Annotated in this window: 63 protein-coding genes and 1 other RNA gene (2 of these 64 running past the window's edge); 30 read left to right on the top strand and 34 right to left on the bottom strand. The window is 63.2% G+C overall.

Features of this window, described 5'->3' with window-relative positions:
• Positions 1-1,080, bottom strand: partial view of a phosphoglucosamine mutase gene (gene glmM, locus NKJ57_RS19610; protein ID WP_023673591.1) — the 5' portion only. 273 nt of this gene lie to the left of the window's left edge; 1,080 of the gene's 1,353 nt are visible here — the first part of the coding sequence; the start codon lies at positions 1,078-1,080; its stop codon lies off the left edge, out of view.
• 342 nt (positions 1,081-1,422) lie between these two features.
• On the opposite strand from glmM, the gene NKJ57_RS19615 reads away from it, so the two are divergent.
• Positions 1,423-2,424, top strand: coding sequence for a hypothetical protein (locus NKJ57_RS19615; RefSeq protein WP_023742247.1), 1,002 nt, complete (start codon positions 1,423-1,425; stop codon positions 2,422-2,424).
• Positions 2,425-2,664: 240 nt separating this feature from the next.
• Positions 2,665-3,117 (top strand): hypothetical protein, encoded by a 453-nt coding sequence (locus NKJ57_RS19620; protein ID WP_023688968.1) that lies wholly within the window; start codon positions 2,665-2,667, stop codon positions 3,115-3,117.
• Between the two features lie 73 nt (positions 3,118-3,190).
• On the opposite strand, the gene NKJ57_RS19625 is transcribed toward NKJ57_RS19620, so the two are convergent.
• Genes NKJ57_RS19625 through NKJ57_RS19635 form a run of 3 tightly spaced genes read right to left on the bottom strand, consistent with a single transcriptional unit; the run spans position 3,191 to position 4,858 of the window.
• Positions 3,191-3,715, bottom strand: coding sequence for an imine reductase family protein (locus NKJ57_RS19625; protein WP_352512228.1), 525 nt, complete (start codon positions 3,713-3,715; stop codon positions 3,191-3,193).
• A complete protein-coding gene (locus NKJ57_RS19630) occupies positions 3,697-4,065 on the bottom strand; it encodes an NAD(P)-binding domain-containing protein (protein WP_352512227.1) in 369 nt (122 codons plus the stop codon). The genes NKJ57_RS19625 and NKJ57_RS19630 overlap by 19 nt, the downstream gene beginning before the upstream one ends.
• Positions 4,066-4,093: 28 nt before the next feature.
• Positions 4,094-4,858 carry an SDR family oxidoreductase gene (locus NKJ57_RS19635; protein ID WP_352512226.1) on the bottom strand — a complete coding sequence of 255 codons (765 nt, stop codon included), beginning with the start codon at positions 4,856-4,858 and terminating at the stop codon, positions 4,094-4,096.
• Between the two features lie 185 nt (positions 4,859-5,043).
• Here NKJ57_RS19635 and NKJ57_RS19640 point away from each other — a divergent pair, with 185 nt between their 5' ends.
• Positions 5,044-5,412: a winged helix-turn-helix transcriptional regulator gene (locus NKJ57_RS19640; protein WP_023742244.1), complete on the top strand. Its 369-nt coding sequence runs from the start codon at positions 5,044-5,046 to the stop codon at positions 5,410-5,412.
• Between the two features lie 67 nt (positions 5,413-5,479).
• Here NKJ57_RS19640 and ftsH read toward each other — a convergent pair whose 3' ends face one another.
• The 9 genes from ftsH to ybgC all read right to left on the bottom strand — a co-directional run bounded on the left by ftsH (position 5,480) and on the right by ybgC (position 15,479).
• Positions 5,480-7,405: an ATP-dependent zinc metalloprotease FtsH gene (ftsH, locus tag NKJ57_RS19645; RefSeq protein ID WP_023673598.1), complete on the bottom strand. Its 1,926-nt coding sequence runs from the start codon at positions 7,403-7,405 to the stop codon at positions 5,480-5,482.
• 103 nt (positions 7,406-7,508) lie between these two features.
• Positions 7,509-8,915 carry a tRNA lysidine(34) synthetase TilS gene (gene tilS, locus NKJ57_RS19650; RefSeq protein ID WP_352512224.1) on the bottom strand — a complete coding sequence of 469 codons (1,407 nt, stop codon included), beginning with the start codon at positions 8,913-8,915 and terminating at the stop codon, positions 7,509-7,511.
• A gap of 51 nt (positions 8,916-8,966) precedes the next feature.
• The gene (gene ybgF / locus NKJ57_RS19655) at positions 8,967-10,049 is read right to left on the bottom strand and encodes a tol-pal system protein YbgF (protein ID WP_352512223.1); all 1,083 of its coding nucleotides are present in this window, start codon (positions 10,047-10,049) and stop codon (positions 8,967-8,969) included.
• A 211-nt stretch (positions 10,050-10,260) separates the two neighbouring features.
• Complete coding sequence (gene pal, locus NKJ57_RS19660; RefSeq protein WP_023684182.1) at positions 10,261-10,767, bottom strand: peptidoglycan-associated lipoprotein Pal; 507 nt, start codon at positions 10,765-10,767, stop codon at positions 10,261-10,263.
• Between the two features lie 248 nt (positions 10,768-11,015).
• Complete coding sequence (gene tolB, locus NKJ57_RS19665; protein ID WP_352512222.1) at positions 11,016-12,320, bottom strand: Tol-Pal system beta propeller repeat protein TolB; 1,305 nt, start codon at positions 12,318-12,320, stop codon at positions 11,016-11,018.
• A gap of 38 nt (positions 12,321-12,358) precedes the next feature.
• The gene (gene tolA / locus NKJ57_RS19670) at positions 12,359-13,516 is read right to left on the bottom strand and encodes a cell envelope integrity protein TolA (protein WP_352512220.1); all 1,158 of its coding nucleotides are present in this window, start codon (positions 13,514-13,516) and stop codon (positions 12,359-12,361) included.
• 7 nt (positions 13,517-13,523) lie between these two features.
• The gene (gene tolR / locus NKJ57_RS19675) at positions 13,524-13,976 is read right to left on the bottom strand and encodes a protein TolR (protein WP_023673843.1); all 453 of its coding nucleotides are present in this window, start codon (positions 13,974-13,976) and stop codon (positions 13,524-13,526) included.
• A gap of 9 nt (positions 13,977-13,985) precedes the next feature.
• The gene (gene tolQ / locus NKJ57_RS19680) at positions 13,986-14,696 is read right to left on the bottom strand and encodes a protein TolQ (protein ID WP_023673844.1); all 711 of its coding nucleotides are present in this window, start codon (positions 14,694-14,696) and stop codon (positions 13,986-13,988) included.
• Between the two features lie 312 nt (positions 14,697-15,008).
• Positions 15,009-15,479 carry a tol-pal system-associated acyl-CoA thioesterase gene (ybgC, locus tag NKJ57_RS19685; protein WP_023700290.1) on the bottom strand — a complete coding sequence of 157 codons (471 nt, stop codon included), beginning with the start codon at positions 15,477-15,479 and terminating at the stop codon, positions 15,009-15,011.
• 65 nt (positions 15,480-15,544) lie between these two features.
• Here ybgC and NKJ57_RS19690 point away from each other — a divergent pair, with 65 nt between their 5' ends.
• Entirely contained in the window at positions 15,545-16,801 is a 1,257-nt protein-coding gene (locus tag NKJ57_RS19690; protein WP_352512218.1) for a glycoside hydrolase family 5 protein, read from the top strand.
• 137 nt (positions 16,802-16,938) lie between these two features.
• Here the strand turns inward: NKJ57_RS19690 and NKJ57_RS19695 are convergent, their stop codons facing one another.
• From NKJ57_RS19695 to NKJ57_RS19720, 6 genes are all read right to left on the bottom strand, one after another.
• A complete protein-coding gene (locus tag NKJ57_RS19695) occupies positions 16,939-17,838 on the bottom strand; it encodes a metallophosphoesterase (protein ID WP_023726179.1) in 900 nt (299 codons plus the stop codon).
• Positions 17,839-17,972: 134 nt separating this feature from the next.
• On the bottom strand, positions 17,973-19,010 hold the full coding sequence (gene ruvB, locus NKJ57_RS19700; RefSeq protein ID WP_023700287.1) for a Holliday junction branch migration DNA helicase RuvB: 1,038 nt from the start codon (positions 19,008-19,010) through the stop codon (positions 17,973-17,975).
• A gap of 43 nt (positions 19,011-19,053) precedes the next feature.
• Complete coding sequence (gene ruvA / locus NKJ57_RS19705; protein ID WP_352512215.1) at positions 19,054-19,674, bottom strand: Holliday junction branch migration protein RuvA; 621 nt, start codon at positions 19,672-19,674, stop codon at positions 19,054-19,056.
• Positions 19,675-19,684: 10 nt separating this feature from the next.
• Complete coding sequence (gene ruvC, locus NKJ57_RS19710; protein ID WP_023668769.1) at positions 19,685-20,191, bottom strand: crossover junction endodeoxyribonuclease RuvC; 507 nt, start codon at positions 20,189-20,191, stop codon at positions 19,685-19,687.
• A gap of 66 nt (positions 20,192-20,257) precedes the next feature.
• Positions 20,258-20,788, bottom strand: a complete 531-nt coding sequence (gene rcdA / locus NKJ57_RS19715; protein WP_023668768.1) for a protease adaptor protein RcdA — start codon at positions 20,786-20,788, stop codon at positions 20,258-20,260.
• Between the two features lie 385 nt (positions 20,789-21,173).
• The gene (locus NKJ57_RS19720) at positions 21,174-21,554 is read right to left on the bottom strand and encodes a hypothetical protein (RefSeq protein ID WP_023668767.1); all 381 of its coding nucleotides are present in this window, start codon (positions 21,552-21,554) and stop codon (positions 21,174-21,176) included.
• A gap of 311 nt (positions 21,555-21,865) precedes the next feature.
• Here NKJ57_RS19720 and NKJ57_RS19725 point away from each other — a divergent pair, with 311 nt between their 5' ends.
• Positions 21,866-22,417: a DUF2269 family protein gene (locus NKJ57_RS19725; RefSeq protein WP_352444878.1), complete on the top strand. Its 552-nt coding sequence runs from the start codon at positions 21,866-21,868 to the stop codon at positions 22,415-22,417.
• A 7-nt stretch (positions 22,418-22,424) separates the two neighbouring features.
• Here the strand turns inward: NKJ57_RS19725 and NKJ57_RS19730 are convergent, their stop codons facing one another.
• Positions 22,425-23,195 (bottom strand): sulfite exporter TauE/SafE family protein, encoded by a 771-nt coding sequence (locus tag NKJ57_RS19730; RefSeq protein WP_352512213.1) that lies wholly within the window; start codon positions 23,193-23,195, stop codon positions 22,425-22,427.
• Between NKJ57_RS19730 and NKJ57_RS19735 the strand changes: the two genes are divergently transcribed.
• Positions 23,194-23,340 carry a hypothetical protein gene (locus NKJ57_RS19735; protein ID WP_352512211.1) on the top strand — a complete coding sequence of 49 codons (147 nt, stop codon included), beginning with the start codon at positions 23,194-23,196 and terminating at the stop codon, positions 23,338-23,340. The two genes, NKJ57_RS19730 and NKJ57_RS19735, sit on opposite strands and share 2 nt — an antisense overlap.
• An 84-nt stretch (positions 23,341-23,424) precedes the next feature.
• Positions 23,425-23,922 (top strand): GNAT family N-acetyltransferase, encoded by a 498-nt coding sequence (locus NKJ57_RS19740; RefSeq protein ID WP_023824263.1) that lies wholly within the window; start codon positions 23,425-23,427, stop codon positions 23,920-23,922.
• Here the strand turns inward: NKJ57_RS19740 and NKJ57_RS19745 are convergent.
• Positions 23,879-24,316, bottom strand: coding sequence for an Lrp/AsnC family transcriptional regulator (locus tag NKJ57_RS19745; protein WP_023747291.1), 438 nt, complete (start codon positions 24,314-24,316; stop codon positions 23,879-23,881). The two genes, NKJ57_RS19740 and NKJ57_RS19745, sit on opposite strands and share 44 nt — an antisense overlap.
• Before the next feature lie 129 nt (positions 24,317-24,445).
• Here NKJ57_RS19745 and NKJ57_RS19750 point away from each other — a divergent pair, with 129 nt between their 5' ends.
• The 3 genes from NKJ57_RS19750 (at position 24,446) to NKJ57_RS19760 (ending at position 27,264) form a co-directional block, all read left to right on the top strand.
• Complete coding sequence (locus tag NKJ57_RS19750; protein WP_023684172.1) at positions 24,446-25,363, top strand: DMT family transporter; 918 nt, start codon at positions 24,446-24,448, stop codon at positions 25,361-25,363.
• Between the two features lie 142 nt (positions 25,364-25,505).
• Positions 25,506-26,153 (top strand): thiamine phosphate synthase, encoded by a 648-nt coding sequence (locus tag NKJ57_RS19755; RefSeq protein ID WP_352512209.1) that lies wholly within the window; start codon positions 25,506-25,508, stop codon positions 26,151-26,153.
• 46 nt (positions 26,154-26,199) lie between these two features.
• Complete coding sequence (locus tag NKJ57_RS19760; RefSeq protein ID WP_352573752.1) at positions 26,200-27,264, top strand: tetratricopeptide repeat protein; 1,065 nt, start codon at positions 26,200-26,202, stop codon at positions 27,262-27,264.
• Between the two features lie 9 nt (positions 27,265-27,273).
• On the opposite strand, the gene NKJ57_RS19765 is transcribed toward NKJ57_RS19760, so the two are convergent.
• Complete coding sequence (locus NKJ57_RS19765; RefSeq protein ID WP_023742241.1) at positions 27,274-28,290, bottom strand: zinc-dependent alcohol dehydrogenase family protein; 1,017 nt, start codon at positions 28,288-28,290, stop codon at positions 27,274-27,276.
• Between the two features lie 80 nt (positions 28,291-28,370).
• On the opposite strand from NKJ57_RS19765, the gene NKJ57_RS19770 reads away from it, so the two are divergent.
• The 7 genes from NKJ57_RS19770 to NKJ57_RS19800 all read left to right on the top strand — a co-directional run bounded on the left by NKJ57_RS19770 (position 28,371) and on the right by NKJ57_RS19800 (position 34,517).
• The gene (locus NKJ57_RS19770; protein ID WP_352512205.1) at positions 28,371-29,255 is read left to right on the top strand and encodes a LysR family transcriptional regulator; all 885 of its coding nucleotides are present in this window, start codon (positions 28,371-28,373) and stop codon (positions 29,253-29,255) included.
• A 142-nt stretch (positions 29,256-29,397) separates the two neighbouring features.
• Positions 29,398-29,964, top strand: coding sequence for an elongation factor P (efp, locus tag NKJ57_RS19775; RefSeq protein ID WP_023668757.1), 567 nt, complete (start codon positions 29,398-29,400; stop codon positions 29,962-29,964).
• A gap of 22 nt (positions 29,965-29,986) precedes the next feature.
• Positions 29,987-30,787 carry an inositol monophosphatase family protein gene (locus NKJ57_RS19780; RefSeq protein WP_023684166.1) on the top strand — a complete coding sequence of 267 codons (801 nt, stop codon included), beginning with the start codon at positions 29,987-29,989 and terminating at the stop codon, positions 30,785-30,787.
• Positions 30,788-30,993: 206 nt separating this feature from the next.
• A complete protein-coding gene (trhA, locus tag NKJ57_RS19785; protein ID WP_023694587.1) occupies positions 30,994-31,614 on the top strand; it encodes a PAQR family membrane homeostasis protein TrhA in 621 nt (206 codons plus the stop codon).
• A gap of 179 nt (positions 31,615-31,793) precedes the next feature.
• On the top strand, positions 31,794-32,819 hold the full coding sequence (locus NKJ57_RS19790) for a MotA/TolQ/ExbB proton channel family protein (RefSeq protein WP_023668754.1): 1,026 nt from the start codon (positions 31,794-31,796) through the stop codon (positions 32,817-32,819).
• A 1-nt stretch (position 32,820) separates the two neighbouring features.
• Entirely contained in the window at positions 32,821-33,852 is a 1,032-nt protein-coding gene (locus tag NKJ57_RS19795; RefSeq protein ID WP_023684164.1) for a peptidoglycan -binding protein, read from the top strand.
• A 239-nt stretch (positions 33,853-34,091) separates the two neighbouring features.
• Positions 34,092-34,517 carry a hypothetical protein gene (locus tag NKJ57_RS19800; RefSeq protein WP_352512203.1) on the top strand — a complete coding sequence of 142 codons (426 nt, stop codon included), beginning with the start codon at positions 34,092-34,094 and terminating at the stop codon, positions 34,515-34,517.
• 78 nt (positions 34,518-34,595) lie between these two features.
• Here the strand turns inward: NKJ57_RS19800 and NKJ57_RS19805 are convergent, their stop codons facing one another.
• Positions 34,596-34,949: a DUF1304 domain-containing protein gene (locus NKJ57_RS19805; protein WP_023736868.1), complete on the bottom strand. Its 354-nt coding sequence runs from the start codon at positions 34,947-34,949 to the stop codon at positions 34,596-34,598.
• Positions 34,950-35,095: 146 nt separating this feature from the next.
• On the opposite strand from NKJ57_RS19805, the gene NKJ57_RS19810 reads away from it, so the two are divergent.
• The gene (locus NKJ57_RS19810) at positions 35,096-36,583 is read left to right on the top strand and encodes a carboxypeptidase M32 (RefSeq protein ID WP_352512201.1); all 1,488 of its coding nucleotides are present in this window, start codon (positions 35,096-35,098) and stop codon (positions 36,581-36,583) included.
• A 10-nt stretch (positions 36,584-36,593) separates the two neighbouring features.
• On the opposite strand, the gene NKJ57_RS19815 is transcribed toward NKJ57_RS19810, so the two are convergent.
• Positions 36,594-38,396, bottom strand: coding sequence for an ABC transporter transmembrane domain-containing protein (locus NKJ57_RS19815; protein ID WP_023747298.1), 1,803 nt, complete (start codon positions 38,394-38,396; stop codon positions 36,594-36,596).
• Between the two features lie 204 nt (positions 38,397-38,600).
• On the opposite strand from NKJ57_RS19815, the gene rpmE reads away from it, so the two are divergent.
• The gene (rpmE, locus tag NKJ57_RS19820) at positions 38,601-38,822 is read left to right on the top strand and encodes a 50S ribosomal protein L31 (protein WP_023668748.1); all 222 of its coding nucleotides are present in this window, start codon (positions 38,601-38,603) and stop codon (positions 38,820-38,822) included.
• Positions 38,823-38,907: 85 nt separating this feature from the next.
• A complete protein-coding gene (locus tag NKJ57_RS19825; protein WP_023704900.1) occupies positions 38,908-39,444 on the top strand; it encodes a helix-turn-helix domain-containing protein in 537 nt (178 codons plus the stop codon).
• Here the strand turns inward: NKJ57_RS19825 and NKJ57_RS19830 are convergent.
• Positions 39,405-40,046 (bottom strand): TetR/AcrR family transcriptional regulator, encoded by a 642-nt coding sequence (locus NKJ57_RS19830; protein WP_023704901.1) that lies wholly within the window; start codon positions 40,044-40,046, stop codon positions 39,405-39,407. The genes NKJ57_RS19825 and NKJ57_RS19830 overlap by 40 nt on opposite strands.
• 118 nt (positions 40,047-40,164) lie before the next feature.
• Between NKJ57_RS19830 and NKJ57_RS19835 the strand changes: the two genes are divergently transcribed.
• Both NKJ57_RS19835 and NKJ57_RS19840 read left to right on the top strand, forming a co-directional pair.
• Positions 40,165-40,992, top strand: a complete 828-nt coding sequence (locus NKJ57_RS19835; RefSeq protein WP_023704902.1) for an NAD(P)H-binding protein — start codon at positions 40,165-40,167, stop codon at positions 40,990-40,992.
• 1 nt (position 40,993) lies between these two features.
• Positions 40,994-41,470 (top strand): anthrone oxygenase family protein, encoded by a 477-nt coding sequence (locus tag NKJ57_RS19840; RefSeq protein ID WP_023747300.1) that lies wholly within the window; start codon positions 40,994-40,996, stop codon positions 41,468-41,470.
• 33 nt (positions 41,471-41,503) lie between these two features.
• Here NKJ57_RS19840 and NKJ57_RS19845 read toward each other — a convergent pair whose 3' ends face one another.
• From NKJ57_RS19845 to NKJ57_RS19855, 3 genes are all read right to left on the bottom strand, one after another.
• On the bottom strand, positions 41,504-41,809 hold the full coding sequence (locus NKJ57_RS19845; RefSeq protein WP_031196453.1) for an Rdx family protein: 306 nt from the start codon (positions 41,807-41,809) through the stop codon (positions 41,504-41,506).
• Between the two features lie 32 nt (positions 41,810-41,841).
• The gene (locus tag NKJ57_RS19850) at positions 41,842-42,591 is read right to left on the bottom strand and encodes a YebC/PmpR family DNA-binding transcriptional regulator (RefSeq protein ID WP_023668740.1); all 750 of its coding nucleotides are present in this window, start codon (positions 42,589-42,591) and stop codon (positions 41,842-41,844) included.
• 179 nt (positions 42,592-42,770) lie between these two features.
• Positions 42,771-43,094: an ArsR/SmtB family transcription factor gene (locus tag NKJ57_RS19855; protein ID WP_023668739.1), complete on the bottom strand. Its 324-nt coding sequence runs from the start codon at positions 43,092-43,094 to the stop codon at positions 42,771-42,773.
• Positions 43,095-43,145: 51 nt separating this feature from the next.
• Between NKJ57_RS19855 and NKJ57_RS19860 the strand changes: the two genes are divergently transcribed.
• The 3 genes from NKJ57_RS19860 to NKJ57_RS19870 are packed head-to-tail and all read left to right on the top strand — an operon-like array spanning position 43,146 to position 44,523.
• Positions 43,146-43,628 carry an SRPBCC domain-containing protein gene (locus NKJ57_RS19860; protein ID WP_023704905.1) on the top strand — a complete coding sequence of 161 codons (483 nt, stop codon included), beginning with the start codon at positions 43,146-43,148 and terminating at the stop codon, positions 43,626-43,628.
• Positions 43,629-43,648: 20 nt separating this feature from the next.
• Entirely contained in the window at positions 43,649-44,011 is a 363-nt protein-coding gene (locus NKJ57_RS19865; protein WP_023704906.1) for a VOC family protein, read from the top strand.
• 29 nt (positions 44,012-44,040) lie between these two features.
• Positions 44,041-44,523: an SRPBCC family protein gene (locus NKJ57_RS19870; RefSeq protein WP_023704907.1), complete on the top strand. Its 483-nt coding sequence runs from the start codon at positions 44,041-44,043 to the stop codon at positions 44,521-44,523.
• 21 nt (positions 44,524-44,544) lie between these two features.
• On the opposite strand, the gene NKJ57_RS19875 is transcribed toward NKJ57_RS19870, so the two are convergent.
• From NKJ57_RS19875 to ssrS, 5 genes are all read right to left on the bottom strand, one after another.
• Positions 44,545-45,306 carry a TerC family protein gene (locus NKJ57_RS19875; protein WP_023704908.1) on the bottom strand — a complete coding sequence of 254 codons (762 nt, stop codon included), beginning with the start codon at positions 45,304-45,306 and terminating at the stop codon, positions 44,545-44,547.
• Between the two features lie 70 nt (positions 45,307-45,376).
• A complete protein-coding gene (locus NKJ57_RS19880) occupies positions 45,377-46,201 on the bottom strand; it encodes a TIGR00282 family metallophosphoesterase (RefSeq protein ID WP_023704909.1) in 825 nt (274 codons plus the stop codon).
• Positions 46,202-46,257: 56 nt separating this feature from the next.
• Positions 46,258-46,785 carry a DUF3592 domain-containing protein gene (locus NKJ57_RS19885; protein WP_198020355.1) on the bottom strand — a complete coding sequence of 176 codons (528 nt, stop codon included), beginning with the start codon at positions 46,783-46,785 and terminating at the stop codon, positions 46,258-46,260.
• Between the two features lie 82 nt (positions 46,786-46,867).
• On the bottom strand, positions 46,868-47,452 hold the full coding sequence (locus NKJ57_RS19890; protein WP_023704911.1) for a 5-formyltetrahydrofolate cyclo-ligase: 585 nt from the start codon (positions 47,450-47,452) through the stop codon (positions 46,868-46,870).
• Between the two features lie 92 nt (positions 47,453-47,544).
• Positions 47,545-47,700: non-coding RNA, 6S RNA (ssrS, locus tag NKJ57_RS19895), on the bottom strand.
• Positions 47,701-47,849: 149 nt separating this feature from the next.
• Between ssrS and NKJ57_RS19900 the strand changes: the two genes are divergently transcribed.
• Positions 47,850-48,689: an AAA family ATPase gene (locus NKJ57_RS19900; protein WP_023704912.1), complete on the top strand. Its 840-nt coding sequence runs from the start codon at positions 47,850-47,852 to the stop codon at positions 48,687-48,689.
• A 42-nt stretch (positions 48,690-48,731) separates the two neighbouring features.
• Here NKJ57_RS19900 and NKJ57_RS19905 read toward each other — a convergent pair whose 3' ends face one another.
• Positions 48,732-50,270, bottom strand: coding sequence for an MFS transporter (locus NKJ57_RS19905; protein WP_023704913.1), 1,539 nt, complete (start codon positions 50,268-50,270; stop codon positions 48,732-48,734).
• 142 nt (positions 50,271-50,412) lie between these two features.
• On the opposite strand from NKJ57_RS19905, the gene NKJ57_RS19910 reads away from it, so the two are divergent.
• The 4 genes in view from NKJ57_RS19910 to NKJ57_RS19925 are tightly spaced (at most 58 nt apart) and all read left to right on the top strand, a layout consistent with a single transcriptional unit that may run on beyond the window.
• Positions 50,413-51,276, top strand: coding sequence for a LysR family transcriptional regulator (locus NKJ57_RS19910; RefSeq protein ID WP_352512198.1), 864 nt, complete (start codon positions 50,413-50,415; stop codon positions 51,274-51,276).
• 58 nt (positions 51,277-51,334) lie between these two features.
• Complete coding sequence (locus NKJ57_RS19915) at positions 51,335-51,781, top strand: GNAT family N-acetyltransferase (RefSeq protein ID WP_023688930.1); 447 nt, start codon at positions 51,335-51,337, stop codon at positions 51,779-51,781.
• Positions 51,782-51,816: 35 nt separating this feature from the next.
• Complete coding sequence (locus NKJ57_RS19920; protein ID WP_352512196.1) at positions 51,817-52,077, top strand: type II toxin-antitoxin system HicB family antitoxin; 261 nt, start codon at positions 51,817-51,819, stop codon at positions 52,075-52,077.
• A 9-nt stretch (positions 52,078-52,086) separates the two neighbouring features.
• A protein-coding gene (locus NKJ57_RS19925; protein ID WP_352444851.1) for a vWA domain-containing protein crosses the window boundary here: on the top strand, positions 52,087-52,603 show its beginning. It continues 674 nt past the right edge of the window; only the first 517 of its 1,191 coding nucleotides appear in the window; its start codon is at positions 52,087-52,089; the stop codon falls past the right edge of the window.

The following is a 52,603-nucleotide window of genomic DNA, read 5'->3' on the forward strand; positions in this document are numbered from 1 at the left end:
CCGGTTCTGCCGCTTGATGCAGGCCAGCACCTGCAGAGCCGAGACCAGCCCGTCGCCAGTGGTCGAGAAATCGGACAGCACAATGTGGCCCGACTGCTCGCCGCCGACATTCAACCCGTGCGCGCGCATATGTTCCACGACATAGCGGTCGCCGACCTTGGTGCGATGCAGCTGCAGCTTCATGTCGCCAAGGAAGCGTTCGAGGCCGAGATTGGACATCACCGTCGAGACGACGCCGCCGCCGGCCAGTCGCCCGCTCTGGTGCCAGGACTCGGCGATCAGCGCCATGATCTGGTCACCGTCGACGATGGTGCCGTTCTCGTCGACGATGACGACACGGTCGGCATCGCCGTCGAGTGCGATGCCGATATCGGCGCGCACTTCATGCACCTTCTTCTGCAGGCCGGCCGGATGGGTCGAGCCGCATTCCTTGTTGATGTTAAAACCGTTCGGATCGACATTGATGGCAATGACCTCGGCGCCCAGTTCCCAAAGTGCTGCTGGCGCCACCTTGTAGGCCGCGCCGTTGGCGCAATCGACGACGATCCTGAGACCCGACAGCGACATTGAGCGCGGCAGCGTGCGCTTGGCGAATTCGATGTAGCGGTCATGCACGCCGTCGACGCGCTTGGCGCGGCCAAGTCCGTCGGAATCGGCGAGCGCCAGTTCGATATCCTTGTCGAGCATGCTCTCGATGCGCTCCTCGATCTCGTCGGAGAGCTTGTACCCGTCGGGACCGAACAGCTTGATGCCGTTGTCGTAATAGGGATTGTGCGAGGCCGAGATCATGACGCCGATATCGGCACGCAGCGAGCGTACCAGCATGGCGACCGCCGGTGTCGGGATCGGGCCGAGCAGGAACACATCCATGCCGGCCGCGCACAGGCCGGACACCATGGCGTTTTCGATCATGTAGCCGGACAGCCTGGTATCCTTGCCGAGCACGACGCGGTGGCGATGGCTGCCGCGCTGGAACGAGAGGCCGGCGGCCATGCCGACCCGCATCGCGATCTCAGCCGTCATCGGAAACTTGTTGGCGCGCCCGCGAATGCCGTCGGTGCCAAAATAACGTCCTGCCATGCTTGCCAGAATCCCCGTCGGTTTTCAGCCGGCTCGTAATGCCACAATTGGTCCGAGCCCGACTATCACATTGTGTGATTGTATATTACCAATTCTTAGAAAATCATTGTAGCAGGCTGTTCGGAGCGTTGGCAGCGTATCATGACACGGTGTTGCCGCAATATAACATTCACACTGGGCCACACTGCGCAGATTGGGCCGGTAAGCCGGACTGTTGGAGGGGCAGATCGCAAGGGTCATCACCTTATCGGGAGAACGCCGTTTAGCATCTGGCGCAGCCTAGCGTTGAGAGCTATTGATTGACACAGGTACAACCTATGGGCGCAGCAATGGGAGAACGCCATGCTCATCCACCGACTTGCAACTTTGACGGGTCTTGCCGTCGCAACCTGGTTCATGGCGGCGCCCGCCAGCGCGCTGACCATGGCCCAGTGTAGTACCAAGTATAATGCCGCCAAGGACGCCGGCACGCTGAACGGGCAGACCTGGAATCAGTATCGGAAGGCCGAGTGCGGCACCGACGCGGCGGCCACCACCGAGACCGCAAAGCCGGCGGCCAAGAAGGCCGCTGCGGCCAAGACGGACACGACCAAGGCCGCCGCTGCTGATAACGGCGCCAAGGGTCTGACGGCCAAGGAATGCAGCGCTAAGTACCAGGCTGCCAAGGCCGCCGGTACGCTCAATGGCGCAAAGTGGAACGACTTCCGCAAGACCGAATGCGCCGCCGGCGCATCCGCCGCGGCAGAACCGGCCAAAGCCACGACCAAGGCCGCAGCCACAACCGACGATGGCGCCAAGGGCCTGACGGCCAAGGAATGCAGCACCAAATACCAGGCGGCAAAGGCCGCCGGCACGCTGAACGGCGTGAAGTGGAACGACTTCCGCAAGGCCGAATGCGCCGCCGGGGCCTCGGCCGCGGCAGCACCCGCCAAGGCAACCACCAAGGCAGCTGCCGACAGCAGCGGCAAGGGCCTGAGCATGGCCGATTGCAGCGCCAAGTACCAGGCTGCCAAGTCTGCCAACACGCTGGGCGGCAAGAAGTGGAACGACTTCCGCAAGGCCGAATGCGGCGCAGGCGCAGATGACGACGACACCGTGCCGGCTCCGAGCGAGGCGACCTATACCAGCGAGCCCGAGAAGCCCTCGGTCAGCGCTCCCAAAGGTGTCAAGTTCCCGGCCGCGATCTCAAAGAAATACGCCGGCGAGACGCCGGCCAAGGGCCGCATGCATACCTGCCTCGAGGTGTATTATGCCAACAAGGACGCCAACACGCTCAATGGCCTGCGCTGGATCCAGAAGGGCGGCGGCTTCTACAGCCTCTGCAATGCCAAGCTGAAGAGCTGATCGCGTAGCCATATTCTCCAGACAAAGGCCCGCGCATCGCAGCATGCGCGGGCCTTTTTATTGCGCTCGAACACACCCGGCGTTGATCGCGTTTACATATCGCGGAAGCTGTCGGCATCATCTATTCGCCCACACTGCCCACCCCAGACATATCGGTGGTTCGCAAAGATTCCAGTTGAACATACGGAGAACAAATGGTATACAAAAGGACATCGAACTTTTGTACACCAGGAGGGTCTTATGTCCAGATTGAAATTGGCGGCATTGGCTGTGACGGCATGGATTGCTTGGAGCGTCGCCCCTGCAAGCGCACTGACGATGAAGGAATGCGGCGAGGCCTATCGCACAGCCAAGGAAGGCGGCACTCTGAACGGCATGGATTGGACCGCTTTCCGCACCGAGAAATGCGCGACGTCAGCTGCGGAGAGTGCCAATGCGGATGCGGTCAAAACCGAGCCGCAGTCGCAGAAGGAAACCAGCGCGGCGGTCGCCCCCGCTGTAGCGCCGACGGGCGTGACATTCCCGACCACCCTCGCCGCCGAATTCAAGACCGAGAAGCCCTCGAAGGCGCGTATGAAGACCTGCCTGCAGGGCTACCACGGCAACAAGGACGCGGGTACGTTGAACGGCCTTCGCTGGATCCAGAAGGGCGGCGGCTATTACAGCCTCTGCAACGCCAAGCTGAAGAGCTGATCGACCAGCAGCGTTTGAAGATCGAAGGCCCCCAACCGCAAGGTTGGCGGGCCTTCTCTTGGGTCTTGCCCCGTCAAGCGCCTTGTTTCGAGAGCTGGAGCAGTGCGACCAGGCTTGTAAGATCGGCATTGGCCTGGCCGGCAGCCACCCCGCGCTTCATCAGGCTTTGCATCGGCAAGACGAGTTCGGTGCTGACATCAGCCGACCTGCTGGCATCGATGAGATTGACGTAGGCATCAGCCTGCATGCCCAGGTTGGAAACGACATTGCTGGTGTGATCGCCACTGTCGATCTGTTCCGCCCACTTCGGCAGCAGGCCTTGCATCGACTGAAGCCAGGAGGCCAGCAGCGGCATGAACTCGCCGGCCGGGATCCCTGCTGCGCCCGTCAATGCCAACGCCTGCAGAACGCCCGCGAACATGCCGTACATGCCGCTCAGAAGCGAGATATCATAGAGCGGCGCGAGGCAAGCATCCTCACCGAGGAATTTGCTGGTGCCGAGCGCTCCGAGCTGCCCCGAACAGGCATCGAACGCCTGGCGCGAACCGCTGTAGAGAATCAAGGCGTGCGGCCCGCCGATCATCGGCGGCACCGCCATGTGCCGCCGTCGATGTAGCTGGCGCCCTGGCTCACCGCCCAGGCCGATATCGCCCACGCCTGCTCGGGCGTGCCGTTGGTGAGATTGACCAATGTGCGGCCCGACAGCGCGTCTCGGCTTGGGCCGAGCACCTCACGAACGGTGTCATAGACAAGCAGGCACGCCACGATCAGTGGACTCGATCTGACGGCTTCCTCGACACTCTTGGCCACAATGGCGCCCTTGGCTGCCAAAGCCTCAGCCTTTGCCGGAGAACGGTTCCACACCGTTACCGCATGTCCCTGGTTCAGAAAGGCTTCGGCAAGCGCAGTGCCCATGGCGCCGAGACCGATTACTGTTATGTCGCTCATTCTGCTTCTCCTTGGTTTGGTTGCGCGGTTACGCCGGTGTCGGGGTCAGGTCCTGGCCAAGGCCACCGTCCACGGTCAGCCGCGCGCCCGTGGTGAAGGTCGCGTCGAACGCCAGGAACAGCACTGCGCGCGCCACCTCCTCCATCGTGCCGTGGCGCTTCATCGGCGTGACCGCGTCGCCGATCGCCATGAAGGCGGCCCGCTCCTCGGCCGAGGCGTCGGCCACACCCATCGTCAGCGTATCGATGAAACCAGGGCTGACCACATTCACGCGGATCCGGCGCGGCAGAAGCTCGGCGGCCAGGACCTTGGCGAAGGCGCGCAGTGCCGCCTTCGATCCGGAATAGACGCTCATGCCGCCAGTGCCGGATTCGTCGGCGATCGACGAGGTGAAGACTATGGCGCCACCATCCCTGATGAGGGGCAGCAGGCGCTGCGCGGTGAAGAAAGCGCCTTTGGTGTTGATGTCGAAGGTGCGATCGTAACTGTCCTCGGTGACCCGCTCGACGGGTTCGAGATTGGCCACCCCGGCATTGACGAGAAGGAAGTCGATCTGGCCAAGCTTCTGCCCCACTTCGGCACCGAGCGTGACGATATCGGCCATGTCTGAGATATCGGACCGCACGACATGAGCTCGCGAAAGCAGCTTGGCTCGCGCGGCCTCGATGTTGCGCTGGTCGCGGCCGGTGACCAGGACCTCGGCGCCGCTTTCGATCAGGGCTTCGGCAACGGCGAGCCCCATGCCGTGCGTCCCGCCGATGACAACGGCCTTCTTGTTTGCGTATCGTGTCATGATCCATCCGTTTTTGACAAAATCCGGCCGCCGACGGCCTTTGCAGGTCGAAGCGAGGTACCGATATGATGTTGTGGTGTTCGCCGATGCCGGCGAGCTGGTTTGAAGCTATGGACCGGCTTGGTTTTTCTCAAGTACCGACAAAAATGTAAGCTACCCACCGATTGCTCAGAATTGGATGAAACATGGGAAAGAAACAGCCAGATAGTTGCGGATTGGGGCCGGCGCTGGAGGTCATCGGCGGCAAATGGAAGGCGCTACTGCTCTGGCAGATTCACAAGGCGCCGGCACGATTCGGTGAGCTGAAGCGGCTGGTGCCTGACATCAGCGAAAAGATGCTGATCCAACAGCTGCGCGAAATGGAGGCCGACGGCATCGTCCATCGCGAAATCTTTCCCGAGGTGCCGCCGAGGGTCGAATACTCGATTACCGAATTCGGCATCGAGCTGGACAATGCCCTGATCCCGCTGGCCAGATGGGGCAAGCAACATGCTGGCCGGACTGACGGTGTGCGCCCCGGCAAAGCAAATGCATCCGCCCCGCATGCTCTTTGATCAACCCTGAACAGCAAAACGCCGCGGATCGAAGCCGCGGCGTTTTCTTGGATCACATGATGTCAGCTCAGCTCGACGGCTGAGGCTCCATGCCGCCTTCGGGCTCGGGACCCTTCTTGCGGCGGCCGGACTTCGGCACAGCCGAGCCGCGGCTTGTGGGGGTATCATCCCCCAAATCTCGCGCGGGCTTCTGCCCGGCGATCAGCTGCTTGATCTCTTCGCCCGAAAGCGTCTCGTATTCGAGCAGGCCCTGCGCCAGAGCGATCCATTCCTTCTTCTTCTTGGTCAGAATGGATTTGGCCGTGACATAGGCCTCGTCGATCAGGCGGCGTACTTCGGCGTCGATGATCTGCGCAGTCTCTTCCGAGACGTTCTGCGTGCGCGCCACCGAATGGCCGAGGAAAACCTCTTCCTGGTTGTCGCCATAGGCGACGTGGCCGAGCTTGTCGGAGAAGCCCCAGCGCGTGACCATGGCGCGCGCCAGCTTTGTCGCCTGCTCGATGTCCGAGGACGCGCCGGAGGTGATGTTCTCCTTGCCGAACTTGAACTCCTCTGCGACGCGGCCGCCCATCATGATGGCAAGCCGCGAGATCATGTATTTGTAGCTCATCGAATAGCGGTCGCCTTCCGGCAGTTGCATGACCATGCCGAGCGCGCGACCGCGCGGGATGATGGTCGCCTTGTGCAGCGGATCGGCCGACGGCACGTTGAGCGCCAGGATGGCGTGGCCGGCCTCGTGATAGGCCGTGAGTTCCTTTTCGGCCTGGGTCATGGCCGACGAGCGGCGCTCGGCGCCCATCATGATCTTGTCCTTGGCGTCCTCGAACTCGGCCATGGTGACAAGGCGCTTGTTGCGGCGCGCCGCCATCAGAGCGGATTCATTGACAAGGTTCATCAGGTCGGCGCCCGAGAAGCCCGGCGTGCCGCGTGCGATCACCTTGAGGTCGACATTCGGTGCCAGCGGCACGTTGCGCACATGCACCTTGAGGATCTTCTCGCGGCCGACGATGTCGGGGTTCGGCACCACCACCTGGCGGTCGAAGCGACCCGGACGCAGCAACGCCGGATCGAGCACGTCGGGCCGGTTGGTGGCGGCGATCAGGATGATGCTCTCGTTGGACTCGAAGCCGTCCATCTCGACCAGCAGCTGGTTCAGCGTCTGCTCGCGCTCGTCATTGCCACCGCCGAGGCCGGCGCCGCGATGGCGGCCCACAGCGTCGATTTCGTCGATGAAGATGATGCAGGGAGCATTCTTCTTGGCCTGGTCGAACATGTCGCGGACACGGCTTGCGCCGACGCCGACGAACATCTCGACGAAGTCGGAACCCGAAATGGTAAAGAACGGCACATTGGCCTCGCCGGCGACCGAGCGCGCAAGCAGCGTCTTGCCGGTGCCAGGAGGGCCGACCAGAAGCACGCCGCGCGGGATCTTGCCGCCGAGGCGCTGGAACTTCTGCGGATCGCGCAGGAACTCGACGATCTCTTCCAGATCTTCCTTGGCCTCGTCGACGCCGGCGACATCCTGGAAGGTGACGCGGCCATGCGCCTCAGTGAGAAGCTTGGCCTTCGACTTGCCGAAACCCATGGCGCGGCCGGAGCCGGACTGCATCTGGCGCATGAAGAATATCCACACGCCAAGGATCAGGATCATCGGCAGGTAGGAGATCAGATAGCTGAACAGCGAGTTGGAACCGTCCGACTCAGGCCGCGCATTGATGGTGACGTTCTTGTCCTGCAGCCGCGAGACCAGCTGCGGATCGCCAGGCGAATAGGTCTGGAAGCCATTGGCGTTGTCGGCGTAGGTGCCCGTGATGCGGGCGCCGGCAATGACCACCGTCTTGACCCGGCCGGCCGCGACCTCTTGCAGGAACTGCGAATAGGGAACGTCGGTCGAGGCCCCGCGAGTCTGCGGCGTCTGGAACAGATTGAAGAGAGCAATGAGCAGGACCGCTATGATCGCCCAGAGCGCGAGATTGCGATAATTCGGATTCATCAATTGTCCCGTTGGTGCCCGCTGGGACACGCGTCATGAGAGGAAACTTGCGCCTAACATAGGGAGAGCGCCCCCCCTTGCCAAGCATAACAGCACGTCTGGGTTAAGCTTTCGCGCCATGATCAACCGGCACTGTGGCGGCCAAAGGGCAAGCCGGGACAGGCGGTGCGCCGATCAACTCGGCCACGGCCTGCGCCAACACCAGATCGAAGCACGGCAGAAAACGGGCAAAGGGCGCAACGGCGGGACTGACGGCGATTGCCGCCGCCGCCGCTACATCCCCTGCAAAACCAAGGCATTCGCCGCCGCGCCATAGCGCCGGTTCCGCAGCCAGGGCGGCGCGCACAAGGCTTGGCGGCGCGCCATCCCCGGCAATCGGCGTTCTGGCGGCGGCAGCGGCGCCAAGCGGCGCGATCAACCATGCACCCGGACTGTCGCCCAATGTGATCGCCCCGGCTTCGATGTCTGGCGTGATCCGCCGGCGACCGTCCCAAAGCAGAGTGCCAGCTATCGGCGCGGAACGCGGCAGGTCGCGCGATTCACGGCGCAGGAAGATGCCGTTTCGCCTGATATCGACGACCGCCCGCGACAATGTGGCGCAAAGCCGACCGGCCCGCATTTGCTCGAACAGCACTTCGCCGCGCGCCTGGTCCGGCAACAAGGCGGTGCCGCCCGTCGCCGCCAGCAGGACACGCAGCGCATAGACCGAGGCTCGCGTGTCGTCAGCTTCGGCAAGACCGGGATCGAGACGGATGAGACCCCTCGCCGGCCGGCTGGCAAATTCACCGATCAGGGCGGCGGCGCGGCGACCGAGTTGTTCGCGCTCGCCGGCGGCCCGCCTGGCCAGGCCGATCGCTTCGGCAAAACGCTGCCCGCTCCGGTCTTCGCCGAGCACGGCGCGGATGCGCGGGCGTTCGAAATTCGTGTCGATGTTGGTCGGATCCTCGACCCAGCCGACATGTTCGCGCTGCAGGAAGGCGCGCAACGCCGCGCGCCGAGCGCCGAGCAGCGGCCGCGCGATCCAGATCCGCCAGTCATAGAGGGTGGCAGGCGCCATGCCGGCGAGACCTCGGCCTGCAAGCTCTCGCCCGTCATTCCGCGCGGCTCGCATCAGGACGGTCTCGGCCTGGTCGTCGGCGGTGTGGCCGGTTACGATCACACCAATGCCTTGCGCCTGCGCTGCCTCGGCCAGCAACCGGTAGCGCGCCTCGCGCGCCGCCGCGGGCAGGCCGGCCGACGGCTTGGCGCCGTGCCAGTTGAGCGTCAGGTGCGCGATGCCGCGCTCGGCACAAAGCTTTGCCACGCTGCGCGCTTCGGCTGCTGCTTCCGGACGCAGGCCGTGGTCGATCGTCACCGCCAGCAGCCGGGCTGTCGGGGCGCTGCGGTCGAGGTGAGCCTTGAGGAGAAGAAGGAGGGCGGTCGAGTCGCTGCCGCCGGACACGGCCGCAAGCGCGCCGTTGGTAAAGTCGATCTGCGAAAAATTCGAAAGGTCAGGCTCGGTATCGAGCATCAATGCATGTCGCGCAAAAGTGGTCCCGGTTCTGGGACAACACGGCAAAGACTAGCACGCCGCCAGCGCCCTCTCCTGCTTGACGCGTTCCTTGAGCGCGGCCGAAATATCGGGATAGCGCTTGCCGATCTCGCCGAAGGTGGCGCAGGCGACATCCTTCTGCTTGAGGCCGACCAGCGACACGCCAAGCTTCAGGAGCATGTCAGGCGCCTTCTTGGCCTTCGGATAGTCCTTGCTGGCGGAGAGGAAAACCTCGGCAGCGTCATGATACTTCTGCTGGCCAAGCAGCGATTCGCCAAGCCAGTAATGCGCGTCCGCCGCCTTGGCGTCCTTCGGGAACCGGGCGATGTGGTCGCGAAAACCCTGCTCGGCGGTGCTGTAGTCGCCCGACAGGATGAACTGGTAGGAGTTGCGGTAGATCTCTTCCGGGTTGTTGGTGGCAGGCAGCGCCGCCACCACCGTGCCGTCCGACTTGCCGGTCTTAGCCCCGGCAGCCGGCGCCTCGGCGGCGGGAGCCGCACCTTCCGCCGGCGCCGCTGCCTGCGTGTTGCCGCCGGCGTCGATTACATTGCCGTTCTTGTCGACGGTGATGGTGCCGAAGGTCTTGGGCAGCGTGCCGTTGATCACCTTGCCGGGATCGCCGGTCTGCGATTCGACGATGACCTCGCCGACGCTCTGGCCGCCATCCGACTGCGCGCCGGCATCGGCCGGCGCCTGGTCTGCCGGGGCCTCGGCGACGCCGGTGCCCGCGCCACCGTCCTGCGGCGCGGCCTCCGATTTCTTCTGGGCCGGCGGCTGCCCGCTGGAGCCGCCTTCCAACTGCTGGAAGCGGAACTCGTTGTCTTCCTGCTGCTTGCGCATCTGCTCCTGCATCTGCAGGATCTGGAAGTTGAGTTCCTCGAGCTTGCCGTTCATCTGCCGGAGCTGATCTTCCAGCCCCGCGGCGGCGGTGCCGTCCTGCTGCTGCGCGATCTGTTGCTGCTCCGGCTTCTCCTTCTTGCCGAAAATGCCGAGCGTCGGCAGATGGAAGGAAAAGCCGCTATCCGCGGGTTGTCCGGTGCCGCTCGCAGAAGCCGCGAAGCCTGATACGAGCAGCAGCGCAAGCGTGCCGCTCAAGACCGATCTGAAATGCATGTGCCTCTCGCCGTGAATATCGTGAGCCTGTTCGCGCCTTCCGATCACAGTGGGACCGGCACGACGCCCTCGGCTCTTAGCAGGAGGCGAGACTTCGGCCAAATTTTGTTTCCGGGTTTGTTTCCGGGGCCGAAACTGAAAAAGGCGGCCACAAGGCCGCCTTTCGCATGGAGGTGTTGCAATTATGCGACTAAGGCCGCCGTCTTACTCATCAGGAGCCGGCGCCGGAGAGCGTGGTGACGGCGCGGCGATTCTGCGACCAGCAGGAGATGTCGTCGCAGACCGCGACCGGACGTTCCTTGCCGTAGGAAATCGTCTTCAATCGGCTCGCCGAGACGCCCCTGGCGACCAGGAAGTCGCGAGTGGCGGCGGCGCGGCGGGCGCCGAGAGCCAGATTGTATTCACGTGTGCCGCGTTCGTCAGCATGGCCTTCGACGACGATGGCGTACTGCTTGTACTGGTTGAGCCACTGTGCCTGCCGCGACAGCGTCGTCTGCGCATCGGCGCGGATCGCGGTCGAGTCCGTGTCAAAGAAGATGCGGTCGCCAATGTTGACGGTGAAGTCCTGCGCCGAGCCCGGCGTTGCGGCACCCGCGCCATTGAGACCGAGATCGGCAGCGTTGTTCGGGGTTTTCTTCGAGGCGCAACCGGTGATGGCGAGCATCGCGATCAGGGCGATCATCGCCGGGTTTCTGGTAAGTGCTGCGATACGGCCCATGCCGCCTCTCCTTCGTATTCGAGTGATCGTATTTCGAGTGATTTCGTTGATCACCCAGTAACCACGTTTGGGTTAACCGGCATTCAAGAAATACGGTTAATGTTTGGTTTCGATCGTCCGTCCACGACCTTCAAATCCACGGTCACAGTTGGCGCGGACCCTAGGCGGAAATGCGGCCGAAACGCGACTAATGAATGGAAAAGGGCCAAACGGGCCCCTTTTTAGCAGGTGTGGCAATTCGGCCGAACCTACTCCAGCAGCGGCGACCAGGCGGGATCCGACGCGAAATTCGCGGTCGGGATCGACTGTTCGTTGCGGCCGGTGAGATCGACGGAAACCAGTTTTGGGCCGCCGGCGGAGTCGCGGAAGAACATCAGCACGCGGCCGTTGGGCGCCCAGGTCGGTCCCTCCTGCTGGAAGCCCGAGGAGAGGATGCGCTCGCCCGAACCGTCGGTCTTCATGACGCCGATCTGGAATTCGCCGCCGGTCTGCTTGGTGAAGGCGACGAGGTCGCCGCGCGGCGACCACACCGGCGTCGAATAGACGCCGTCGCCGAACGAAATGCGGGTCTGGCCCGAGCCGTCGGCGCCCATCACATAAATCTGCGCACGGCCGCCACGATCGGAAGTGAATACCACCTTGCTGCCGTCGGGCGAATAAGAGGGCGAGGTGTCGATGGCGGTCGAGTTGGTCAGCCGGGTGGTCGAGCGGCTTCGCAGGTCCATGGCGAAGATGTTGGAATTGCCGTCATCGCGCAGCAGGCTCATGATCACCTTCTGGCCGTCGGGCGAGAAGCGCGGCGCAAAGGTCATGCCGGGAAAGTTGCCGACCAGTTCGCGCTGTCCGGTCTCGATCTGCAGCAGATAGACCCGCGGCTGGCCGCTTTCATACGACATGTAAGTGATTTCCTGCCGATTCGGCGAGAAACGCGGCGTCAGCACGATCGAGCGGCCATCGGAGAGATAGCGCACATTGGCGCCGTCCTGGTCCATGATGGCGAGCCGCTTCTTACGCGCATTCTTGGCGCCGGATTCGTCGATGAAGACGACGCGTGTGTCGAAATAGCCCTTCTCGCCGGTGAGCTTCTCATAGATCGCATCGGCGATGATGTGGGCGACACGGCGTTGATTTGCGTCGTTGGCGAAAAACTGCTCCCCGGCTATCTGCTGGTTGCCAAAAATATCCCATAGTCGGTACTGGGCGCGGATTCGGCCGTCCGCCTCCTTGCTCACGCTGCCGGTGACCAGCGCCTGCGCATTGATCACCTTCCAGTCATCGAAACGGGGCTGCGCATCCGGATTGGCGATCTTCTCGATGAAAGCGTTCTTGTCTATCGGTGCGAAGAGACCGGAGCGCTTCAGGTCGGCGGTGACGATCTCGGAAATCTGCGCGCCGAGCCCTCCCTGGAAATCTGGGATGGCGATCGGCATCGGTTCGACATTGCCTTTGTTGACGTTGAGCTCGAGGGTTGCTCGAGCAGGCAAGGTGACGACGGCGTTCATGCCCATCGCCATCGCGGCGACCGTCAGGAGCGGCTTGAGGATGGATTTCATGTCTTCTCGCTTCTCTTGCTGATTTCTGGGTGCTCAGGCTACAGGCCAAGCATCGCTCTGGGATCGAAGTTGACGCGAACGTCGGACCAAATGTCATGCTTTCCGGCGGGCACCTGCAGGCCGGCGACATCGCATTTCTGCACAGCGCGAACCGCGCTGCTGTCGAACTGGGGGTTGCCGCTGGACTTCTCGACGGTCGGACGGCCCTCCAGCTTGCCGGAGGCATCCAGGCTGAAACGGATCACCACGGTGAAATCCTCAGAACCCTCAAGCCCAACCGGGAGGGTCCAGCAGCCACCGAGTTGTTCTTCCAATGCCCCTTGCTCGGACTTCGACAGCTTCTGGCCTTGATCCTTGTCGCCGCCTAGCGATGCCTGTTGGGTCGAGCGCTTGGCGCCGCCGCCGGATGGCTTCTGCTTGTCGAGCAAAGCCTTGATGTCAGCCTCATTGAACTGCTTGTCATCCGACTTCGGCTTCGACGAGGCTTCCTTGACTGGCTTGTCAGCGTCCTTGCGGTCCGGTGCCTTGGCGCTTTCGGCCTGCGCCGGCTGCGGCTTCGGCCGTGCTTCGGGAGCAGGAGCGGAAGTCGGAAGCTGCGCTTCTTCCAGAGGCTGCTGATCCGATATGGCTTCGGCGACCGCATCGGGCTTCACGCGTGGCTTCGGCTCTATGGCGGCGGTCGTGTCCGGCTGCGGTGTTGGTGCAGGCTCCTTCACCGGGGTCGGCTTCGGTTCAACCTGCTTCACCGGCTCGGGCTTGACCTCTTCCTTCGGCTGCGGCTCCGGCGCCACCTCCGTCGCAGGTGTCGGCTTCGGCGCTTCCTTTGGCTTCGGCGTGTCCTCGGTCTTCGGCTTTTCGGTCGGGGTCCGCGCCGGAGCAGCCGTCGCTGTTTTCTCCACCGGCTTCGGCTTGGGCTCGTCCGTCACCGGCTTGTCGGTATCAACGCTGTTCTCGCCGATTTTCTGTGCATCTGGCACGATGTCGGGACGCTTGGTCGGCATCGGCGCCGGCTTTTCGTGCATCACCGCCTTCTTGTCGCCCTGCAGCGTCTGCGCAATGGCTTCCATGGGAACGATGTCGACCGCTATCGACTCCACATCCGTGGACGGCAGCGCGGCCGGCGCCGACAGGGTGAACAGGCCGAAAGCCAGTGCCACCGTATGCAGTATCACCGATGTGGTGAGGCCGGTCTTCATCGTGCGTCTACTGATCCTGTTGCTGCAGTGAAATTAGGCCGATATTCTTGTAGCCGGCGGCCTGGATGAGGGCCATGACCTCCATCGCGGCGCCATAGTTGGTCGCCTTGTCGCCGCGGATGAAGATGCGCTCTTCGTAGCCGGTCTTGGAAATCGCCTGCAGTTTGGCGACCAGCTCTTCCCTTGGGATTTCGGTCTCCTGCAGGAAAATCTTGCCGGCCGCGTCGATCGAAACGGTGATCGGCTGGGTGTCGGCGTTCATAGCCTTGGCCTTCGTCTCCGGCAGGTCGACCGGCACTCCGACCGTCAACATAGGTGCGGCGACCATGAAGATAATCAAGAGCACCAGCATCACGTCGACCATCGGCGTGACGTTGATTTCCGACATCAATGCATGGTGGCGGCCGCGCCGCCTGTGTCCGCGCCCGCCGCGTCCTGCCATGCCAACCGACATACCCATCTTCTTACCTCAGCCCTTAGGCGCTACTTTTTCATCGATTTGGCGCGAGAGTATGGCGGAGAACTCATCCGAGAACCCTTCCATCCGCACCGCGATCTTGTTCGCGTCGGATGACAGCTTGTTGTAGGCGATAACCGCCGGTATGGCGGCGAGAAGACCGATGGCCGTCGCCAGCAGCGCTTCGGCAATGCCGGGTGCAACAACCGCGAGACTGGTGTTCTTCGAACCGGCAATCGCCTGGAACGAGGTCATGATCCCGATGACGGTGCCGAACAGGCCGATGAAGGGTGCGGCCGAACCAGTGGTGGCGAGAAAGCCGAGACGGCCCTCCAGCTTCTCCATCTCGCGCGTCAACGCCAGGTCCATCGCCTTGTCGATGCGGGTCTGCAGGCCGAGCGGCGATTTGGCCCCCTTCTCGAAGCTCTTCTTCCATTCGCGCATGGCCGCAACGAAGATCGCACCCATGCCCGTGGTCTTGCGGTCGGCAAGCGTGCGATAGAGCTCTTCCAGCGACTGCCCCGACCAGAACACCTGTTCGAAGCGATTGAGCGACAGACGCATGCGGGCATAGCTGACCAGCTTGTCGACGATGATCGCCCAGGTCCAGACCGAGGCGCAGAGCAGACCGATCATGACCAGCTTGACCACCCAGCTGGCCTGTGTGAACAGCGCCCAAATCGACAATTGCGCTGCCGGATCGGCGAGTGCGGTAGTTTCCATGCTTCAGTCCTTAAGATTTTCCGGGCATCGCTGGCGGCTGGCCCATGGGCATCCCTTGTGGTCCGTTCGCGCTTGGCTTCCGGATTAACCCCAAAATGCACCGTTGGCGGCCTTTTCAGGGCAAATATTGGTGAAAGGAAGGCGCGCGGATTCTTCCAATCTTCACCGATCTCTTCATGAACCGTTATGGTTAAGGATGGGTTAGGAAATATGGCGCGGCGCATTGCCGCGCCAAGGCACGACGCGGGCCATCCATCCACAATCGAATGCGCTGCCGATTGGCCGCTCGTTGCCGGCCGGCAGGCCTGGATATCAGCTTGCTCCTGGTAGAAAGGCCGCGATCCATTCTTTCGGAAAGCGCTTCGGCCGGCCGTTCTCGCCGATGATCGCCGCCTCGACCTTTGCTTCGACCAGAACCTCTGTCCCGCGTTTCAATTGCTGCGCCATGACGATGCGGGCGCCGGAAATATCCTGCGTTGATGTGTCGATGGTCAGGATGTCGTCCATGCGGGCAGGCGAGCGGAAATCTATCTCCATCCGCCGCACCACCCAGACGATCCGTTCGCCGTGCTTGCCTTCGTGAAGTTCTGTGTGGTGGACGCCCGCCAGCCTGAGATAGTCCGAGCGGCCGCGCTCGAAGAATTCGAGATAGCGCGCGTGGTAGACGACGCCGGAGAAGTCGGTGTCGGCATAGTAGACCCGCGCCATCAGCCGATGGCCGAATTCCGTCAAGGCTCCGGAAAGCCCGGCAGCAAGCGCCGCCGATTCACCATGATCGTCCATCGCGCTTTCCTTTTTGCCCCCGGCGGGGCACCTGTCTTGCCAAAATCACCAGCGCAGCAAACCGGATGGCACTGTTGACGGCGAGGATCAAGACCTTGATGGCAGCGCTGCTGGTGCTGGCGGCGTCTGCGCTTCCCGGTCAGGCCGCGAGCTTTTCGATGAAGCGCGGCCTCAACCTCGACCAGTGGACGACCTGGGTCGGGGAAGACAAATGGAACGACCGACAAGCCATCCTGCCCTATCCGGAATGGCGCAAGTTCCTCGACGAGGGTGACCTCAAGGCGCTGAAGGCCGCCGGTTTCGACTTTCTGCGCATGCCGGTCGATCCCTCGCCGTTTATGTCGGATCAGACACTGGCGCTGCGTGACGACCTTTATGCCAGCGTGCGGGACTCGGCGCGCATGATCAACCGGGCCGGTCTGAAAGTGATCGTCGACATGCACCTGATCCCGGCCGGCGGCGGCCGCGAGATCGGCATGGGCCAGGTGATGGACGATCCCGCAACCTTCGACGCCTATGTCGTGGTCGTCCGCAAAATGGCGCGCACGCTTGCCACTGAGGACCCGGCGCAGGTCGCTTTCGAGCCGATTAACGAGCCTATCGTCGACTGCGACAGCGATGGCACCAGCCTGTGGCCGGAGCGTCAGCAAAAGCTGTTCGCGGCCGCGCGCGCCTCGGCCACCAGGCTGACGCTGATCCTGACCGGCGCCTGTTATTCCAATGCGGCTTCGCTGGTCAAGATCGACCCAAAGTCGATCCCCGACGACAACATCATCTGGACCTTCCACTCCTACGAGCCGTTCCTGCTGACCCATCAGGGCGCGACCTGGGCCGGCGATTTCATTCTCTATGTTACCGGGCTGCCCTATCCGCTGACCGCGGTGCCGCGCGCCGAGCTCGATGCGACGCTGGATGCGATCCGCGCCAAGATAAAAGCCGAGGCGCCATGGACCAGACGGAACGGCCTGCTCGCCTATCTCGATGAACAAGCCGCCAGCATGGACACGGAGGAAAAGCTGCTCGGCGTCATGGATGCGCCGTTCGAAAAGGTCGAGGCCTGGGCGAAGGCCAACGCCATCAAGCCCGAAAACATCACGCTGGGCGAGTTCGGCATGATCCGGCAGGAGTATGGCAACCCCTATGTGATGCCGCCCAAATACCGCGCGGCCTATGTCAAGGACATGATCGCGCGCGCCGAGGCGCATGGCTTCTCATGGTCGGTGTGGAGTTTTGGCGGCGCCTTCGGCATCGTCGACGCTTTCAACGGCGAAAAGGCCGAACCCGCCGTGATGGATGCGATCCGCTCGCTCCATTCGCCCTAGGGCATGTCGATATTCAGGTCAGGCCGAGGGAAAATGAGGGGTCCGAAAACCGGAACGGAGCGGACTTTGGTCCGTGACTACCGGAAGCGCAGGAACACCTCATTTGCAGGCCGGCATCACCTGAATACCGGCATGCCCTAACCGAGGTCGATCTGCAGGATCTCCGGCCGCATGCCAAAGCGCACCGGCGCGATGCTGAAGCCGAGTCCGCCTGACACGATCAAATTGCGGTCATTCTCGACGACATGGCCATAGGCAAAGCGGTTGCCGAAGCGGGACGGCACCACCGGTGAATAGCCGAACAGCCTGACCTGCCCGCCATGTGTGTGGCCCGACAGCGTCAGCGAAACCCGCCACGGCACTTTCGGGAAAATGTCAGGCTCATGCGCAAGCAGGATGATCGGTGCCTGGTCGGTGATCTTGGCCAGCGTGCCGTCGAGATCGTCCAGGCCTTCAAATCTGTCGCGGCCTGCGGCCTTGTTCGGTAACAGTGCCAGCTGGTCGGCGAGCCCGGCGATCCAGAAGCCGTATCCATCCTTTTGCAGGCGCACGGCGTCGTTCTCCAGAACCGAGATGCCGGATTCCTCCAATGCCTTGCGCGCCACAGTCCCCGCTCCGGCCTGCTGCGCGAAAGGATCGTGCCACCAGTCGTGATTGCCGAGGATCGACAGCACACCAAGCGGCGCCTTCAGTCCTGACAAGGCCGGCGCCCATTCATGGGCCTCCACCCGGTTCGTCACCAGGGACATGCCTGAGAAATAGTCGCCGAGCAGTACGATCAGATCGGGCTTCAGCACGTTCGCATCTTCGACGAGCGAAGCGATCCGCTCAGGCGTCATCCAGGGACGGCAGGCGTGAATATCGGCAAGTGCTACGACGCGCAGCTTGAGATCTGCAGGCCAATGCGGCGGCGTCAGCTGGTAGCGCTTCACATGCGTCAACAGCATCGGCTCGATGCCGACCGCATAGGCACTGAGCGAAGCCAGCGAGAGGAACGAACCTCCGGCGAATTTCAGGAACCCGCGTCTGGTGATCACTTTTCTGGCTCCGACCTTGATCGGAGCAGTTCGCGCCGACATTGCGACGCCCGATACAATCGAGGAATGCGCCTTCACGCTGGCAGGTTTGAGGAGATTCTGCACAGAAATCCGTTCCGAAGAACAAATGTCCGTTACTCTTCCTGGAACAGGTTGATCTGCTGCTGTGCCAGATCCTTTGGCGCGTCGAGGCCGAGATGGCGCCAGGCGTTGGCGGTCAGCACGCGGCCGCGTGGCGTGCGTTGGATGAAACCCTGCTGGATCAGATAGGGCTCGATAATGTCCTCGATGGCGTCGCGCGGCTCGGAGAGGCCGGCGGCGATGGTTTCGATGCCGACCGGCCCACCACCGAAATTGCGCGCGATCATCGAGAGATAGCGGCGGTCGAGTGCGTCGAGGCCGAGCGCGTCGACCTCGAGCCGGGTGAGAGCTTCGTCGGCAATCTGCTTGTCGACGTGGCCGTCGCCGGCGACGGAGGCGAAATCGCGCACGCGGCGCAACAGCCGGCCGGCGATGCGCGGCGTGCCGCGGGCGCGGCGCGCAATCTCAAGCGCGCCGTCGTCGCCGAGCGGCATTTGTAGGATACGGGCGCCGCGGCGCACGATCTGCTCCAGTTCCTCGACCGAATAGAAATTAAGCCGCACCGGAATGCCGAAGCGATCGCGCAGCGGGTTGGTCAAAAGGCCGAGCCTGGTGGTGGCGGCAACGAGCGTGAAGCGGGCAAGATCGATCTTGACCGAGCGTGCCGCCGGACCTTCGCCGATGATCAGGTCGAGCTGGAAATCCTCCATCGCCGGGTAAAGGATCTCCTCGACTGCCGGATTGAGCCGGTGGATCTCATCGATGAACAGCACATCGCGGTCTTCGAGATTGGTGAGAAGTGCGGCGAGATCGCCGGCCTTGGCGATCACCGGACCGGAGGTCGAGCGGAAATTGACGCCGAGCTCGCGCGCCATGATCTGCGCCAGCGTTGTCTTGCCAAGCCCCGGCGGCCCGACGAACAGCACATGGTCAAGCGCCTCGCTGCGGCCCTTGGCGGCCTCGATGAAGACTTTGAGATTGGCCCGCACTGCGGCCTGGCCGACGAAATCGGCGAGCGTCTGCGGCCGCAAGGTCTGCTCAGCATCCTCGCCGCGCTTTTCCGGGGCAATGAGGCGGGGTGAAAGGCTCATGCGGCCTTCCTCGCACAGGGCAAAGGACCGGACAAGCAATCACTCACCGCGCCAGTTCCTTCAGCCCGAAACGAATGAGCTTCGAGGCATCGGCGTCCTCGCCGGCCGTCTTCAGCGCCGCCGCGACAGCATTGGCTGCTGTGTCGCGCGAATAGCCGAGATTGACCAGCGCCGAGACGGCGTCGGTAATCGGCGCCGGCGCCACGCCTTCGCCGAGCTCCTGCTTAAGGTCGATGGTGCCGGAGGCGGTTCCGGCATAGGCCGGCGCCTTGTTCTTCAACTCGGTGACGATGCGCTCGGCCACCTTCTTGCCGACGCCGGGCGCGCGGCTGACCATGGCGATGTCGCGCAGCGCGATCGCATTGGCGAGGTCTGCCGGCGCCAGCGTCGACAGGATGGCCAGCGCCACCTTGGCGCCGACGCCTTGCACATTGCTCATCAACAGCCGGAACCATTCGCGCTCAAGCACCGACTGGAAACCGTAGAGCCGGATCATGTCCTCGCGCACATAGGTCTCGATGAACAGCACCACCGCCTCGCCGGGCGAAGGCAGCGCGGCCAGCGTGCGCGCCGAGCAATAGGCGACATAGCCGACGCCGTGCACATCGACGAGGCAGAAATCCTCCTCGATCTCGTCCAGCGTGCCTTTCAATTTGCCGATCATGCGTGATCCCTCATGCCAGCGCCATCCTGTAGGCGACGCTTTGCCGGTGATGCGCGTGGCAGATGGCGATAGCCAACGCGTCTGCGGCATGTTCGGTGTCGAAAACGGCTTTCGGCAACAGCACCTTTACCATCATGTGGATCTGCTTCTTGTCGCCATGGCCAACGCCGATCACCGCCTTTTTGACGGCATTGGGGGCATATTCGGCCACAACAAGGCCGGCGCGCGCCGGCACCAGCATGGCTATGCCGCGCGCCTGGCCGAGCTTCAGTGTCGCCACCGCATCCTTGTTGACGAAGGTTTGCTCGACGGCCGCTTCCTGGGGCATGGCCGCATGCAGGATCTCGGCCAGCCCGTCATGCAATTGGCAGAGCCGTGTCGCCAGCGCCGCCTTGTCGTCGGAGCGTACAGTGCCGGAGCTGATAAAGCGCAGCGAGTTGCCGAGGCTCTCGACGATGCCCCAGCCGGTGCGCCTCAGCCCCGGATCGATACCGATAATGCGAATCGCTTCCCTCATGCGCGAAGTCTACCTCCGGCGCACAGCGATGTCAGCGAAATGTGAACAAACCGGAAACGGAGGCGTTTAACCTCGAGCAAAAGCCGTGTTCAGCAGCGTGATCTGGTCGGAAACCGGATTGGCGCGGCGGGCGGCGGCAGGCGTCTCGGCAAACGCGCCGCCATAGATCTCTTCGTCCATGCGGCGCACCAGCGCCTGCAGGCGCAGCGAGCGGGTGACGAGGTCGAGGAAATCCTTCGGCAGTTCGCCCCAGCCGACCGCTTCGTCATGCGCCGAGGCGGTGTCGAGACGCACCTTGGATTTTTCCGAAGCGACCTGGTCGCGGGTCATCTCGCCGGAATTTGCCGCCCGCTGCAAAAGCAGCCAGGAGGCGACTTGCATCAACCTTGTGGTCAGCCGCATCGATTCGGCCGCATAGAGCGTCGCCGCCAGCCTGGACAGCTTCTTGGCCTCGGCCCGGCCCTTGCCGTCAAGATACTCGGCTGCCTGTTCGACCAGGCCCATGCCTTCCTGGTAGAGCGGTTTGAAGGATTGGGAGAAAACCCGGCGTTCCGCCAGCTTGATGGTTTTCGCGATGCCCTTCGAAGGCTCGTTCATCGATACGCCCCTGCACTGCCCCGTCGGCTGATTCGGCTTCTCGCCGTCACGCCGGCACCCTAGATGACTGAAGCTTGAAAATGCGCTTCGCCGCCGGCGAAGGCAAGCACATGTTTAACAAACGGTTAACGCCTGCGCAGGGGCGCCAAGCGGACCAAAAGCAGACAAAAAAAGAGCCGCGGATAAGGCGGCTCTCAGGAGTTTAACAGGGAGGCGTCAAACGAAGTGGCTCCAACCACTCGGTAAGAATCCAGATCACTGGATGGACATAGTAAACACCTGTAAAGCTTAATGAACCCTTAACGGCGCGGATATTTCTTGATCGACCGCTGCCCTTCTGTGCCGTATCAGCACAACGGTGCCCTAAGCCTGATCGTCGGCTTGTTCATGCCTTCTTCCACACAGCCGGCAAGGAAATGAAGGCGAACAGCAGCATTGCCGCATAAAACCCCATCGAGGAGGAAGCCAGCACCGGCTCGATCTCCGGATGGCCGGCAAGTTCAAAGTAAAGCCCAATCATCAGTGCGATGCCGCAGATTGCCGTCAGCCAGAAATGCACGACGGCAATCGTCTTTTGCCCGACCGCTGGAAACAGGTGGTAGAAGAAGGCAAACACCGCCGACATCAGCCAGCCCGCCACCATGGTGTGCGCGTGGGTCGGCATCTGCCCATGGTCATTGGAGATCGCCATATGCAGGCCGAGCGCCATGCCGCACAGGGAATAGATGACGGCCAGGGTGAAGAAATTTCGTGCTACGCCTTGCATGGGATACCCTCGTTGGTTGTTGCAGACTTGGTCCGACCGCGCGCGGCCAAAATGGAGCGTCGGTCGCGAGCGGCTTAGTCCCCGTAGGTTTCAGGATCATGCCGCGAAACCAGCCAATGCCGACACGGCGTCTATCCGGCAAATGCCGGGTATTGTGCGGGCTGGCGGTAAAATCCGGCGACGGCGCCACCGCAACAAGCCGGCACCCACGCGGCATCTTCTGGATACATGTACGGAGATAATCCGCCCTCCTTCGGAAGCAGACGCGCGATAGCAGCGTTTACCCCCGGAACGATGCACAAGGAGCGGCAATGGACTGGTATTCTCTCTTCAAATTCCTGCATGTCATGGCAGCGATCCTCTGGCTCGGCGGCGGTTTCGCCATGCTGCTGGTTTCGATACTCGCCGATCGCGACGGCGACGACGAGACGCTGATGGTCATGCTGAGAACGACGGACAAACTCGGCTTGCGTCTGTTCGTGCCGGCGTCTATCGCGACCCTGGCTTCTGGTCTGGTGCTGACTTCGCTATGGACCGGCTTCTCCGACCTTTGGGTCGTCATCGGCCTTTGCGGCTACGCCGCCGCGTTTCTGACCGGTATCCTCGTGCTGAAGCCTTCGTTCGAAAAGCTTGCCACAATGCTTGCCGCGGACGGCATGACCCCGGCTGCCATAGCGTTTGGGCGCCGCATGATACGGATCGTCAAGTTCGATTTCGTCATCATGATCGTCGTCGTCGCCGACATGGTGCTGAAGCCGACCGCGCACGACATCGCCACTCTCGGCGCAATGGCGGTCGTGGTCATGGGTGGTGCATCGCTGACCTTTGCGAGCGCCCCGCGAACCAAACCGGCAGCCGCCTGAGCGGGATTTAGAGCAGGCCGGCGATCCCGTCCCAAAGCAGCTTGACCGCGACCACGGCCACGGTCGCGTAGGTGAAGGGATAAAAAATCTCCGGCCGCATGCGCCGCACCAGCCAGGCGCCGGCGATGGTGGCCAGCGGCGCCAGCGGCATCAGCACGGCCGACGCCGTCAGGTTGGCGGTGTCGAACTGGCCAAGCGCGAAGTAGGGGATCAGCTTCAGCGCGTTGGTGGCGGCAAAGAAGATCGCCGATGTCCCCGACAGCACCTTCGGATCGAGCCGGATCGGCAGCGCATAGACCTGGAAGGGGGGCCCGCCGACATGGGCGACGAAGCTGGTGAAGCCGGCGACGGTGCCCCAGAAGGCGGCGGCGATGCGGTTGGGCGCCGCCGCATGGTCGGAACCGTGGCGGAACTGGAGATAGAGCCAGCGCAGCACGAAGATCAGCGCGACAGCGCCGACGATCAGCCGCACCATCTCTTCGGTTACGAGCGCTGCCGTCAGCCAGCCGAGCCCAATGCCGATCACCGCGCCCGGCATCATGTCGACCAGCATCTTTCTGTCGTAGACGCCCCACCACGTCCACACCGAAACGATGTCCATCAGGCACAGGATCGGCAGCAGGATGGCCGCCGCCTGCACCGGCGGCATGGCCAGCGCCATCAAAGGCACGCCGACGAAGCCGACAGCGCCGCCGAAGCCGCCTTTCGACAGCCCGACAAGTATCACCGCCGGAATGGCGGCGGCATAAAACCACGGATCGGGGAGCAGACCTGACATGAACTGGAAAAGCTGGAGGGAAGACGGTTGCCCTGCAATAGCCCAGAAACCCTTGCGCCGCGACCGGGAAAATGCCGGCCGTGTCGATCAACTGTGCGTAAAGCGACGGTTCCGGATTTACGGCAAGATCGCCGCCGATGCATAAGGGCGCCGTCCGATGCATCAGGTTTTGACCCCAGGTTTTGGTCCCAGGTTTTGACCCCAGGTTTTTGACCCCAGGTTTTTGACAATGAGCGAACCCCACATCCGCCGCGCCGAAGCGGCCGACCTGCCTGCCATCGTAGCCATGCTCGCCGACGATCCGCTTGGCCGCAGCCGCGAGGATGCGACCGAGCCACTCGCCAAGGCCTATCGCGACGCCTTTGCCGCCATCGACGCCGACCCCAACCAGTTTCTTGCCGTGATGACGGATAGCGGCCGCGTCATCGGCACGTTGCAGATCAGCTATCTCGCCGGGCTGTCGCTGCAGGGCGCCTTGCGCGGCCAGATCGAGGCTGTGCGCGTCGTCGCAGACCGCCGCGGCGAACGGCTGGGACAGCGTCTGCTGGAATGGGCGGTCGAACAGTGCCGTGAACGCGGCTGCAAGATTGTCCAGCTGACCACCAACAAGAGCCGCCAGGACGCGCATCGCTTCTATGACCGGCTCGGCTTCAAGGCCAGCCACATCGGCTACAAGCTGGAGCTTAATTCAGTGGCGGCGGACGGCGCCGGATCGGCTGCGCCTTGATGATGGCGGTGCTGGTCTCCGCCTTGTCGGCGATGCGGTCGAGAAGCTTGTCGAGCTCGCCGATGGAGCGCACGTAGAGCCGGGCCACGAAACAGTCGTCGCCGGTGACCTTGTCGCATTCGCCGAATTCCGGGATCTCCTCGATCAGCTTCTGCACGATGTGCAGCTTGCCCGGCAGTGGCCGCACCCGCACGATCGCCTGCAGCGGAAACCCCAGCGCCTCCGGCTCGATCTCGATGGTGAAGGCGCGGATGACGCCGCGTTCCTCGAGCCGCCGGAGCCGTTCCGAGACGCTCGGCGACGACAGCCCGACCTGCTGCGCCAGATCCTTCAACGAAGTCCGCGAATCCAGGATCAGGATGTCGAGAAGCTTTCTGTCCAACTCGTCCAGCATTTTCATCTCCTAGCAAAAGGGCAGCGCGCGCCTTATTAAATAAGGTGTTGTGCGCTTATCACCTTTCATAAGGCATATAAACCCTCAAGGCGGCATGAGATTATGGCCTCAACAGATAGAGGTATTGTCATGGACAACACGGTACGCGGCACGATCGAGATGACGGCGGCGATGACGATCGTCGGCACGATCGGCTGGTTTGTCGTCATGTCGGGCCAGCCCGTCATGGACGTGGTGTTCTGGCGCTGCGCTTTCGGAGCGGTGGCGCTGCTGATCACCTGCGCGGCACTCGGGCTGCTGCGCGGCAGGCTGACGCTGCGCATTGTTGCCATCGCCGCTCTTGGCGGCGCGGCCATTGTCATCAACTGGCTGTTGCTGTTCAGCGCCTTCTCCCGCGCCTCGATCTCGATTGCCACGGCGGTCTACAACACGCAGCCCTTCATGCTGGTCGGCTTCGGCGCGCTGTTCTTCGGCGAGCGGCTGACCCTGGCCAAGCTGACCTGGCTCGGCATCGCCTTCGCCGGCATGCTGCTGATCGTGCAGACAGGGCCCGATGCGGGTGTCGGTTCCGGCATAACCGGCACAGATTATGTCATCGGCATCGTCATGGCGCTCGGAGCGGCCTTCTTCTGGGCTGTCGCGGCAATCGTCGCCAAGAAGCTCAAGGGCACCCCGCCGCATCTGATCGCGCTGATCCAGGTCTGCGTCGGCGTCGTCATGCTGGCGCCCTTCGCCAACCTCTCGCATTTGCCCGCAGATGCCTGGAGCTGGGCCATGCTGGCCACGCTTGGCGTCGTTCACACGGGCCTGGTGTACATATTGATGTACGCCGCCATCCAGAAACTGCCGACGCATCTGCAGGGGTCGCTGTCCTTCATCTATCCTGTCGTGGCGATCCTGGTCGATGTCATGGCTTTCGGCCACCGGCTGCATCCGGCCCAGCTCGTCGGCGCCGCCGCGATCCTGGTCGCCGCCGCCGGCATGAACCTCGGCTGGACTTTGTGGAAAGCCAAACCAACGGTCGAAAGCCCGCAAGCCGTCAAATGAGCGGCAGAGCGTCTTCTTGCGGGCTATCGTAAACCAAAGCCATCTCATCGATCCCCGCCCGCCTGTTCAAGGCGGGCGCTTTGTTCTATGCCGCAATGCAACCATCTTCGCCCGGCATAGGCGAAACCCGGGATCGAAAGCCATGAACGACGCAACACCCCCCAACCGCTGCCGCATCGTGCTGATCGCACCCAAGGACGCTCCGGCGCAGCGCATTGCGGCTGCCTTCGACGGCGGTGATATCGCTTCCCTGATCCTGCCTGAGAACGGCATGGACGAGGCTGCCTTCCAGGCCTTCGCAGAACAGATCGTACCGGCCGCGCAAGCGGCCGGCATCGCCGTCGTCATCGCCGGCGATACCCGCATTGCCGGCCGTGTCCAGGCCGACGGCATTCATGTCGAGGTTTCCAAGGACGCGCTCGCCGAGACCATCGAACACTTCCAGGGCAAGATGATGGTCGGCGCCGGCGGCGCCAAGACGCGCGACGACGCGCTGGAACTCGGCGAAACCAGGCCCGACTACATCTTCTTCGGCCGCTTCGGCTACGACAACAAGCCGGAACCGCATCCGCGCAACCTGTCGCTCGGGCAATGGTGGGCGGACGTGATTGAGATCCCTTGCGTCGTCATGGCCGGTTCCGCCATCGCTTCGGTAGAAGCGGTGGCCGCCACTGGCGCCGAGTTCGTGGCGCTGTCCAGCGCCGTTTTTGCCGAAGGCGCCGATCCGAAGGCGGCGATTGCTGCCGCCAATGCGCTGCTCGACGAAACCGCGCCGCGCTTCGAGGGCTGACGTGCGCCGACCTGGACTTCCTCTGGCGGTTCTCGTTGCGGCCTTGATGAGCGGGGCAGCGATCGCGGCGGAGACCGTTCCGCTGCCGCAGCCGAGGCCGGACACCAGCGCGCCCGCCCTCAGCGTGCCGGATGCGGTCGCCCCCGATACGGGTGCCCCGAAAGCCGGTGCCACGGATTCCGGCGTCCATATCGAAAAGCCGATCGACACCCCGCTGCCGCAGCCGGCGACAACCGCGCCGCTGCCGTCGGCCGACGCGATCAACCCAGAGCGTTTCGGCGCCAAGCCGGCGGACCCCGCCTATGGCGCTTTCCAGCGCGGTCTTTACAAGACCGCCTACAATCTGGCGCTGGTGCGGGCCAAGAATGGCGACCCGGCGGCGCAAACGCTGGTGGCCGAGATCCTGTCGCGCGGGTTGGGCGTGCCGCTCAACCCAGCGGAAGCCGCCAAATGGTATGCGCAGGCCGCCGAGCAGGGGATTCCTGAATCGCAGTTCCAGTATGCGCTGATGCTGCTCGACGGCCGCTACGTCAAGAAGGACGAGAAGGGAGCTTATGCGTTGATGCAGGCCGCCGCCGAGGCCGGCAACCGGCTGGCGCAGTTCAACTTCGCGCAATTGCTCGTGCAGCAGGATCCGGGCGCCGCCGCCCCCCCCAGGGCTGTGCCTTATTATGAGCGTGCCGCGGCGACAGGGCTTGCCGACGCCCAGTATGCGATGGCGCAGGTCTATGCCAATGGCGTCGGCGGCAAGACCCGCGACGATGGAAAGGCCCGCAGCTTGCTGGCACAGGCTGCCAGGCAGAACTACGACACCGCGCAGATCGATCTTGCCGCCTGGATGATCGAGGGCCGGGGCGGTGTTCGCGACCTGAAATCCGGCTTCAACTGGATGAAGCAGGCAGCTGAAGGCGGCAATGTCGCTGCCCAGAACCGGTTGGCAAAGCTCTATATGGGCGGCATCGGAACCGACCCCGACCTGATCCTGGCCGGGGCCTGGTATGTGGTCGCCCGCCGCGCCGGCCTTATCGATCCGGAGATGGACGATTTCCTGCAAGGGCTGACCGACGATCAGACAAAGCAAGCCTTGCAGAAGGCCAACCGCCTGCCCTGACACGCAACGTCACTGTGTATGATCCAGCACGACCTTGCCGAAGGGAGAGCCGTGTTCGAGATGGCGAAAGGCCTGCGCTGCCTCTGCCCATGGGAAGACCCGGTCGATCACCGGCCGCAGCCGATTGACGGCGAGCGCCCGGTTCATCGCTTCGAAGGACTCGCGCGAGCCGACCGGTATGCCGCGTGCTTTCACCTGGCGTCGGAAGATGTCGAGCGGATTGATCACCCCTTCGCTGCCGCCGAGATAGCCGATGACGTTGATCTGGGCGCCGCGCGCCGACGCCTTGAGCGACTGCGCGAAACTCTGGGGACCACCGACTTCGATGATGTGGTCCGCGCCGCGGCCATCGGTCAGCGCCAGCACGGCCGACGACCAGTCCGGATTGTCGCGGTAGTTGATGCCGTGATGCGCGCCAAGCCCCTTCGCCCGGGCAAGCTTCTCATCGCTGCTCGACGTAACAATGACGCGCGCGCCGGCCGCCCTTGCCAACTGCACGGCAAACAGCGACACGCCGCCGGTGCCGAGGCTGAGCACGGTTTCGCCTGGCTTGAGCTTGCCCTCGGTGAACAACGCATGCCAGGCAGTGACCGCGGCGCAAGGCAACGTCGCCGCCTCGACATCGCTGAGCTGCGCCGGGGCGATGACCGCCGCCTGTTCGTCCAGCCGGGCGAATTCGCTTAGCAGCCCATCGATGGGGCCACCGCGCTGGTATGAGGGTTCGGCCATGGCGAAGCTGCCGCCGACCCATCGCTGCCAGAACGTGCCGCAGACCCGGTCGCCGACCTTGAAGCGGCTGACCTCGGAGCCAACCGCAACGACCTCGCCGACGCCGTCGGAAAGCGGCACCAGCGGCAAGGGGAATGTCGTGTGATAGCTGCCGCGCGCGATCTCGACATCGCGGTAGTTGAGCGCCGTCGCCTTGACGCGGACGATCATCTCCTGACGGCCGGGTTCCGGCGTTGGCCGTTCGACCATCATGAGATTGTCGATGCCGCCTGGGCTCTGCAGTTCGATTGCCTTCATTGTCATTGTCCTTCCGTTTGAAAGGAAAATCGCTTGCCAGGCGGTGGATTTCAAATTCATAATGTTCAGAATGATTATGCTTGCAAAACATCGTTCTGACTATGCTTGAGGAATTGCGCACGCTCGCCCTGTTTGCCGAGGAGGGCTCGATCCAGAAGGTCGCCCGGCGCCTGCCGCTGACGCAGCCGGCTGTGACCCGGCAAATCCAGCGGCTGGAGGACATGCTTGGCACGACGCTGCTCGACCGCCGGCAAAAGCCGCCGCGACTGACGCCGACGGGGCTGGGAGTGCTGGCGCGCGGACGCGATATCATCGCTTCCGTAGAAGCGCTGAAATCCTTCGCCGGAAAGACCGAGCCGGAAGGTCTGTTCCGCCTTGGCCTCGCTCATGGCCTCTCGGACCGCGACATCGCCGGGGCCATCGCCAACGCCGCGGCGGCGTTCCCGAAAGTGTCGCTACGGCTCAAGACCGGCTGGAGCGCCGAACTAATCGGTCAATTCGAACGCGGCGAGCTCGATGTGACGATTGTTCTGCGATCGTCGGATAAGCCAGGCCCGGAAGCGCTTGGCACTGAACGTCTTGGCGTCATAGCTGCGTCCACCGTCCCCGATCCGGAAGACGGTGGCCGGACACCCATGCCGTGGGTGCTTAGTCCGGCCCCTTGCGACGCGCGCCAGAAACTCATGTCCGTTCTGGTCGGCGGAAGGCGTTATTTCGAGATCGCGGCGGAGATACAGGATCCGGCCTTGCAGATGGAATGGGTCCGTCGGGGGCACGGCCTTGGGCTAGTGCCGTTGCGTCTTGCAAGGCGCGGACTTCCCGACGGCCTCATGCTGGTCAACACGGAAGATGTCGACCTTTCCTTGCAGGTCGCCGCACTTCGTTCGCCTCATCTCAACCGGCTGACTGAGGCTGCGGACGCCATCGTCGAGGCTGTCGGCAGAGTCATTGCGGCCCAGGTTTGAGGCTACCAGCCCTTGTCGGGCGATCTGGCATCCCCTTGCCTCTCCTGCCGATTTGTGGTCTTGGGAGCCCGAAATCGCTTGTCCAGCGACCATCCCCATACCAACGGCCAAGCCGTTGGTAGCATCCCGGATCAATCTCATCATGGCCAAGATCAATGGCAACGAAATCCGTCCCGGCTATGTCATCGAGCACGATGGCGGCCTTTGGGTGGCGGTCAGGACCAACACCGTCAAGCCCGGCAAGGGCGGTGCCTATAACCAGGTCGAACTGAAGAACCTGATCAACGGCACCAAGCTCAACGAGCGCTTCCGCTCGGCCGAGACCGTCGAGCAGATCCGGCTCGACCTGAAGGATTTTTCCTTCCTCTACGCCCAGGACGACGCACTGGTGTTCATGGACACGCAGAGCTACGAGCAGCTCGAGCTGGCGAAGGATTTCGTCGGCGACCGCGCCGCCTTCCTGCAGGACGGCATGATGGTGACGGTCCAGCTCTATGAGGACAGGCCGATCGGCATTTCGCTGCCCGACCAGGTGACGCTGACCATCACCGAGGCCGACCCGGTGGTGAAGGGCCAGACGGCCGCGTCCTCGTACAAGCCGGCGGTGCTGGAAAACGGCATCCGCGTGCTGGTGCCGCCATTCATCGGCGCTGGCGAACGCATCGTCGTCGACACCAACGAACTCACCTACATGCGCCGCGCAGACTGACGCGTAGGCAGGAACAGATACGATGGCACGCTCCGCACTTCTCAATGTCATGGTCCAGGCCGCCATGAAGGCCGGCCGCTCGCTGTCGCGCGACTTCGGCGAGGTGCAGAACCTGCAGGTGTCGATGAAGGGACCGGGCGACTATGTCAGCCAAGCCGACCGCAAGGCCGAGGACATTCTGTTTGCCGAACTGTCGAAGGCACGGCCGGGCTATGCCTTCCTGATGGAAGAGCGCGGCATGATCGCAGGGGACGACGACCAGCACCGTTGGATCGTCGACCCGCTCGACGGCACCACCAATTTCCTGCACGGCATTCCGATCTTTTCCATCTCGATCGCGCTGGAGCGACAGGGCCAGTTGGTCGCCGCCGTCATCTACAATCCGGCAATGGATGAGCTCTACACCGCCGAGCGCGGCGGCGGCGCCTTCATGAACGATCGCCGGCTGCGCGTTGCCGGCCGCAGCAAGCTCACCGACTGCGTCATCGGCTGCGGCGTGCCGCATCTCGGCCGCGGCCAGCACGGCAATTTCCTCGTCGAGTTGCGCAATGTGATGGCCGAGGTCTCGGGCGTGCGCCGCCTGGGTTCCGCCGCGCTCGATCTCGCTTATGTCGCCGCCGGCCGCATGGACGGCTTTTGGGAAACCGGCCTTTCGGCCTGGGACATTGCCGCCGGCCTGCTGCTGATCCGCGAGGCCGGTGGCTTCGTCTCCGACATGGATGGCGGCCAGGATATGCTCGAAGCGGGTTCGCTCGTCGCCGGCAACGAGGTCATACAGCGCGCGCTGCTCAAGGCGGTGAAGAAGCCGCTTTCGGCGCGCTGATCACTTGGCATGCCGGCGCGGCGTGCTGAAGCGCCGCAGTCGCAAAACCGCAATCAAAGCTTGAAATACTGCCCGGCGGCCGCCCAGATAAGGGTGACGCAGGATTTTTTATGACGAGCATACCTTCACTATCCTCGCGAGAAGCGCAGCCAGACCAGCCAGTTGAAATCCCTTATGTCGGGCGTTGGCACTACTCGCGTGCGGAGATGATCGCCGATGGCATCGTCCATGCGGTCGGCATCGTGCTGGCGATAGCCGCCGGCTCGGCGTTGCTGGCGCTGGCCGCCTTCCATGCCGGTCCCGGCGAATACATCGCCGCCGCCTTCTTCGTGGTGTCGCTGCTGACTGTGCTGTCGATTTCGCTGACCTACAATCTGTGGCCGGTGACGTCGCCGGCGAAGTGGATCTTGCGGCGCTTCGATCATGCGGCGATCTATCTCCTGATCGCCGCGACCTACACGCCCTTTCTGGCCCAGCTCGACGGCTCGCCGCTGGCGCTGCCGATGATTGTCCTTGTCTGGACCGCTGCTTTGACCGGCATTGCCATGAAAGTGTTCCTGCCCGGCCGCTTCGATCGTCTGGCCATTGTCTTCTATCTCGCCATCGGCTGGAGCGGCGTCGTCCTGGTCAAGCCGCTGGTGGCGACGTTGCCGACGACCTCGATCGCGCTGATTGTCGCCGGCGGCATCGTGTACTCCTGCGGCGTCATCTTCTTCGCCTGGAAACGCCTGCGCTTTCACAATGCCCTCTGGCACGGCTTTGTCGTCACCGGCGCCGGGCTGCATCTTGCCGCCATGGTCGACTGCCTGGTCGTCAACCGCCTCTGAACGGCGTGGTGCGGCCCGACAGTCGGGCAATATTGCCAAGCGCCATTCAATTTGGTCACAATTCCGTTTAGAGTCGCGAATTACGTGATCGGCGGCACTGGAGCGGTTCCAGGGAAGTATGAGCGGCTTCCCGTTCGGAATTGCGTCAAGGCAAATAGAGCATCGGAAACGGGGCACGGATGGCTTTTCTCAGATCCTTCGGCGTGGGCAGGCGTTCTGATGTCCTGATGTACGATCCGCACAAACTGTCGAGCCCGCAGGTCTTCCTCCTGACCATGGTCATCTTCCTGGTCATCGTCGCCTTCATCGCCGCCATCCTCACCCGCCAGATCTCGACCGCTTTCGGGAGCAATCCCGGCCTCAATGGCCTGATCGTCGGCGTCCTTGTGGTCGGCATCCTGCTTGCCTTCGCCCAGGTCGGACGACTGTTTCGCGAAGTGCGCTGGGTCAATTCCTTCCGCGCCGGTTCCGAAACCACCGAGCCGGTGCTGCTGGCGCCGATGAAGGCGATGATCGGCCGCTCCTCGACGGTCGCCTTCTCGACGTCTTCGATGCGCACCATGCTGGATTCGATCGCCACCCGCCTCGACGAAAGCCGCGACACCTCGCGCTATCTCGTCGGGTTGCTGGTGTTCCTCGGTCTGCTCGGCACCTTCTGGGGCCTGCTCAACACCATCGGCTCGATCCGCGAAACCATCGAATCGCTCGATCCCGGCACCGGCGACGCCGCCGCCGTGCTCGATTCGCTGAAGCAGGGGCTGTCGGCGCCGCTGGCCGGCATGGGTACGGCCTTTTCGTCCTCGCTGTTCGGCCTTTCCGGGTCGCTGGTGCTAGGCTTCCTCGACCTGCAGGCCGGCCGCGCGCAGACCCGCTTCTATACCGAGCTTGAAAACTGGCTGTCCTCGGTCACCGATCTCTCCTCCGACATCGCCGTCGCCGACCCGGCCAAGACTGAATCCTCCGACGAGATCCGGGTCCTGTCGGAACGGCTGCGCAGCATGCAGGAAAGCGGCGGCGGCTCCAATCCGCGCGTCGCCACCGCCATGGCCAATCTCGCCGACGGCATTTCCGGCCTGGTCAAGAACATGCGCTCCGAGCAGCAGATCATGCGCGACTGGGTCGAGGCCCAGTCGGACGAGCAGAAGGCGATGCGCAACACGCTGGAAAAGATCGCCGACGCGCTGAAGAAACCCGGGGTCCACTAGCATGGCTCTCGCCAGGGGCCGGCGCACCGATCGCCGGATCGACTATTGGCCGGGCTTCGTCGACGCGCTGTCGACGCTGCTGCTCGCCATCATGTTCCTGCTCACCGTTTTCGTGCTGGCGCAGTTCCTGCTCGGACGCGAACTCTCCGGCAAGGATACGGCGCTCACGCGCCTCAACTCGCAGATCAACGAACTGACGCAGTTGCTGGCGCTGGAGCGCTCGAGCGCGCAGGACAAGGACGATTCGCTGGCCAATCTGCAGGCGTCGCTGTCGGCCGCCGAAGCTGAGAAGAGCCGGCTCGAGCAGCTGCTGGCGCAAGGTGCCGGCGCCGGCGACGCCGCCACCCAGCGCGCCGCGGAACTCGGCGGCGAACTCGACAGCCAGCGCCAGATCAGCCAGCAGGCGCTGAGCCAGGTCGAGATCCTGAACCAGCAGATCGCAGCACTGCGCAAGCAGATCGGCGCGCTCGAGGACGCCCTCAACGTGTCCGAAACGCGCGACCGCGATTCCAACACCAAGATCGCCGATCTCGGCCGTCGGCTCAACGTCGCGCTGGCGCAGCGCGTGCAGGAGCTGAACCGCTATCGCTCCGACTTCTTCGGCCGCCTGCGCGAAATCCTCGCCGACCGCGAGAACATCCGCATCGTCGGCGACCGCTTCGTCTTCCAGTCGGAAGTTCTGTTCCCGACCGGGTCGGAAGTGATCAACGATGCCGGCAAGGTCGAGATGAAGAAGCTCGCCGATGCCATCATCGAGTTGCAAAAGGAAATCCCGCCCGAGATCAACTGGGTGCTGCGCGTCGACGGCCACACCGACAACAAGCCGCTGTCCGGCGCCGGCCGCTATCGCGACAATTGGGAATTGTCGACGGCGCGTTCGACCTCGGTGGTCAAGTTCCTGATCGAGAACGGCGTCCCCGCCAACCGGCTGGTTGCGGCCGGCTTCGGCGAATTCCAGCCGCTCGACCCCGCCGACACCGAAGACGCCCGCAACAAGAACCGACGCATTGAACTGAAGCTCACCGAACGGTGATTTTCAGTCACGCGAAATTGTTTGCCGGCTCAACTCTAGGGCGCAACGCCAGGTCGGCAAGGCCTGAAAACATTATCTTTCTTTAATTACACTTCGCGTTTCCGGGCTCCTACTTTGACGCGCAGGGCCGAGAACCGCCGGCGATGTCTCCCATCGCGACGCGACGGAACCGGACGGCCCGCTTCCGGAAGGCGGAGCGAAAGCGCTTGCCCCTTCCACAGCAGGAGGAGACGCACATCATGCGCTCTTTGAAGACTCTCAGGACTGCAACCCTCACGACACTTCTGGTCACTGTTCCACTCGCCGGCGCCTATGCCGCCGGACATCACAAGGGCGCCCTCGACGCCAGCGACCCGACCGACATGACCGGTCCGCGCGTGACCGGCCTGATCGAGCAGGTGCGGGGCGTCGAACAGGGCATCACGGATGCGCGCGAAACGAAGGGCATCTCGACCTCGGAAGCGCGGTGGCTGCATCTGCGTGCGGCGCATATCGGCCAGGCCGCCGAACGGGTCGCCGCTTCGGACCATGGCCGGATCCCGGCCGCGCAATATCACGATCTGCTGCGCCGCCTCGACAATGTCGATCTGAGGCTGATGTCCGACACCGGCAGCGGCTTCATGATCGGTGATGGCTCCGACGGCGGGAATTATCCGAACGGCTGAGATCCGCTCTGATATCTCCAGGAATGAGGAAGGGACTGTCTGACGCCCCCGGATCTGGCTCCGAGGGCGTCTTTTTTGTCACCAGCCCAGCCACAGCGCAGCGAGGCCCAGCACCGCCGGCACGGTCTGAATATAGAGGATCTTCCGGCTGGCAGTCGCCGCGCCATAGAGGCCGGCGACGGCGATGCAAAGCAGGAAGAACACCTTGATCTGGAATCCCGCCGCGCCGAGATAGAGGCCCCAGATCAGCCCGGCGGCAAGGAAGCCGTTGTAGAGCCCCTGATTGGCGGCGAGCACCTTCGATGCGCTGGCGAAGTCCGGCTTGAGGTTGAACGCCCTGTGCCCGCGCGGTGTGTCCCACGCCACCATCTCCAGATAGACGATATAGAGGTGGATCAGGGCCACCAGCCCGACCAGGATATTGCCGATCATCTTAGTCTCCCCTGCATGGCGGTGTTCCACCGTCAGCCAGCATTCCACGCACCAGCTCACCGGCGCAAGCTGCATAGCCACCTTTGAGGGTTGCCAATCCTGGCGCGTTGGTATCTTTTCCCGCGGTCCAAAACGCGGAACCTGCCATGTCTTTTCAGAAGCTCGATGATCTCGGCCACAAGCTCGAAGCGCTGGAACATGCGCTCGCTATCCTCGGCGCCGACGAGGCGACCCACATGGCCGTCGGCGGCGGCGAGAAGCGCGCCGAAGCCATGTCGTCCCTGGCCGGGATGCTGCATATCAGGGCAACGGCGCCGGAGATCGCCGACTGGCTCGCCGCCGCAGAAGCTGAAGCGCTCAACGAGGAGCAGCACGCGGCGGTTCGGGAGTTGCGCCGGCAATACACCAACCTGACCTGCCTGCCGGTCGAATTCGTCGAGCGCCAGACGGTAGCGCGCATGCGCTCGGAGCAACTCTGGCGCGACCTGCGCGCCAAGAACGACTGGGCCGGATTCCTGCCGGCGCTCGAAGGTGTCATCGCGCTGGTGCGCGAGGAAGCCGCCCTGCGCGCCGACGCGCTCGGCCTCGATCCCTACGACGCGCTGATGGAGCAATACGATCCTGGCAACCGCGCCGCCGACATCACGCCGGTCTTCACCGAGCTGAAGACATTCCTGAAGGGCTTCGTGCCGGAAGCCCTGGCCGCGCAGGAAGCGCGCCTGGCCAGGCATCCCGTGAAGCCGCTCTCCGGCAGCTATGCGATCGACAAACAGCGCGAGCTTGGTCTCGCCATGATGGCTTCGGTCGGCTTCGACCTCACCCACGGTTCTCTGTCCGTATCGCACCATCCCTTCTGCGGCGGCGTGCCGAGCGACGTGCGCATCACCACCCGCTACAAAACGTCCGATTTCCTGTCGGCTTTGATGGGCGTGCTGCACGAGACCGGCCATGCGCTCTACGAGCAGAACCTACCGAAGGCCTGGGCGCACTGGCCGCTCGGCAAGGCGCGCGGCATGGCGGTGCATGAAAGCCAGAGCCTGTTCGTCGAGAAACAGGTCGGCCGCAACCCCGAATTCTGGCGCTGGGCGCTGCCCGTGGTCGAAAAGCATCTCGGCGAAGCCTGGTCGCTGGACGACATCCTGCCGCATGTGCACCGGGTAGAGCGCGGGCTGATCCGCGTCGACGCCGACGAGGTCACCTACCCGCTGCATGTCATCCTGCGCTACGAGTTGGAGCAGGAGCTGGTCTCGGGGCGGCTGCAGGCGGCCGACCTGCCCGAAGCCTGGGACGCCAAGATGCGGGAGTATCTTGGCCTTTCGACCATCGACAACCCAGCCGACGGACCGATGCAGGACGTGCATTGGCCGGGCGCCGCCTTCGGCTATTTCCCGTCCTATACGCTGGGCGCCATGATGGCGGCGCAGCAATGGGCTGCGCTGACGCGCGACCATCCTTCAGCCGACAGCGAGCTTGCCAACGGCAATTTCGCCGCCATCAATGACTGGCGCCGCGACAAGATCTGGTCGCAGGGTTCGCGCTGGTCGACGCCCGAACTGCTTGAGCGCGCCACCGGCGAAAAGCTCAACGCCGGGTATTTCACCGAGCATCTCCGCAAGCGGTATGGTCCCGCCTGATTGCGGGTTGCTACTCCGCGGCACCCCTGAAGGCGCTTGCTCCGGTTTCGAACTGCAGCTTGGCCAGCCTTGCATAGATGCCGCCCTTGGCGACCAGGCTCTGGTGCGTGCCTTCCTCGACGATGCGGCCGCCATCCATGACCAGGATGCGGTCGGCCTTCAGCACGGTCGCCAGCCGGTGGGCGATGACGATGGTGGTGCGGCCCTGCATCAGCCGTTCCAGCGCGGTCTGCACCAGCGTTTCGCTTTCGGCGTCGAGCGCCGACGTGGCTTCGTCGAGCAGCAGGATCGGCGCGTCGCGCAGGATGGCGCGGGCGATCGCCACGCGCTGGCGTTGGCCGCCGGACAAGGTGACGCCGCGCTCGCCGACCTGGCTATCGTAGCCCTTGTCGAGCCTGAGGATGAATTCGTCGGCCAGCGCTGCCCTGGCGGCGGCCTCGATCTCGGCATTCGTCGCGCCCGGCCGGCCAAAGCCGATATTGTCGCGCGCGCTTGCCGCAAAGATGGTGACATCCTGCGGCACGATGGCAATGCGCTCCCGCACTTCAGCCGGATCGGCTTTGCGCACGTCGACACCGTCAATGGCGATGCGGCCGGTTTCGGGATCGTAGAAGCGCAGGATCAGCGAAAAGACGGTGCTCTTTCCGGCGCCCGACGGGCCGACGATCGCCACCGTCTCGCCGGGCTTGACCTGAAAACTCAAGCCGTGGACGGCGGCACGGTCCGGCCTTGCCGGGTAGGAGAAGGAGACGTCGTCGAAACTGATCGCGCCTGTCGCCTTGGCGGGCAGCGGCAGCGGATTGGCCGGCGGTTGAATCGCCGGCGTCTCGTCGAGTATCTCGGTCAGCCTTTCGGCCGCACCCGCCGCCTGGGCAAGCTCGCCCCAGACTTCCGACAGTGCGCCCAGCGCGCCTGCGGCAAACACGGAGTAAAGCAGGAACTGGCCGAGCGTGCCGGGCGACATCGTGCCGGCAAGCACGTCACGCGAGCCGAACCACAACACCGCCACGACCGAGGAAAAGATCATGAAGATGGCAAAGAAGGTGAGCAGCGAGCGGGAGAAGATCGACGAGCGCGCCGCCTGGAAGGCGGCTTCCACCGCGGCCGAGAACCGCCCGGTGACCAGCGTCTCGTTGGTGAACGCCTGCAGCGTGCGCACCGCGCCGATCTGCTCGCTGGCATAGGCGGTCGCTTGCGCCAGCGTATCCTGCGCCTGCCGTGACCGGCGCCTCACCGAACGGCCGAACGCGACCAGCGGCAGCACGATGAGCGGAATGGCCGCGATCACCAGGCCCGACAGTTTCGGGCTGGTGACGACCATCATCGCCACCGCGCCAAGGCCGAGGATGACGTTGCGCAACGCCACGGAGGCGGTGGCGCCGACGGCGGATTTCACCTGCGTGGTGTCGGCGGCAAGCCGCGAGACGATCTCGCCCGACTGGGCGGTGTCGAAGAAGGACGGCGAAAGCGTCGTGACATGCGAAAACACGTCGCTGCGGATGTCGGCAACGACCCGCTCGCCGAGCGTGATGACGAAGTAGTAGCGTCCGGCCGACGCCGCCGCCAGAATGGCTGCCATCGCAACCAAAGCGGCGAAATACTCGGCGATGAAGACGGTGCCGGAAGCACTGAAACCGTGATCGATCATGCGCCGCACGGCCAGCGGCAGCGCCAGCGTCGTCGCCGCGGCGATGGCGAGCGAAATGAGGGCGCCTATGACCAGTTTGCGGTAGCGGAATATGTAGGGATATAGGCGCCTGAGCGGCCCGAGCGAGCGCCTGCGCCCGTCTTGCTCGCCGCTGATGTCCGCCATGACCGTTTCCTCTGGCCGCTCCAGGTGGGCGCGTTCAATATGCGCCTGCCGTGGCCTTGTGATTCAATTCCGGCTGATGTATAGGCTCGCCGACCGTTTTAGAAGCCGTGGCTTTTCAATAGCTGCGGCTTCGAGTTTTAAAAAGGGGCGCATCGACGCAGGCCGCGGGCCCGTCTGTAGCGCCGCAAGCCAGGAAGCACGACAATGAAGGCCGATATCCATCCCGACTACCACACCATCAAGGTCGTCATGACCGATGGCACCGAATACTCGACCCGTTCGACCTGGGGCAAGGAAGGCGATACGATGAACCTCGATATCGACCCGACCACGCACCCGGCCTGGACCGGCGGCCAGCAGACCCTGCTCGACCGCGGCGGTCGCCTGTCGAAGTTCAAGAAGCGCTTCGAAGGGTTCGGCCTTTAAGCCTATCGGCTTTCGCAGATCAGGAACCCGCCCTTGTGGCGGGTTTTTTGTTCAGCGGATCGTGGCGCGGACGAAATCGCCTTTGATGACGATCGAGGGTTTGGCACCGGCAGTGTTGGCAAGCGAACTGTCGACGAAGGACGCCGACGCGGTCACCGAGCAAGCTACGCCACGGGCGACGAGCGAGGATTCCGCGGTCGCGGCGGCGGTCGACGCGCTGATGCGGTCAAAAGAACTCTACAGGGACGTTGACCTCAACCTCGGCCGTATCGCCAGGCGCCTCGGCCTGCCGGCGCGGCAAGTGTCGTCGACGGTCAACCGCATCCACGGATCGAGCGTGTCGCAATATGTCAACGACCAGCGCATCGGCGAAGCCTGCCGCCTGCTGGCGGCCAGCGACGAACCCATCACCCGCATCATGTTCGACGCCGGGTTTCTCAGCAAATCGAACGTCAACCGCGAGTTCCTGCGCGTGACAGGCTTGAGCCCGAAGGCTTGGCGGCTGGAGCATCGGGCCGTCGAAGCGAAATCTCGCGGCCATGCCGTTGCCAGGCGAGACAAAATGAAGGCGGGCGACACCGGTCAGGCGCCGACTAATTCCCGCAGCGCCATGCGCTTGTAGGCGGCGACCAGCCTGTCGCCCTCCTGCCGGTCGACCGAGATCGCCAGCCGCACGGCAGCCTCGCCCATCTGCCAGACAAGGAAGGCCGTCGTCTCCAGCGCCACCGGATCGGCACCGGGATGCAGCCGCTTCAGCACCGTGGTCAGGAATTCGGCATTCGCCCGGCTGTCGGCAAGTTCGAGCTGGCGCAGCGCCTTGTCAGCCTGGGTGCCCGACCAGATGTCGCGCATCACCGGCTCGGCCAGGAACAGCTGGTAGTAGATATCGACCAGCTCCGAAAACGCCTGCCGCAGGCCCTCGGCGTCGACGACATCCTTGAGCGCCGAGGAGATGCAGGCCTGGCTTTCGGCGGTGTAGCGCTCGGCCAGCGCCCAGACGATCGCCCGCTTGTCGGGAAAGAACTGGTAGAGCGAGCCGATCGACACCGCGGCCCGTTCCGCCACCTCGCCCATGCGCATGGCGTCGCTGCCTTGCTCGGCAATCAGCGCCGAGGCTGCGGCCAGCATGCGCTCGACCCGCTCGCGGCTGCGCTGCTGGGTGGGCGCCCGTCGCGGCGATGCGACCTGCTCCTGGGCAGATGCGGGCGTTGCTGTGTCTTCCATGACGGCCTCCGGCCTCGACAAAATCTGCCAACAAACGGCTTGACTCCCAAAATACGAGGGTTTATCACGTTTTGCAAATGTGAGGATTACTCATGTTTGTAAACAAAGGAAACCCACAATGACCGACACCAAACCAGTCCTGATCCTCGGTGGCACTGGCAAGACCGGCCGTCGCCTCGCCGAGCGGCTGACCTCACAGGGCATTCCCGTGCGCATCGGCTCGCGTTCCGGCAGCCCCCGCTTCGACTGGGAGGTTCCGGCGACCTGGGAGCCTGCCATGCAGGGCTTGGGCGCCGTGTACATCAGTTACTATCCCGACATCGCCGTGCCGGGCGCCGCCGAGACCGTCGGCGCCTTCGCCAGGCTTGCGGTGGCAAATGGCGTCACCCGCATAGTGCTGCTCTCCGGCCGCGGCGAGACCGAAGCCCAGCGCGCCGAAGAGATGGTCAAAGCCTCGGGCGCTGACTGGACGATCCTGCGTTGCGCTTGGTTTTCGCAGAATTTCAGCGAAGGTTTTCTCGTCGAGTCCTTGCGGCAAGGCGAAGTGGCTTTGCCTGTCGGCCCTGTTGGCGAGCCCTTCGTCGATGTCGACGACATCGCCGATGCTGCCTTCGTTGCGCTGACCGAACCGGGTCATGTCGGCCAGCTCTATGAGCTGACCGGGCCGCGGCTGCTAAGCTTCGCCGACGCGGTTGCCGAGATCGCCAAGGCGACCGGCCGCGACATCCGCTATATCAAGAGCTCGCATGACGAATTCACCGCCGCGACGGCGGCATACGAACTGCCGCCCGAAATCGCCTGGCTTCTCAACGAGCTGTTCACCGAAGTGCTTGACGGCCGCAACGAGACGCTGACCGACGGCGTCCAGCGTGTGCTCGGCCGCGCGCCGAAAGACTTTTCCGCCTACGCAAATGAAACCGCTGCAACCGGCATCTGGAGCAACTGAGATGATCAAGCTTTTTCCCACCCTCACCATCATCGCTGCAATCGGCTCGGGCGTCGTCGGCGGCGTGTTCTTCGCCTTTTCCAACTTTATCATGGCGGCGCTTGCCCGGCTGCCGGTCCCCCAAGGCATCGCAGCGATGAATTCGATCAACATCACGGTGATCACGCCCACCTTCATGACGGCGCTGTTCGGCACCGGCCTGCTCTGTCTGGTGCTTATCGCCGCCGTTCTCATGGGGTGGAGCCAGTCCGGCTCATACTGGCTGCTTGCCGGCGCCGTGATCTATTTGATCGGCAACCCGATCGTGACCATGGTCTTCAATGTGCCGCTCAACGATGCGCTCGCCGCCGTCGACCCGGCCAGCGCCGATGGCGCAGCCGTGTGGGCGAACCATCTGAATCAATGGGTGATGTGGAACCACGTCCGCACCATCACCGCCATCGTGTCGATGGCCAGCTTCATCTTCGCATTACTCTGAAGAATGGCACTCCGAAATGCAGAAGACCTCGCCTCAAGCGGGGTCGTTTTGCGTGTGACCCTTGTGGTCGGAATGGCCTAGATCCCGGTCCGGATCGATGACGTCGCGCACCAGCTGCTTGAGCCTGGCGGCATCGGGAAAGCCGCCGTCGCGCTTGCGGTCCCAGATCAGCACATCGTTGCAGGAAACGGTGAAGATGCCGCCTGTGCCCGGCACCAGCGTCACTTCACCGAGATCCGTGCCGAAGGTGGAGAGCAGCTCCTGCGCCATCCAGCCGGCCCGCAGCAGCCACTGGCACTGCGTGCAATAGGTGATGCGGATGATGTGCAGCTCGCTCATGTCGGATTGAGTTCCGCCAATGTCCTGGTCGATCATGCCGCGCTGAGCTTGGCCATGGTCTCGTCGTCAACCTCGAAATTGGCGTAGACGCTCTGCACGTCGTCATCGTCCTCGAGCGTTGCCACCAGTTTCATCAGCGATTGCGCCCGCTCTTCGTCGACCGGGACATTGTTCTGCGGCTGCCAGATCGGCTTCACCGATTCGGCCTCGCCAAGCGAGGCTTCCAGCGCCTTAGACACTTCGCCCATACTCTCGAACGCGCAGTAGATGGTGTGGCCTTCCTCGTCGGACTCGACGTCATCGGCGCCGGCCTCGATCGCCGCGTCCATCACCTTGTCGGCGCTGCCGGCGGAGGCCGGATAGTAAATCTCGCCGGCGCGGTTCCACATGAACGACACCGAGCCGGTTTCACCAAGCGCACCGCCGGCTTTGGTGAAGGCGGCGCGCACGTTGGAGGCCGAGCGGTTGCGGTTGTCAGTCAGCGCCTCGACGATCAGCGCCACGCCGCCTGGCCCATAGCCTTCATAGCGCACCGCTTCGTAATTCTCGGCATCGCCCATCGACGCCTTGTTGATGGCGCGCTGGATGTTGTCCTTCGGCATCGACACCGCCTTGGCGTTCTGGATGGCCAGGCGCAAACGCGGGTTCATCGATGGGTCGGGCGTCCCGCTCTTGGCGGCGACGGTGATTTCGCGCGCCAGCTTGGAAAACATTTTCGACCGCACCGCATCCTGGCGGCCCTTGCGGTGCATGATGTTCTTGAACTGTGAATGGCCAGCCATGGCACCCCTGTCGTCTTCGGCTAGAGCATCCCGAAGCGAGGTGGTCTCACCTCGTCTTCCCGGGTACTCGAATTCAAATTTCAGAGCCGTCTAAGGTGCAACGCGATGGATGCACGGCGTTCTCTGTCGGAATGGCCGGCTTATAGATAAATCGGCTCAATTCGTCCAGCCGCGCCGGTTCAGCCCTCCAGATCGGATTTCAGCCGGTCGATAATGCTGAGCGCATGGCCGGCATACTGGCTGATCCAGCGGTCGTGGATGTGCTTGATCGGCAGGGCGTTGAGATGGTTCCAGCGCTCTCGCCCTTGGCGCTTTGCCACCACCAGTTCGGCTTCTTCCAGCACCTTGAGATGCAGCATGACGGTGCAGCGATCGATGTCGGGAAACGCCTCGCACAACATGCCGGTCGTCTGCGGCGCATCCTTCAGCCGATCCAGCAATTCGCGACGGCGCGGATGCGCCAACGCCTTGAAAACGTGATCGTCCGCGGTTTGGCTTGACATGTTATGTTTCTATAACATATCGTCGAGCCAATCAAGGAAGGAGCTGTGGATATGTCTCTTGGATTCAGAGTTTCCGGACGCATCGGCAAACCGGTCGCAGAAGTCTTCGACGCAGTCGTCAATCCGGAGAAGCTCAGCGGCTATTTCACCACCATCGGCGGCGCCAGCGGCCCGCTGGAAGCCGGCATCGGTGTCGTCTGGTGGGGAAAAGTGCCGGTCGAGGTCGATGAAGTGGTCAAGGACAGCCGCATCGTGTTGCGCTGGGATGCCACAGATGCCGAGGACAGGCCGGCCTACAAGACACGCATCGAGATGAACTTCGAGCCGCTGGACGATGGCGGCACCCTTGTGACCATTGCTGAATCCGGCTGGCCGGAAGGCGTGGTCGGCCTGCAGAAATCCTACCTCAATTGCGAGGGCTGGTCGCAGATGCTGGCTTGCATGAAGGCCTATGTCGAATACGGCATCAACCTGCGCGACGGCTACTACCGCGGCGAGATGAGGGGCGAGCCGGCCAACGAGACAAACAGATGAACCGCGCAACGGAGCCCGCAATGACCGCGAAAATGACAGGTGGAATCAACATCGCCATGAAAGTCCCGTCACATCAGTACGAGGCGACGATCGCCTTCTATCGCGACGTCGTCGGCTTGAATCCATTCACCGCCAAGACGCCGGCCATCGGCTTCGAGCTTGGCCCAAACCGTCTGTGGATCGACGAGGCGCCGATGCTGAGCCAGGCCGAAGTCTGGCTTGAGCTTTTCACCGACAATTCTGCAGCCATTGCGGATCATCTCGCCAAGGCCGGCGTCGTCCGTTGCGACGCGGTCGAGCCCCTGGGCGAAGGCTTTCGCGGCTTCTGGATCGCCAACCCGGCCAGCATCGTTGACATGGTGCGCGAGCCTGACGCCTGGTGAGCGCAAACCGGACAAGGAAAGGAGCATCGATGGAAATTCACAAAACGCCGACTGCCGAAGCCGGCATGCTGATCAGGCGGCCGGTCGCCGAGGTCTTCGAGGCGATCGTCGACCCGGCCATCACCACGAAATTCTGGTTTACCCACAGTAGCGGCCGGCTGGATAGCCGCAAAGAGGTTCACTGGGAGTGGCGCATGTACGGGGCCTCGGCGATGGTCAATGTCAGCGAGATCGTCGAGAACAAGAAGATCGTCATGCAATGGAGCGATCCGCCGACCACTGTGGTCTGGACATTCACGGAGATGCCCGGCGCCGAAACGCCTGACGGTGCGACCTTTCTTGAGGTCAGCAATTTCGGCTTCGCCGGCACCGCCGACGAGCAGGTCAAGCAGGCGGTCGGCTCGACCGACGGCTTCGCACTGGTTCTTGCCGGCGCAAAGGCATGGCTGGAACAGGGCCTGTCGCTTGGCCTGATCGGCGACCGTTATCCGAAGGGCGTGCCGGGGCGCTAGGATCGCCCCGATCGCCCAGCCTCAATGCCCACCGCTGGATTTCTTCCTTCGCCGCGCCAGCATGTTGAGGCCCTCGACCAGGGCGGAAAAGCCCATCGCGGCGTAGATGTAGCCCTTCGGCACATGATAGCCCATGCCGTCGGCGATCAGCGTCATGCCGATCATCAGCAGGAAGCCCAGCGCCAGCATGACGATGCTCGGGTTCTTGGCGATGAAATTGGCCAGCGGCCCGGCCGCCAGCATCATCACGCTCACCGCCACGATCACGGCGATGTACATGATGGCAATCTCGTCGGTCATGCCGACGGCGGTGATGATCGAATCGATCGAAAAGACGAGATCGAGCAGCAGGATCTGGAAGATGGCGCCGGCAAGCGAGATCTGCAGCGTCTCGCCCATCATCGTATCCTTGTGGTCGTCGGGATCGACGGTGTGGTGGATTTCCTTGGTCGCCTTCCAGACCAGGAACAGGCCGCCGGCGATCAGGATCAGGTCGCGCCAGGAAAAGCCATGGCCGAACGCTGTGAACACCGGCGTCGTCAGCTGCACGATGATGGAGATGGTTGCGAGCAGCACCAGCCGCATGATCAGCGCCGCCGAGATGCCGAGACGCCGGGCGCGGGCGCGCTGCGCTTCCGGCAATTTGTTGGTCAGGATCGAGATGAAGATCAGATTATCGATGCCGAGCACGACCTCGAGCACGATCAGCGTCAGCAACGCGACCCACGCGGTTGGATCGGAAACAAATTGAAAATGCGGCGCCAGGAATTCAACGAGCTGCATGGAGGTCGTCCCCTCTACGATCTAGAGCAGTTTCGTCGCCAGTTAGGTACTATATTCCACCATATCAATGTCACGACCAGAAGGATGGCGCGGTTTCTTCAAGCCGAGGCCCGCGGCGAAACGGCGCGATCTTTTCGGCCAGGCCCGTCCGGTCGGAAATGTCGACGCCGACGCCGCACAATGTCGCCGGTCCGGTGGCCGCCTCGAAGCGGCCTTTCGGAACTTTCGACAGGAAGCGGTTGAGCGGCTCTTCCTTGTCCATGCCGAGCGAGGAATCATAGTCTCCGCACATGCCGGCATCGGACATGTAGCCGGTGCCGCCATTGAGGATCTGGTGGTCGGCCGTCGGCTGGTGCGTATGGGTGCCGATGACGAGGCTGGCGCGGCCGTCGACGAAATGCGCGAAGCACATTTTCTCCGAGGTCGCTTCGGCATGGAAGTCGATGACCACGGCATCGGCCTGCTCGCCCAGCGGACAGGCGGCCAGCTCGCGCTCGCCAGCCTGGAACGGATCGTCGAGCTCGGGATGCATGAACACCCGGCCCATGATGTTGGCGACCAGCACGCGCGCACCGTTTTTGGCGATATAGACGCCGGAGCCGCGCCCCGGCGTTCCCTTGGGGAAGTTGGACGGGCGCAAAAAGCGCTCCTCGCGCGGCGCGAAGATCAGTGCGTCGCGCTGGTCCCAGACATGGTTGCCGGTGGTGACGACATCGGCACCGGCGGCGATGGTGTCGCGAAAAATGTCTTCGGTGATGCCGAAGCCGCCGGCGGCGTTCTCGCCATTGACGATGACGAAGTCGAGTTTGAAATCCGAGATCAGGCTGGGCAGTTGTTCCCGCACCGCCGTACGTCCCGATTTGCCCACCATGTCGCCGAGGAAGAGAAGTCTCATGCCCACTTCTATCCAGAGGCACGGACGCTAGGCAAGCGCTACCCGGGCGATTGGCGCTAACGCCGGCCGAAAGTACCACGCTGCTGTTGAGACGGCTTTGCGCTCGCGCCCGCGACGCGAACTGCCGAAGGTATCATCGGTGACGCCGGCGGTGCGGTGCGTCCGCGCAGCCAGAAGAACCACACGTAGAAAACAGTGAACCCACCAGTAGCGGCCAGGAGCAACAGCCCGCCGCGCCAGCCCTTCATCGCCGCGGTATCGAGGATCGATGGATTGGCAGGGTTGTAATACAACTCCACCGCGTCGCCTTTCGACGCCGTGTAGAGGCCGATGTCCTTTCCCTTGCCGGACCACGTCATCGGTGCATCGTTCGCGACATAGGTGACAGCGACGTTGATGCCTTTCGTGGTGAGGCCATTACCCTGGGCTTCGCTGTAGGAACTGACATCCGTCACTGTGGCAACCGTCTGATGCCAGGCGAACTGGTGGTGCAGGGCCGTTCCGGAAATGTGCAATGCCATCGCGAACAGCGTCACCGCTATGAGGACGAACGGCATCAGCAGGAAGCGTGCGAAGACAAACATGATGGCCGCCATCGGCTCGGACTGTGTTGCCGGAATACTATCCGGCACGTCTTGGAAACGCGTTAAGCGGGATCGCGGTCTTTTAAGCGATATCGAAGCGGCGCAAACCGCTCTCGGTCAGTATTTCCGGGATGATGACGTCGTGCGCCTCATCCGGCACCAGACCCACCTCCTGGCAATCGAAGGCGATGCCGATCAGTCGTGGCGGCTGGCCCTTGTCGATCAGCTTGGCGATGGCGCGGTCGTAATAGCCGGCGCCATACCCGATGCGATGACCGCGGCTGTCGAAGGCCGCGAGCGGCACCAGCATCACCGCGGGATCGAGAACCTCGGCCTCCGCATGCGGACCGACCGTGCCAAAACCCATCTCGACCATCGGCGCGCCGCGCACCAGTTCGCGAAAGACGATGGTGGTCTTGTCGAGGATGGCCGGCAGGCAAAGCCTGGCCCCCTTCTCGCGCAAGGCGAACATCAGCGGCCTGATGTCGACTTCCGATCGCATCGGCCAGAAAGCTGAAACGATCTGACCCGGCTCGATGGCGAGGTGGTCGCGCGCCGTCTCGGCCATCTCAAGCGCGATCTCCACCCGCCACAGCGGATCGAGCGCATCGCGGCGGCCGAGTGCCTCGAGGCGCAGCTGCTTTTTCAGGGCTTTGGGAGATGTCATGCGCGGACGATAGAAAAGGTCGGATCTGGGTGACGTTTCATGAGCGACGTTTTCTACCACATCATCCGCCAAACTGGGCGGATACAGGTAAGTGACGATCCACACAACCGGTGGAGAGAGCGATCCCGGGAACCTACAAAGTAGGTGGGCGCCGTATGAGAAAACCCACGGGTCTTCCCAGGGACAGCTCCCTAAGGATCGTTAAGGCCCCGGGGAAAATGTTCTCCTGCCGGGAAGCGCAGACCGCCAAGCCCAATATAGGCGGCTGGTCGGTCAAGCGCTAGTGACATGAGCCGATGTTTCCATTTCGATCTCACACGCTTGCGTCGCAGCCGGCTCGCCCTTGCACAGGTCAAGCAGCGTCCTTACGGTCGCGCTCACCAACCGAGGAGCAAGTATGCGTTTCGAAGGCACGGCGGCCTATGTCGCCGACAAGGATCTGATGGTGGCGGTGAACGCCGCGATCGCGCTGGAGCGGCCATTGCTGGTCAAGGGCGAGCCGGGCACCGGCAAGACCGAGCTTGCCCGCCAGGTGGCATCGGCGCTCGGCCTCGACCTGATCGAATGGCACGTCAAGTCGACCACCCGTGCGCAGCAGGGACTGTATGAATATGATGCTGTCTCGCGGCTGCGCGACAGCCAGCTCGGCGATGCCAGGTTCAACGACATCAAAAACTACATCAAGCGCGGCAAGCTCTGGGACGCCTTCGCGGCTGGCAAGAAGGTCGTGCTGTTGATCGACGAGATCGACAAGGCCGATATTGAATTCCCCAACGACCTGCTGCAGGAACTCGATCGAATGGAGTTCTTCGTCTACGAAACCGGCGAGACGATCCGCGCCGCTGTGCGCCCCATCGTCATCATAACCTCCAACAATGAGAAGGAACTGCCCGACGCCTTCCTGCGCCGCTGCTTCTTCCACTACATCCGCTTTCCCGATGTCGAGACGCTGCACAAAATCGTCGACGTGCACTATCCCGGCATAAAGCAGAATTTGGTACGGGCAGCCCTCACCCAGTTCTACGAGATCCGCGATGTGCCGGGGCTGAAGAAGAAGCCGTCGACCTCCGAGGCGCTCGACTGGATCCGCCTGCTGGTCGCCGACGACATCGCACCCGAGGATTTGCGCGCCGATCCGAAGAACGCGCTGCCCAAGCTGCATGGCGCGCTGTTGAAGAACGAGCAGGATGTGCATCTGTTCGAGCGCCTGGCGTTCATGGCGCGAAGGCAGGGGTGAGGATCGGCGGTTAGCTAACAGCTATGAGCACGCTTCCGCAGCTTACTCGGCGGGAGCAAACCCTCTCTCCTGCGGCGCGACGCGTTTCGGTCCGAAGATGACGAAACCGATGACCGACAGGGCAAGAACGCCGATCCCGCAATAGAGCATGACCCAGCCGAAGCCATTGACCAGGGCGGCATGCACGATGGCGCCGGATGGGTCGAGGGTTGCGAGCTTCGGTGTCCTCTGCGCAAGGCCCTCCAGATTGCCGGTGGCGATCCTTTCCGCCAGCGCCCGCAACTCGTTCGGCTCCAAAGCCGCGCCGAGTGTGGTCCGCAGGTGGGAAACGATCCCCTGCGTCAGCAACAGGCCGAGCACCGCAATGTTGATGGCGAGCGTGATCAGGCGTGCGCTGATATCGATGCCGGACGCCATGCCGGCGCGATCCGGCGACACCGCGCCGGTCGTGGTGTTGGTGGTCGGCGAATTGGTGAGACCGATGCCGATGCCGGCAATCAGCGTGCCGGGCAGCATGGTCAGCCAGGTGGCGCCCTCGAGCCCGGAGCCGATCCACATGGCGATGAACCCGATCCCCAATGTCAAAAGGCCGAGCGGGATGGCAGTCCGCGCTTGATAGCGCGCGCGCAGCCGCTCGGCGATCGGCGGCATCACCATGAAGGGCAGCGTGTAGACGAGCAGCAGCAGGCCGGTCGTCGTGCTGTCATAGCCAAGCACGCCCGAATAATAGATCGGCAGATAGATGATGAATGGCCAGTAGCTGAAATTCATGCCGATGGCGCCCATGATCGCGCCGGAAAACTGGCGGATGCGGAACACGGAGAAATCGAACATCGGATAGGGATTGACCCTCTCGGCGACAAGGAAAGCGATGAACGCAGCCACGGAGGCTGATATCACGCCGATGCGGGCGCTGGTCCCGAGATCCGCACCCTGCGTGATCAGATAGGAGAAGCCGAAGACAGAAGCCGACAGCGTCAGCATGCCGGCCCAGTCGAGTTTCTGGGCATTGTGATCGCGCGATTGCGTGACGCCGGCGCCGATAAAGGCGAGCGCCAGGATCGCCAGCGGCACGTGGATGAGGAACACCCATTGCCAGTTCGACAGCGCCACGATCAAGCCACCGATGGCGGGCCCGAAACCGAGCCCGATGCCTGAGACGACGCTCCAGGCGACGAAAGCCTTGCCGCGTTCGCGGCCGTCCTGGAACTGATGCGACAGCACGGCGACGCTGCAGGTCAGCATCGCGCCGCCGGCGAGACCTTGCAGGAAGCGGGCGGCGATCAGCAGCGCCGCACTCGGCGCTAGGCCGCACAGCAGCGAGGCGAGGCCGAAGGCGACGGTGGTGATCACCATCACGCTCTTGCGGCCGAAACGGTCGGCCAATGTCCCCGTCGCCATAAGCACCGTCGTGCAGGCGATGGTGTAGGCATTCATGATCCACTGCAAATCCCTAAAATTGGCGGCGAGCACGCTTTCCAGTTTCGGCAGGATCACCGGCACGCTGGAGATTTCGAGCCCGAACAAGAGCGACGCCAAGCACACGCCGGTGAGCGCGATGGTGTTTCGTTGAATTGGCATATCGATCTCTTTCCATCCGAGCAGGAGGCGCTCTTCAAACCGCGACCAGTTTGACATAGAGGAGACTTGACCATGAAAAAAGACTATGCTCGGCTATATCAGAAATGACAAAACGGAATGATTGGCCCAATGGAGTGCTGCGATGACCAGTCTTGATGTGGACGCCGTACGAACCTTCGTGATGGTGGCCGATCTGCAGAGCTTCACCCAGGCGGCATTGGCGCTGGGCAGCACGCAGGCGACGATCAGCGTCAAGCTGCGCCGTCTCGAGGAGAAGCTCGGCGCGCGATTGATCGAAAGAACGCCGCGCCGCGTCAGCCTGTCGGCACGAGGCGCCGTCTTCCTCCCCGCCGCGCGCGACTTCCTTGCCGCGCACGAGCGCGCCATGGCGGAGTTTGCGTCAGCACCATGCCGGCTTGCGCTCGGCTTTGTCGATCATGCCGCCGGTCCGGCGCTGTCCATTCTGATTGCCCAGCTCCATGCGCACGATCCATCGCTGACGCTCAGTTTGAGGATCGACACCAGCACGGTGCTCAAGGAAGCTTTCGATCACGGCGAGCTCGATGCAGTCATCGTGCACCGCGAAGGCGACAGCCGTCCTGGCCGGACCTTGTCGCGCAACCACTATGGCTGGTTCGCAGCACCTTCCTTCGAGTGGCAGCGCGGAACGCCGTTGCGCCTCGCGCTCTTAAGCACCGTGTGCAACTGTCCGGATCGTGTGCGGGCGGTCGAGGCGCTGGACAAAGCAGGCATCGCCTGGGAGGAGGCCTTCGTCGGCGGCGGCGGCGCGGCCGTCAACATTGCGATATCGGCGGGCTTTGCCGTTTCGGCGCTGGCTCACTGCGTCGCTCCGCCCGGCCTGATCGAGGTTGGCCGCAAACTTGGTCTTCCATCGCTTGACCCTTCCGAAGTGGTGCTGCATTCGCACAATCTGGCGCCGCGCGCGCGTGACGCGCTGCAGATGCTGGCGACCGCATTTCGCGAGTACAATTCGCCGGTGGATTAGGCGATGGTGTTTCCGATCTGATTCCGCCGGAATCCGATAAGGCTTTGGAGGAACCGAAATGACCGAGATCACCGTCCGCCCGCTGGCGCTGGCCGACCATGCCGACTGGCGGCGGCTGTGGACTGCCTACCTCACCTTCTACGAGACCAAGCTGCCGGACGAGGTCTACGACATCACCTGGAAACGACTGTTCACGGAAGGTGAATTCGAACCGAAGGGGTTTATCGCCACGCTCGACGGCAAGGCGGTCGGCCTGACCCATTATCTCTATCACCGCTCCGGCTGGTCGGAGAAAAACAACTGCTACCTGCAGGACCTGTTCGCCGACCCTGATGTGCGCGGCAAGGGCATCGGTGCGGCCCTCATTGAAGCGGTCAAGCAGGCAGCCGGCAAGATCGGCGTCAAGAACGTCTATTGGATGACCCACGAAACCAACACCACAGCGCGCAAGCTCTACGACCATGTCGCGCGGCGGACAGGGTTTATCGAGTATGATCTGCTATGATGCGAGCGCGATCGAAATAACGCGGAAGGAGCCGAATGATCCGCTATGTCGGAATCCTGGATGGCAGTGACGGCGTTTGGGGAGTGCGGATGCCCGATCTCGCCGGCTGCCACGGGGCCGGCGCAAACCCGGCTGAAGCGATAGCCGATGCCGCGTCGGCTATGCGCGAATGGGCGGAAGCCCGCATCGCAAAGCACTTGCCCATACCCAACCCACGTACCGTGGCAAATCTTCTGCAATCCGGCGAAATCGACAGTGCCCGTGGCGACTCCGCCGTGACCGTTCGGCATAGATAACGGCCAACCATGTTCCTCCCCTTCTTTCTCGAACTAAAGGCCGCGCGGGTTCCCGTTTCGCTCAGGGAATATCTGTCGCTGCTGGAAGGGCTGGAGGCCGGGCTGGTCGACTATGACGTCCAGGGTTTTTACTACCTCGCCCGCGCCGCGCTTGTGAAGGACGAACGCCATATCGACCGCTTCGACCAGGTGTTTACGCATGTCTTCAAGGGGATCGAGGCGCTCACCGGCCCCGATGCCGTCGGTGTCGCCAACATCCCTGAGGAATGGCTGCGCCGGCTCGCCGAAAAGCACCTGACCGAGGAAGAGAAGAAACTGATCGAGGCGCTCGGCGGTTTCGACAAGCTGATGGAGACACTGAAGCAGCGGCTGGAGGAGCAGAAAGGCCGCCACCAGGGCGGCTCGAAATGGATCGGTACCGGCGGCACCTCGCCTTTCGGCGCCTATGGCTACAATCCCGAAGGCGTGCGCATCGGCCAGCATGAAAGCCGAAATCGCCGTGCGGTGAAAGTCTGGGACGAGCGCG

The sequence above is a fragment of the Mesorhizobium sp. M0077 genome, assembly GCF_040322955.1.
In the GTDB taxonomy this organism is placed as follows: Bacteria; Pseudomonadota; Alphaproteobacteria; order Rhizobiales; family Rhizobiaceae; genus Mesorhizobium.

Excerpts from the sequence above, each read along its gene's own strand:
- NKJ57_RS19615 (WP_023742247.1), top strand. The coding sequence starts at position 1,423 with ATGCTCATCCACCGACTTGCAACTTTGACGGGTCTTGCCGTCGCAACC.
- NKJ57_RS19620 (WP_023688968.1), top strand. The coding sequence starts at position 2,665 with ATGTCCAGATTGAAATTGGCGGCATTGGCTGTGACGGCATGGATTGCT.
- NKJ57_RS19625 (WP_352512228.1), bottom strand. The coding sequence starts at position 3,715 with ATGGCGGTGCCGCCGATGATCGGCGGGCCGCACGCCTTGATTCTCTAC.
- NKJ57_RS19630 (WP_352512227.1), bottom strand. The coding sequence starts at position 4,065 with ATGAGCGACATAACAGTAATCGGTCTCGGCGCCATGGGCACTGCGCTT.
- NKJ57_RS19635 (WP_352512226.1), bottom strand. The coding sequence starts at position 4,858 with ATGACACGATACGCAAACAAGAAGGCCGTTGTCATCGGCGGGACGCAC.
- NKJ57_RS19640 (WP_023742244.1), top strand. The coding sequence starts at position 5,044 with ATGGGAAAGAAACAGCCAGATAGTTGCGGATTGGGGCCGGCGCTGGAG.
- ftsH (WP_023673598.1), bottom strand. The coding sequence starts at position 7,405 with ATGAATCCGAATTATCGCAATCTCGCGCTCTGGGCGATCATAGCGGTC.
- tilS (WP_352512224.1), bottom strand. The coding sequence starts at position 8,915 with ATGCTCGATACCGAGCCTGACCTTTCGAATTTTTCGCAGATCGACTTT.
- ybgF (WP_352512223.1), bottom strand. The coding sequence starts at position 10,049 with ATGCATTTCAGATCGGTCTTGAGCGGCACGCTTGCGCTGCTGCTCGTA.
- pal (WP_023684182.1), bottom strand. The coding sequence starts at position 10,767 with ATGGGCCGTATCGCAGCACTTACCAGAAACCCGGCGATGATCGCCCTG.
- tolB (WP_352512222.1), bottom strand. The coding sequence starts at position 12,320 with ATGAAATCCATCCTCAAGCCGCTCCTGACGGTCGCCGCGATGGCGATG.
- tolA (WP_352512220.1), bottom strand. The coding sequence starts at position 13,516 with ATGAAGACCGGCCTCACCACATCGGTGATACTGCATACGGTGGCACTG.
- tolR (WP_023673843.1), bottom strand. The coding sequence starts at position 13,976 with ATGGGTATGTCGGTTGGCATGGCAGGACGCGGCGGGCGCGGACACAGG.
- tolQ (WP_023673844.1), bottom strand. The coding sequence starts at position 14,696 with ATGGAAACTACCGCACTCGCCGATCCGGCAGCGCAATTGTCGATTTGG.
- ybgC (WP_023700290.1), bottom strand. The coding sequence starts at position 15,479 with ATGGACGATCATGGTGAATCGGCGGCGCTTGCTGCCGGGCTTTCCGGA.
- NKJ57_RS19690 (WP_352512218.1), top strand. The coding sequence starts at position 15,545 with ATGGCACTGTTGACGGCGAGGATCAAGACCTTGATGGCAGCGCTGCTG.
- ruvB (WP_023700287.1), bottom strand. The coding sequence starts at position 19,010 with ATGAGCCTTTCACCCCGCCTCATTGCCCCGGAAAAGCGCGGCGAGGAT.
- ruvA (WP_352512215.1), bottom strand. The coding sequence starts at position 19,674 with ATGATCGGCAAATTGAAAGGCACGCTGGACGAGATCGAGGAGGATTTC.
- ruvC (WP_023668769.1), bottom strand. The coding sequence starts at position 20,191 with ATGAGGGAAGCGATTCGCATTATCGGTATCGATCCGGGGCTGAGGCGC.
- rcdA (WP_023668768.1), bottom strand. The coding sequence starts at position 20,788 with ATGAACGAGCCTTCGAAGGGCATCGCGAAAACCATCAAGCTGGCGGAA.
- NKJ57_RS19720 (WP_023668767.1), bottom strand. The coding sequence starts at position 21,554 with ATGCAAGGCGTAGCACGAAATTTCTTCACCCTGGCCGTCATCTATTCC.
- NKJ57_RS19725 (WP_352444878.1), top strand. The coding sequence starts at position 21,866 with ATGGACTGGTATTCTCTCTTCAAATTCCTGCATGTCATGGCAGCGATC.
- NKJ57_RS19735 (WP_352512211.1), top strand. The coding sequence starts at position 23,194 with ATGAACTGGAAAAGCTGGAGGGAAGACGGTTGCCCTGCAATAGCCCAG.
- NKJ57_RS19730 (WP_352512213.1), bottom strand. The coding sequence starts at position 23,195 with ATGTCAGGTCTGCTCCCCGATCCGTGGTTTTATGCCGCCGCCATTCCG.
- NKJ57_RS19740 (WP_023824263.1), top strand. The coding sequence starts at position 23,425 with ATGAGCGAACCCCACATCCGCCGCGCCGAAGCGGCCGACCTGCCTGCC.
- NKJ57_RS19745 (WP_023747291.1), bottom strand. The coding sequence starts at position 24,316 with ATGCTGGACGAGTTGGACAGAAAGCTTCTCGACATCCTGATCCTGGAT.
- NKJ57_RS19750 (WP_023684172.1), top strand. The coding sequence starts at position 24,446 with ATGGACAACACGGTACGCGGCACGATCGAGATGACGGCGGCGATGACG.
- NKJ57_RS19755 (WP_352512209.1), top strand. The coding sequence starts at position 25,506 with ATGAACGACGCAACACCCCCCAACCGCTGCCGCATCGTGCTGATCGCA.
- NKJ57_RS19760 (WP_352573752.1), top strand. The coding sequence starts at position 26,200 with ATGAGCGGGGCAGCGATCGCGGCGGAGACCGTTCCGCTGCCGCAGCCG.
- NKJ57_RS19765 (WP_023742241.1), bottom strand. The coding sequence starts at position 28,290 with ATGAAGGCAATCGAACTGCAGAGCCCAGGCGGCATCGACAATCTCATG.
- efp (WP_023668757.1), top strand. The coding sequence starts at position 29,398 with ATGGCCAAGATCAATGGCAACGAAATCCGTCCCGGCTATGTCATCGAG.
- NKJ57_RS19780 (WP_023684166.1), top strand. The coding sequence starts at position 29,987 with ATGGCACGCTCCGCACTTCTCAATGTCATGGTCCAGGCCGCCATGAAG.
- trhA (WP_023694587.1), top strand. The coding sequence starts at position 30,994 with ATGATCGCCGATGGCATCGTCCATGCGGTCGGCATCGTGCTGGCGATA.
- NKJ57_RS19790 (WP_023668754.1), top strand. The coding sequence starts at position 31,794 with ATGGCTTTTCTCAGATCCTTCGGCGTGGGCAGGCGTTCTGATGTCCTG.
- NKJ57_RS19795 (WP_023684164.1), top strand. The coding sequence starts at position 32,821 with ATGGCTCTCGCCAGGGGCCGGCGCACCGATCGCCGGATCGACTATTGG.
- NKJ57_RS19800 (WP_352512203.1), top strand. The coding sequence starts at position 34,092 with ATGCGCTCTTTGAAGACTCTCAGGACTGCAACCCTCACGACACTTCTG.
- NKJ57_RS19805 (WP_023736868.1), bottom strand. The coding sequence starts at position 34,949 with ATGATCGGCAATATCCTGGTCGGGCTGGTGGCCCTGATCCACCTCTAT.
- NKJ57_RS19810 (WP_352512201.1), top strand. The coding sequence starts at position 35,096 with ATGTCTTTTCAGAAGCTCGATGATCTCGGCCACAAGCTCGAAGCGCTG.
- NKJ57_RS19815 (WP_023747298.1), bottom strand. The coding sequence starts at position 38,396 with ATGGCGGACATCAGCGGCGAGCAAGACGGGCGCAGGCGCTCGCTCGGG.
- rpmE (WP_023668748.1), top strand. The coding sequence starts at position 38,601 with ATGAAGGCCGATATCCATCCCGACTACCACACCATCAAGGTCGTCATG.
- NKJ57_RS19825 (WP_023704900.1), top strand. The coding sequence starts at position 38,908 with ATGACGATCGAGGGTTTGGCACCGGCAGTGTTGGCAAGCGAACTGTCG.
- NKJ57_RS19830 (WP_023704901.1), bottom strand. The coding sequence starts at position 40,046 with ATGGAAGACACAGCAACGCCCGCATCTGCCCAGGAGCAGGTCGCATCG.
- NKJ57_RS19835 (WP_023704902.1), top strand. The coding sequence starts at position 40,165 with ATGACCGACACCAAACCAGTCCTGATCCTCGGTGGCACTGGCAAGACC.
- NKJ57_RS19840 (WP_023747300.1), top strand. The coding sequence starts at position 40,994 with ATGATCAAGCTTTTTCCCACCCTCACCATCATCGCTGCAATCGGCTCG.
- NKJ57_RS19845 (WP_031196453.1), bottom strand. The coding sequence starts at position 41,809 with ATGAGCGAGCTGCACATCATCCGCATCACCTATTGCACGCAGTGCCAG.
- NKJ57_RS19850 (WP_023668740.1), bottom strand. The coding sequence starts at position 42,591 with ATGGCTGGCCATTCACAGTTCAAGAACATCATGCACCGCAAGGGCCGC.
- NKJ57_RS19855 (WP_023668739.1), bottom strand. The coding sequence starts at position 43,094 with ATGTCAAGCCAAACCGCGGACGATCACGTTTTCAAGGCGTTGGCGCAT.
- NKJ57_RS19860 (WP_023704905.1), top strand. The coding sequence starts at position 43,146 with ATGTCTCTTGGATTCAGAGTTTCCGGACGCATCGGCAAACCGGTCGCA.
- NKJ57_RS19865 (WP_023704906.1), top strand. The coding sequence starts at position 43,649 with ATGACCGCGAAAATGACAGGTGGAATCAACATCGCCATGAAAGTCCCG.
- NKJ57_RS19870 (WP_023704907.1), top strand. The coding sequence starts at position 44,041 with ATGGAAATTCACAAAACGCCGACTGCCGAAGCCGGCATGCTGATCAGG.
- NKJ57_RS19875 (WP_023704908.1), bottom strand. The coding sequence starts at position 45,306 with ATGCAGCTCGTTGAATTCCTGGCGCCGCATTTTCAATTTGTTTCCGAT.
- NKJ57_RS19880 (WP_023704909.1), bottom strand. The coding sequence starts at position 46,201 with ATGAGACTTCTCTTCCTCGGCGACATGGTGGGCAAATCGGGACGTACG.
- NKJ57_RS19885 (WP_198020355.1), bottom strand. The coding sequence starts at position 46,785 with ATGTTTGTCTTCGCACGCTTCCTGCTGATGCCGTTCGTCCTCATAGCG.
- NKJ57_RS19890 (WP_023704911.1), bottom strand. The coding sequence starts at position 47,452 with ATGACATCTCCCAAAGCCCTGAAAAAGCAGCTGCGCCTCGAGGCACTC.
- NKJ57_RS19900 (WP_023704912.1), top strand. The coding sequence starts at position 47,850 with ATGCGTTTCGAAGGCACGGCGGCCTATGTCGCCGACAAGGATCTGATG.
- NKJ57_RS19905 (WP_023704913.1), bottom strand. The coding sequence starts at position 50,270 with ATGCCAATTCAACGAAACACCATCGCGCTCACCGGCGTGTGCTTGGCG.
- NKJ57_RS19910 (WP_352512198.1), top strand. The coding sequence starts at position 50,413 with ATGACCAGTCTTGATGTGGACGCCGTACGAACCTTCGTGATGGTGGCC.
- NKJ57_RS19915 (WP_023688930.1), top strand. The coding sequence starts at position 51,335 with ATGACCGAGATCACCGTCCGCCCGCTGGCGCTGGCCGACCATGCCGAC.
- NKJ57_RS19920 (WP_352512196.1), top strand. The coding sequence starts at position 51,817 with ATGATCCGCTATGTCGGAATCCTGGATGGCAGTGACGGCGTTTGGGGA.